The following is a 57,671-nucleotide window of genomic DNA, read 5'->3' as shown; positions in this document are numbered from 1 at the left end:
ATTGCCGAACACTGGGACGCCGACGTGGGCTTTCACGAAGGCTCCAGCGGATCGGTTGAAGTCGATGATGCGGAGTGGGACATCACGACCTATCTGGCCGTCGGGCGCGGCGGTCACGGGGAGTTGACCATCGCCAACGGCGGTGAAGTCACCAGTGGCAATACCTATCTTGGCTTTGACGCTACCGGTCACGGGACTGCGAGCGTCACCGACGACGACTCCAGCTGGACCACCAGCAATCTGACGGCCGGATGGAGCGGTGAAGGCCACCTCGACATCCGGAACGGGGGCGAAGTCAACAGTACAAATGTCTTGCTGGGTCGATTGGCCTCGGGACGGGGCGAAGCCACCATTACCGACTCCGGTTCTCGCCTGACCGCGCAGGGAGCCCTGGCCGTCGGCGATGCCGGCAGTGGCCAGATTGAGGTCCTGGACGGTGGCGAACTGGTCACCGAAGGGATGAGCCACATTGCCCACGGTGAAGACAGCGATGGTTTCGTCCGGCTCCGCGGTCCGGGTTCCCGCTGGGAGGCGGGGGACGACATCTTCGTCGGAGAAACGGGCGAAGGAGCACTCCACATCGTTGACGGCGCTCGGGTCGAGGCCGGTGAACGCGTCCTTGTGGCCGACGAATCCGGCTCGGAGGGTTCCGTTGTCATCGACGGGTCCGATTCGATGCTGGAGATTACCGGCCAGGGCACGGAGTCCGTCCTGGGAATCGGGATCGGAGGCGAAGGCGACCTCGAGCTCAGCAACGGCGGTGAAGCGGAATCCATCGTCGGTGGGCTCGGCATCGAGGACGGCGCCCGGGGAACGGCGACGATCCGGGGCAACGGATCCGGATGGACGGTGCACGACGGGCTGTTTATCGGCTTTGATGGCTCGGCCGATCTCGCAGTCCGCGACGGAGGGCGGGTCACCGTCGGGGGCGAGAGCTGGATCGGACACGAATCCGGTTCTCATGGCGAAGTCAGCATCACCGGACCGGACTCGATTCTGCAGACCGGCGACACCCTGCGAATCGGGCGCCTCGGCCACGGCCAGCTGGAGATCCTGGATGGCGCCCAAGTCGAAAGTCAGTCCATGGCCTCACTCGCGGTGCATCCGGGCAGCAGCGCCAGCGGGCGGGTGGCGGGCCCCGATTCCACCTGGGAAGTAGGCAGTCTTCTGCGCATCGGGAATTCGGGCACCGCACGGCTCGACATCGAAGACGGAGCGACCGTCACCAGCGATAGCGGGTGGATCGGCTTCAACGACCGTGGTGATGGTTCCGTGTACGTCTCCGGATCGGACTCCGAGTGGATCGTATCCCAGAGCCTCAGGGTCGGCTACAACGGCCGGGGTCATCTGGAAATCGCCCCGGATTCCGAAGTCTCGGCCGGACGCCGGGTGATCGTGGCAGACGATCCGGATGCGCGGGGAACACTGGTGGTCAACGGGACCCTCGCCAGCCAGGACGGCCTCGAAGTCGAATCCGGAGGCCAACTGGGAGGCGACGGACAGGTTCATGGCGACGCCACCATTCGCGGGATGCTCGCACCCGGCAATTCCATCGGCAGTCTGACCATCAGCAACGGCGACCTGACGCTGGACCAGGACTCGGTGTACCGGGTGGAAGTCAACGATGGTGGCAATACCGCCGGGGTCAACAACGATTACGTGACCGTCGAAGGTGACATCCATATCGACGACAGTGCCAGCGTGCACGTCACCGCCGAAAACGGCACCGATGACGGAAGCACGTGGGACCCCGAAACGACGTACACGATCCTCAACGCCGAGCAGGCGGTGTACGGCGAGTTTGGCGATGTCACCGATGATTTCGCATTTCTGGAATCCGAACTGGGCTACGGTTCGGATCAGGTCTATCTGACCCTGACTCAGGTGGCGGATTTCGTTGATGTAGCCCGTACCCGCAACCAGCGGGCCGTAGCGGGCGGCCTCGATGAACAGACGCAGAATGCCGACATGTCTCCCGTTCTGGATGCACTCATCGCCATGGACGAAGACAACGCCCGCGCGGCGCTGGACGACCTGTCCGGCGTCGACCACACCCACGTCCAGCAGATCGGCCTGCGGGGCGCCCAGCGTTTTCGTGCCGGCCTCACCGGCCGCATGCCCGGGCCCGGGGACGCGCAGGCCCCGCGCGAAACCGCCAGCCTGGAGCAGCTCGCCGGCCTTCAGCTCACCTCCGCCGGACAGCCCCGGGGGCTGCTGGACGACTCCCCGGAAACCTCGCGGGGCTGGTGGGTCAATGCCGAAGGTGGCCGCGGTGACATCGACGACACCCGCAACGCCAGCGGCGCCGACTACCGCTTCAGCGGCCTCACCGTCGGCTTTGATGCCCCGGTTTCCGAGGAACTCCATCTTGGTGCGGCCATGGGATACACCCGCAACCGCGGCGACACCGCCGGGGGCGATATCGACGTCGATTCCGTCCATCTTGCCGGCTACGGCGGATGGCAGCGCGATGCCCTGTATGCCCGCGGCAGCGTCGGCATGGCCTATCACAGCACCGATACCGAGCGCTTCGTTGACACCGTCGGCCGCACCGCGGAAGCAGACTACTCCGCGCGCGGCGTGGGCATGCGGGCCGAGGGTGGTTACACCTTCGAGATCGGCGACACGGCCCGACTGACCCCGTTTGGCGGACTGGACTATGAGTATCTGCGCCGCAGCGGGTTCTCGGAATCCGGCGCCGGGGCCGCCAATCTGGATGTGGATCGCGAAAGCGAATACTCCCTGCGCAGTCAGGCCGGCGTGCGCTTCGATCAGGCGTTCGAAACCACCGGCGGCCGGGTCGCCCCCTACGCCGAAGCTGCCTGGGTGCACGAGCACGGCGACCGCTCCAGCCGCATGGACACCGCCTTCGCGGCCGATACGTCCACGCGCTTCACCATCGAGGGTCCCCGCCTCAGCCGGGATCGCGTGCGAGTCGCCGCCGGTCTGGACGCCCGCCTCAACGAGGATTCCTTCCTCAATGTCGGCTACCAGGGCGAAATCGCCTCCTCCGACGACCTCCACGCCATCGGCCTGACCTTCCGGCGCAACTGGTAAGGCTCCTCGCAGGCCGCGCCCCCTCCATCCGGAGGGGGTGTCCCGGATCACGTTCCGGCACACTGTTTCCAGTGCGCGAGTTCCCCCTTCTTCCATGGGGCAGGATTTCGCGCGACACTGCCTTCGAACTTGTGGTTACCATCCGTCCGGAGGTTTTCATGTCCGTCGTCCGAATTTCATCCGCCCGGCGCGCATGCGCCCGGCATTCTTGCAGCCCTGGTGGCCATGCTGCTCGGAAAGATGGGGATGGATGTACTTTGACGCGCACACCCGCAGCTACTCGCGCTCGGCGGTTCTGGGCTACTACGCCGGCCGCGAGGTTGGGGTGTTCGGGCCCGGCTCGCACTATGGCCGCCAGGACGACCTGCTGACCGACTTCCGCGCCCTGGACGGGGCCAACCGGCTCTACGTCCCCACCCGCGGCGTGCTGGACCCGGCGCAGGGGGAGCCCTTCTTCGACGAGGTCCGGGCCAAAAAGGTAACGATCCCCGGCGTCGAATGGTCGATTGGCGAGGGCCATAGCTTGGACTGCGCCGCCTACCACGAACAGGTCCTGAACCCGGCGCTGGACCGCTACTACGACTTCCCAGACTGACTCCCCGACAAGGCCGCTGCGACTTGGTCGGCCGCCACGCCAATCCCGCCATTCATTAGCCTCTCTCTTTTTCACCTCCGTTACGTTTCCCCCTCCGAACAGACGGGGCCAAAGCGCCCCCCCGCGTTCAGAATTGCGATACGTGCCACACAAGGTGGCGAAGTCCGCTTTGTCCAAGTCAGAATCCGGGGGGATTTAGCATGCCAACATTTCCGCAGACGTCCATCAGCCATGCCGTACGCCGTGCACTGCCGCAAGGTCCACTGCATCGTCGCGTGATCTCCGCTTGCCTGCTAATGCCCTCCGCCCTGGCCATCAGCATCGGCGGCGCCACCGCTGACACGCCAGTCGAGACGCGTTGGACCGCCGGCGATCAAGATGACAACTGGGTTGAAGATGGAAACTGGGACGAAGGGGCCCCTGTTCCTGGCTCGGATTTGTGGGCCACCATCAACGACAGTGACGCCGTCGTCGTGCTCAACAACGAGACAGGCGAGACGGGCCGGCTGAGGCTGATCAACGGGCAGCTGGAGGTCCAGGACGACGGCGAACTGAATCTGGAACTCCTTCAAATGTATTTTGGCCGCATGGAGATCAACTCTGACCAGGAAGCGGCCGAGGTTAATTCGACCCGTAGATCATCAATCGGGACCTTTCCTTCAAATGATGCAACCGTCGTAATTTCAGGAGACGACGCCAAGTGGATTCAAGAAGAAGAGGAGCTGACGGTCGGCTGGGCAGGAGAAGGCACGCTTCGCATCGAAGATGGAGGTCGCTTCGAGCAGCTCAACTCCTCCCCCGTCGTCGCAGGCTTCCGGGAAAATGCAACAGGGACCATCATTGTTGACGGGGATGGATCGACATTTGAGGCGGAAGGGTTGCTGGTCGGAGACGCCGGAACAGGCACGCTCCGGATTGAGAATGGGGGCGAGGTCACCGTGCAGGAGGGTCCCCTGAGTGGTAGCCACGAAGTCGCTCTCGGTGTAGAGGAAACCGGTGACGGCACGCTCATCGTTACCGGCGATGACTCTACCTTGGATACGAATGTATTACGGGTAGGCCAAGCGGGACACGGCCACATGGATATCCTGGACGGAGCGACGGTTGCTTCTACCACGAACTCCCATATCGCATCCGCCTCCGGCAGCACAGGCATCGTGAGCGTCGGCGATAATGCGTCTTGGAATACGGGGAACAATTTCCGGGTTGGAAACCACGGCGCTGGTGAGTTGTTGATTGAGGGAGACAACGCTTTAGTATCGAGCCGCAGTAATCCGATTCTTGGTTACTGGTCAGGATCTGAAGGCACCGTCCGCGTCACCGGCTCGGGAGCCCGGTGGGAAATCAGCGAGTCGACGACTGGCAATCTTGACGGAAGACTTACGGTTGGGATTCTTGGCCGTGGGCATCTTGAAATCGATGACGGAGCGGAAGTCGACGTCCTGGGCCGCGGCCGAATCGGGGGGGCTGCTGAAGATGACCCGCTGAGCGAAGCCGTCGTTAACGGCGAGCTGACGGCGGACGTCATTGATGTTCACGCACGCGGGCGCCTGTCCGGGACTGGTACCGTCACCGGTACAACAACTATCGAAGGGCTGCTTGCACCCGGCAATTCTATCGGTTCTCTCGCTGTGGACGGCGACCTGACGCTGGACGACGGATCGACCTTTGTGGTCGAGGTGGACGACGGGGGTAATGTCGCGGGCGTAAACAATGACTCGGTCACAGTCTCGGGCCAGTTGGACATCGACGGCGGCGCATCGGTGCACGTCACCCCCGAGGACCCAACGGCGGATGGCAGCTCCTGGGCACCTGAAACCACCTACACCATCCTCACGGCAAACCAGGTGAACGGCGAGTTTGGCTCCATCAGCGATGACTTTGCCTTCCTGTTCCCGCAGTTGTCGTACGACGATGAGAACGTGTTCCTGACACTGATTCAGGGCAGTGATGTCGCCAGCGTCGCCAGGACACCGAACCAATTCGCGGTGGCAGGGGCGATCGACACCGCAACCCAGAGCGGCGGTCTCGAGGACATCGTCGCCAACGTGATTGTCATGGACGAAGACTCTGCACGTGCGAGCCTGGATGACCTCTCCGGGGTCGACCACACCCATGCACAACAGATCGCCCTGCGCGGCGGCCAGCGCTTCCGAGCCGGGCTTATTGGCCGCCTCACCGGCCACGCTGGCGCCTCCACCCTTGGCGAAACCGCCAGCCTCGAACAGCTCGCCGGCGTCCAGCTCGCCTCGGCCGGGCAGTCGCGCGGCCTGCTTGGCGAGGATGCGGAAACCGCCCGCGGCTGGTGGGTCAGCGCCGAAGGCGGCCGCGGCGACATCGATGACTCCTCCAATGCTACCGGTGCCGACTACCGCTTCACCGGTCTCTCCGTCGGCTTCGACGCCCCGATATCCAACTCGCTGCACCTCGGCGCTGCCATGGGCTATGTCCGCAACCGCGCGGATACCGCCGGCGGCGATGTCGATGTCGACTCCATCCACCTCGCCGGCTATGGAGGCTGGCAGCGGGATGCCCTCTACGTCCGCGGCAGTGTCGGCGTGGGTTATCACAGTGCCGACACCGAGCGCTTCGTTGCGACCGTCGGTCAAACCGCCGAGGCTGACTACTCCGCAACCGGCATCGGCTCGCGTATCGAGGCCGGCTACGCCTTCGAAGTGGGTGAAGCCGCAACCCTCACCCCGTTCGGTGGGCTCGACTACGAGTACCTGCGTCGTAACAGCTTCTCCGAATCCGGCGCCGGGGCCGCCAACCTCGAGGTCGACCGTGAGAACGAATACTCCCTGCGCAGCCAGGCTGGTGTTCGTTTCGATAAGGCGTTCGAAACCACCAATGGCTACATGGCCCCCTATGTCGAAGCCGCCTGGGTCCACGAACACGGCGATCGCAGCAGCCGCATGAACACTGCCTTCGCCGGCGACACCGCCACTGGCTTCACCATCGACGGCCCCAGTCTGAGCCGAAACCGCGCCCGCATCGCAGTCGGACTCGATGCCCGCCTCAACGGGGATTCCTTCCTCAACGTCGGCTACCAGGGCGAAATCGCCGGGTCGGATGACCTCCACGCGGTCGGAGTATCTTTCCGACGTACCTGGTAAAGGGCCCCACGGGCTCGGTCCCCTGACGGGGGCCGAGTCTTATCCGCTTGTTATAAACGTCGAGGCATGGTCCGAACTTTCATAGCAGGGGCCTTTCGCGAGAGACTCCTCCGAACGGGTGAGTCCCACCTTCCGGAGGCTTTTTAATGTCTGTCATTCGAATTCATCAACCATGTCGACGCGCGCTCTGCGTTCCAACACTGCTGGCCATCCTGATCACCCTTCCAGCAGGCGCGTTCGCCGGAAATTCCGGCGTGACGAATGGAGGGTTCGATCCGATGGCCAAACCCGAAGGCGAGGTCATCCTTCGAGTCGAAGGAGCGATCCAGCATGCCAACGACGGGGACGGCGCCTTACTCGACCGCGCGATGCTGAACCTTCTGCCGCAAAGAGACCTCAAGACCACCACGGTGGTCACTGACGGGGTCAACCATTTCGAGGGCTTCCTGATGCGGGATCTGCTGGAAGCACTGGGCGCAAACGGGAAAGAAGTCGTGGCCGTGGCCCTCAACGACTACATCGTCAATATCCCAATGGAGGACTTCCACGACTATGACGTCATCATCGCCCATACTCAGGATGGCGACACGCTAACCCGGCGCGACAAGGGCCCATTGTGGATCGTCTACCCGCGCGACAATCACGCCGCGCTGGACGACATCCGCTACGACTATCGCTGGGTGTGGCAGTTGCAACATCTAAAGGTGCGATGACAGCCCAGCCAGCCAGCGAGCAACGAGCGGCACTCGGGCATGCGCCCGGCCGCGGCTCCATCAGCAGCCTGCGCCGTGTCTCCACGTATGTCCTCCCACTACTGGCAGTGGTCACCTTTGCGACCTTCCTCAGCATATCGCTGGTGCAATTGCACGATTTGGAGCAGGACATGCGCCGCAACGTGGACGAGAACATGCTTTGGGTCATCACCCAGGCACAGGTCGCCAGCCACCGCCTGGATGAAGAGGTCCACCGGCTGACTCTCGGCGACATCGATGCCCGTCCCGGGCTGCGTTATGACGTGCTCACCAGCCGCCTGGCCCTGCTGGATGCCGGGCCGCAGCGGCGGTACCTGCGGCGCATCAATCAACAAGAACGATTGGACCGCAGTCTCGAACACTTGGCCCAACTGGAACCCCTCGTCGACGATGTCGCCAAGGACAACACCGAGGCCACGAATGCCGTCTACGCCGAACTCAAGCCGCTGATGTCGGCCCTCAATCGCATTGCGAATACCGTGATGATGGAGGAGTGGGAGACCACGGGGGATCGGCTGGACGAATATCGCGCCAGCCTGATCCTAGCCATCATCATGATGGTCGGAATCCTCGTTAGCGGGATCATCCTGACGACCCTGCTGATGATCGCCCTCCGTCAGCGCCGGCACGCCCAGGCAACCCTCGCCGCGCACCGTGACCGACTGGAGATCGAGGTGCACAGGCGCACCCGCGACCTGGAGGCCGAACGCCGGCACGTAGTGGATGCGATCGATACCGCCCCGGACGGATTCGCCGCTTTCGACGCCGATGGCCGCCTCACTCTGCTGAATCCGCAGTTTTCCGGCCTGCTGCCACTGCCCGAGGACGCCCTCGAAGAGGGACAGTCGCTCGCATCCCTGCTGGACCAGATCCGTGCCGTCACCCGGCCGGATACCGAACACGCCGACCCGGAGGCCATCAGCGCCGACGACGGCGCCCAGTACGACCTGGAAGTTCCCGGACGCGGCTGGGTCCAGATGACCCTGCGCCGCACCGACGACGGCGGCCAAGTCCTGCGCCTCGCGGACATCACCAGCTACAAGGATGCCGCACACAATCTCGAACGCTCACTGAAACGCGAACGCGGCGTCAGTGAGTTCTACCGCAGTTTCGCCTCCATGGTCTCGCACCAGTTCCGCACTCCGCTGGCCATCATCGATTCGGGCCTGCAACGCCTGCTGCGCCGTGGCGATGACCTGGACTACACCGCTCGCCAGGGACGTTATCGCCAGCTGCGTGACACCGTGGCGCACATGACCCGGCTGATCGAGAACGCCCTGACCTCCGCCCGCCTCGAAGGCGGACACGTGGCGGCCGAAGCCGGCACCTGCGACCTGCGACCGCTTGTTGAACAAGCGGTGGAGACCCAGCGCCAGATCACTCCGGACAACCCCGTGCACTTGAGCATTGAACCCGAAGGTCCGATATGGACCCGCTGCGACCGTGCGCTGGTCGAACAGATCCTCGCCAACCTGCTCTCGAACGCCGGCAAATACTCTCCCGAGACCGCACCCATCGAGATCGAGCTGCGCGCCGCCCCGGACAAGGTCGTCTGCCACGTCATCGATCACGGCATAGGCATCCCCCCGGAAGACCAGATCCAGCTGTTCGATCGGTTCTTTCGGGCCCGCAATGCCGCGCGCCACACCGGCATTGGCCTGGGCCTCGGGATCGCGCGCCAACTGGCACGCATCCAGGGTGGCGACCTGACCATGCAGTCGGAAGAAGGCGAAGGGTCTACATTTTCGCTGGAACTCCCGCGAGGACAGGATAAGGATGAGCAACTCCACATCGAATAAAACATCCATCCCGGCTGCGCGCGTCCTCTGTGCCGAGGACGAACCCCTACTGCGGCGGGACATCTGCGAGGAATTGAGCGAAGCCGGCTTTGTCGCTATCGAGGCGGCTCATGGCGTCGAAGCTTTGGAACAGATCGACGCTGTGCGCCCCGATCTGATCCTCTGCGACATCAACATGCCCGGAAGAAATGGCTACGAGCTGCTGGCCGAGGTTCGCGCCCGCGGCCCGGATCTGGCCGAGACGCCGTTCGTATTCCTCACTGCGCTATCCGACCCACGTGAGGTGGTGGACGGCAAGCGTGCGGGTGCCGACGACTATCTGGTTAAGCCCGTCGATTTTGACCTCCTGCTGGCGACGGTTGAGGCGCGCCTGCGCCAGGTCCGCCGAATGCGCGAAAAGACCGAGGACGAATTCGCCCAATTGCGGCGCACCCTCAACGAACTCGGGCAAAGGCAAAGTCGCACGAGCCTCGATATCGCCGCGCGCGCCCTGGACCCGGTGGCACCCGGCGTCATTCTGGTCGACGGCGAGAATCGCATGCTGCTCGCCAACCGCGCCGCGCAACGCATGGCCAGCCAAACAATGACGCTTACTGAAGGACGAACTCCAGAGCCGGCGCATGCCGAAGATGCTCGCCGCCTGCGCCAAGCCCTGCGGCAGGTCCTTGACGCCGGCGAGACCTCGAGCGACGCCATCGAATGCATGCGCCTGACACGTGATGGCCACCAACGTGACCTGCTGGCCATGATCTACCCTCTTCCCCACAACCACGGCGATGGCAACGACACCCACGGTGACAAGGATCCTTCCGCTGTCATCCTGTTGTCCGATCCCGAACAACGCGCCCGGCTACCGGGAGACGCCCTCGCACGGCTTTTCGACCTTACCCCCACCGAAGCGCGCATCGCGCTGGCGTTGGCCGACGGCCTGCGCCCTGCGGACATCGCGCGCGAGATGGACATTTCAAGCACCACCGTCACCTTCCACCTGCGCAACCTGTTCCAGAAGACCGACACCCATCGCCAAGCCGAATTGGTCGCCTTGGTGCTGGCCGGATCGCTGACCCTCGCCTTCGAGCGCGAGGAAGACGAGGTGCGCGTACGCTAGGTCACCATCCGCGGCGTCGAGTGGAGCCTCGCCGAGGGCCGCGGCTTTGTCGACCGCTATACGACCGGGCCATGAGAGGCTACGCAGGCACCACCGGAACCGAGACCGGTTCAAAGCAGTCCCTTGCCTGGCGCGCTAGAGTAGGACCACGTTTCAACATCGGAGACCACCCTGATCATGCCTATGGCCATCCAGTCTTTTCGACACGTCCGCCGCAGCCCTTTCGTTGCCATTGTTGCGCTGTTGCTCACGGGCCTCGCCGCCCCGGGGGCGGCGCAGGACATGGGACAACCCGGCCAACCGCAGCAGCCCGTGCAGCAGGAGCCGGAAACCACCGTCTACCAGGACTGGGAGGTCGCCTGCATCGACACCCCGAACGGCGAGCGCTGCCAGATGCAGCAGACCCTGCAGATTCAGGACGAACAGGCGCAGGGACTGTTTCTGCAGGCCACCATCCGCCGTGAAGGTGACCAGCATGTGATCGAGGTGCTGGTGCCGCTGGGCGTGGATCTGCGACCCGGTATCCGCATGCAGGTCGATGACGCGGGCGAGGAAATGGACGCCGGCTACGTGACCTGCGTGCAGCAGGGCTGTGTCGCCGGACGCGAACTGAACAGCCAGCAGATGAGCGCGCTCCGAGGCGGGCAGGCCCTGACCGTGGCCTTCCGCGCCCTGCACCAGGAGCAACCGTTCGTCTTTGACGTGTCCTTGATGGGGTTCACCGACGCCAGCAACGAGCTGAGATAAGAGCGCCAGGATCACCTCGGCACCTCCGCCAGTCAGCGACTCGATGACGCCCGCGTCTCGCTCCTCGCAACCGAACCCCGGCTTCCCCGGCCGCGCGCGGTCACGTGGCAGGCGGGCGATCGGGACTGCGGCCGCGGCCGCGCTGCTGTGGTGGGTACTCGCGGGCCACGAGGCCCTGCTGGAACCACTGGCCCTGCTGGCGATCGTTCTGGCCGGTAGCGCCAGCCTGCTGCTGCCGACCGGCCGGCCGCTCCCGTTACGCCTGCGCGCCCTGCCCGGCCTGCTGGGCTTTTTTCTTCGCAACTCGTTTCTGGGCGGCCTGGATGTCGCGCGCCGCGCCCTGGATCCGCGCCTGCCAATCCAACCGGCGTTCGTGACCTACCGAACCGAACTGGCCCATGGGCCGCCGCTGACCCTGTTCATGGCGGTCATTAGCCTGTTGCCCGGCACGCTCAGCATTCGGCTGGAGGGCCGGTTGTTGACCCTGCATGTGCTGGATCGCGACGCCGACACCCGGGCGGCGCTGATCGCTCTGGAACGACGCATCCGGGCCGCCTTCCGCGACCCGCGTGACGACCGCGACAAACGCAACGGGAAAACCTCGTGAGCGTCTTCTACCTGGCCACGGCGCTGTTCCTGCTGGGCACCATCCTGCTGGGTCTCGTTCGGGTACTGCGCGGGCCGGGTTCCGGGGACCGGATGCTGGCCGCGCAACTATTCGGCACCACCGGGGTGACGATCCTGCTGCTGCTGTCGCTGGCACTGGAGGAATCCGCCCTGGTGGATGTGGCGCTGGTCTTTGCGCTGCTGGCGGTGGTCGCGGCCGTGGCCTTCGTCCGCCAGCACGGCCTGCCGGAACCACCGGATACCCCGATCCACCGCCAGCACGCGGAATCCGCCGAGCCGGAGGAGCCGAACGATGATCGCTAATACCCTGACCGTGGTCCTAATCCTGGCGGGGCTCGTGTTCTTCGCCGCCGGCACCGCCGGGCTGCTGCGCTTCCCCGACGTCTACTCGCGCCTGCATGCGTTGACCAAGGCCGACAACGTCGGGCTCGGGCTGGTGGTACTCGGACTGATGTTCCAGGCCAGCGGTCCGGCGGACATCCTCAAGCTGCTGCTGATCTGGCTTCTGGTCCTGGCCGCGGGGACCACCGCCGCGCACATGGTGGCGCAACGAACCTGGACCCACGGGGAGTTCGAGTCGGATCGATGAACGGGCTGCTGGTCCTCTTCGATCTGGTCCTGCTGGCCGGCATCGTCGGGGTGGCCTGGCGCTGCCTGGCGAGTACCGACCTGTTCCGGGCCGTGGTGCTGTTCATTACATTCGGATTGCTGCTGGCGCTGGCCTGGGTGCGGCTGGAGGCCCCGGACATCGCGCTCGCCGAGGCCGCGATCGGCGCGGGCATCACCGGTGCCCTGCTTCTGGTCACGCTGGAACGCCTGCGCAGCATCATGGCGGAACGTCGCAGTGGCCGCCCGCATACGCCCCCGCCCGACCCCACCGGGCCGCATGCCCTGCTGCGGGCGCTGCACGACCCGCCGCCCGAACGCCGGACCTTTATCCCCGCGCTGAGCTTTGCCCTGGTGGTCGGTGGACTGCTGGTCACGGCGCTGTGGCACCAGCCGCATTCCACCGGGCTGGAACCGGTAGTGGATGCCCACATGGACATCTCCGGCGTCGATCACCCGATCACCGCGGTGCTGCTGAACTTCCGCGCCTACGACACCTTCCTCGAGCTGGCGATTGTCCTGATCGCACTGCTGGGCGCGTGGTCGCTGGGGCGACATGACCTGATCCCGGCGCGTCCGGCCCCGGGCCCGATCCTGCCCGGCACCCTGCGCCTGCTGGTCCCGGTCGCGATCGTCACCGGGGTGTACGTGCTGTGGGCCGGGAGCCACGCCCCCGGCGGGGCCTTCCAGGCCGGGGCCATCCTCGGCGCAGCCGGGATCCTGCTGGTACTGGCGCGGCCCCGCCAGCTGCCGATGGCACCAGGTGCGCCGCTGCGCCTGGGCATAACCGCCGGCGTCGCCCTGTTCCTGCTCGTGGGGCTGTACGGCCTCGTGGCCGGACACGGCTTTCTCGGCTATGCGGACGCCTGGGCCTACCCGCTGATCCTCCTGATCGAGGTCGCGGCGACGCTGTCCATCGCACTGGCCCTGGTGGCCCTGTTCGTGGCCGGGCGCCCGGCCGGGGACGACGCATGAACGGCCTGGCCGAAACGCTGGCCCACACGCTGGCACCGGGCCTGTTGTACCCCACCGCTGGGGCCATCCTGTTTGCCCTGGGGCTGTACGGGCTGATCCGCCGGCACCATCTGGTCCTGCGCATCCTGGCCCTGAACATCATGGGCTCGGGCGTGTTCATGGTGCTGCTGGGTGTGGCCGCCCGCGGCGAGGGCCCGCCGGACCCGGTGGCACAGGCCCTGACCCTGACCGGCATCGTGGTCGCGGTCAGCGCGACCGCCTTCGCCCTGGCTTTGGTGGTGCACCTGACGCGGCTGACGGGCCATGCAGTGATGCTCCCCGGGCCACCGGACGACGACGCCCCGGTGGAAGACATCTCGCGCGGCGAACATCACGCCGACGGCGGCCCCGCCGCCTCGGACGAGGATCGGCCCTCGTGACCCCGGCAAATGCCGAGTGGCTCCCGGCGGCGATCGCCGGGCTGGTCGCGCTGTCGCTGGTAGTGGCCGTATTGGCGACGGCCTGGCCGCGCCAGGCCCATCGCGTCGGCCTGCTGGGGGCGCTCGCCATCACAGCCTGGGTGCTCGGTCTGAGTGCGCTGTTCCTGAACGCCGGGCCGGATCCGGACGCCGCGGCCACACGGGTGGCACTGGGGGGCTGGGAGGCCCCGCTGGGCCTGATGCTGCATCTGGACGGACTGTCCATGACCCTGCTGGTGCTGACGGCCGTCGTGGGGCTTGCGACCAGCCTCTACAGCCTGGGCTATGTGCATGATCGGATCGAGCGGCGCCAATTCTGGCCCTTGTGGCTCTGGCTGTGGGCCGGCCTGAACATGCTGTTTCTCTCCGGCGATGCCTTCAACCTGTACATCACGCTGGAGGTGGTCTCGCTGTCCGCGGTGGCGCTGGTCGCCTTCACCGGAACGGCCGCCGCGGTCTCCGGCGCAGTGCGCTATCTGCTGGTCAACATCCTCGGCTCGCTCAGCTTCCTGATGGGGGTGGTGCTGCTGTTCGGGGAGCACGGGGTCCTCGATCTGGTGCTGCTGGAGGCCCGCACCGAAGCGGGCCCCACAGAACGCATGGCTGCCGTACTGATGACCGCCGGGCTCATGCTCAAGGCCGCGCTGTTCCCGCTGCATGTCTGGCTGGCGCCGGCCCACGGGTCGGCCCCGGCGCCGGTCAGCGCGGTGCTCTCAGGGCTGGTGGTCACCGGGTCGTTCTATCTGATCCTGCGTCTGTGGATGGGCGTGTTCGCCCCGCTGGCCACCCCGGCCTTCGGCATCCTCGTCGGGCTACTGGGCGTGGCGGCGCTGGTCTGGGGCTCGCTGCAGGCCCTGCGCGCCGGGCGCCTCAAATCGATTGTGGCCTATTCCACCGTCGCCCAGTTCGGTTATCTGCTGATCGCCTTCCCGCTGATGCTGGTGGACCCGGGCGCCTGGCGGGTGGTGGTGTTCTTCGCGGTCGTCCACGCGCTGGCCAAGGCCTCGGTCTTCCTCGCGGCGGGCACGCTGCAGCACGCCGCCGGGCATGATCGGCTGGCCGACCTGGGCGATGTACTGCGGGCGCGGCCGCGCACGGTCTTCGCCCTGGGGCTGGCCGGCGTCAGCCTGATGGGGCTGCCGTTCACCGGCGGATTCATCGCCAAGTACCTGCTCCTGGAGGCCGGCCTGGGCACGGTCCTGGCCGGTAGCGTCATCGGCGTGCTGTGGGTGCTGGCGATCGCCGGCGGCGGCCTGCTCGCGGCGGCCTACATATTCCGGATGGTGGCCCCGGCCTTTCACCGCGGACACGAAGATGCCGGCGAGGCGGTCTCGCCGTGGATGGACTGGGTACCGCTGGGCCTGGCGACTGTCGCGGCGCTCGCCGGGCTGGCCGGGACGCTGACCCTCAACACGCTCGCGCTGACGCCGGGGGCCCCCTGATGGACGGCGGCTGGCTGCTGCTCGCGATCCTGTTCAGCTCCCTCGGGCCGGGGATCGCGATCTTTTTTCTGCCCGAGCATCGCCAGGGCCTGCGTACCGCGCTGAACCTGGGTGGCGCCGGCACCAAGCTGGCACTGGTCGGAGTCCTGCTGGCCGGGGTGCTGCGCGGCGACGAATACCGCTTCAGCCTGCCGCTGATGCCGGGCATCGACCTGGTCCTGGCCGCCGATGCGTTGTCGCTGCTGTTCGCGAGTCTTTCGGCCGTGCTGTGGTTCGTGACCACCGTCTACGCGATCGGCTACCTGGAGGGTTCGCCCCGGCGCAGCCGCTTCTTCGGGTTCTTCTCCTTGTGCGTCAGTGCGACGGTCGGCATTGCCCTGTCCGGCAACCTGATCACCTTCCTGATCTTCTACGAGATCCTGACGCTGGCGACCTGGCCGCTGGTGGTCCATCGCGGTACGCCGGCGGCGCTGCGGGCCGGACGGCTCTATCTCGCCTACACGCTGACCAGCGGACTGGTGCTGTTCACGGCGATTGTCTGGCTCACGCTCCTGGCCGGAGCCGAGGGCTTCACCCCGGGCGGGTACCTGGACGGTCTCGCGGAGACGCACGCGACCACCCTCCAGATCCTGTTCGTGCTGCTGATGATCGGCTTCGGGGTAAAGGCGGCGCTGGTGCCGCTGCATTCGTGGCTGCCCATCGCGATGGTCGCGCCGGCGCCGGTGAGCGCGCTGCTGCACGCCGTGGCCGTGGTCAAGGCCGGCGCCTTCGGCATCATCCGCGTCGTCAACGACGTCTATGGAACCGAGCTGGCCATCGAACTGGGCCTGACCGCCGGGCTTTTGGTGGTGGCGGCGATCACCATTGTCTACGGTTCCATCCAGGCCCTGCGCACGGACGACCTGAAACAGCGCCTGGCCTTCTCCACCATCAGCCAGGTTTCCTACATCATCCTCGGCGTGGCGCTGGCCGGGCCGCTGGGGATCATCGGCGGACTGGTGCACCTGGTGCACCAGGGCATCACCAAAATCACCCTGTTCTTCTGCGCCGGCAACTTCGCCGAGACCCTCGGCATCCACCGCATCAGCGAGCTCGACGGGGTCGGCCGGCGCATGCCGCTGACCATGCTCGCCTTCACCCTCGGGGCGCTGGGCATGATCGGCCTGCCACCGCTGGCAGGATTCGTGACCAAGTGGCACCTGGGGCTGGGGGCGCTGGAGGCCGGCATGCCCTGGGTGCTGGGCGTGCTGGTCCTCAGCAGCCTGCTGAACGCCGCCTATTTCCTGCCGCCGGTAATCCGTGGCTGGCTCGGTGAGCGCCGCGAGCCGTGGCATGAACCGCTGCACGCACATGCCGGGCCGACCCGCTTCGAGACCCACTGGATGCTGCTGTTTCCGGTGGTCTTCACCGCTGCCCTGGGCCTCCTGGTGGGACTCTTCGCCGGGCTGGGGCTGAGCCCGCTGGGCTGGGTCAGCCTGATCGTGCGGCGCGACTATTCGCTGCCGGAGTTCGGGCTGTGAGCAGCATCCTCCTGCTCGCCGTCCCACTGCTGCCGTTACTGCTGGCGGTATTTATCGGCCTGCGCCCGGGGCAGGCGCGGCTGAACCGCCTGGTCCCCTGGGCCGCGCTCCCCGGGCTGCTGCTCGCCGCCCTGGCCCCGACCGGGCTGGAGGCGACCTTCGATAGCCTGCTGATGGGGACCCACCTGGCCGTCGACCCAACCGGGCGGGCGTTTCTGGCCCTGACTGCAGGCCTTTGGCTGGCAGCCGGACTATTCGCCCTCGGCGAGCGGCGTGACGACGCCCGGCGCGAGCGCTTTTACGTGTTCTGGCTGCTGGCCCTGGCCGGGAATCTGGGCCTGGTCCTCGCGCAGGACGCGGCATCGTTCTACCTGTTTTTCTCCCTGATGAGCCTCTCCGCCTACGGGCTGGTGGTCCACTCCGGAAAGCCGGAGGCGTGGCGCGCCGGGCGGGTGTACCTGATCCTCGCGGTACTGGGCGAGGTCCTGCTGCTCGCGGGCCTGCTCCTGGCCGTCCACGCCGCAGGGCAATCCAGCCTGGCGGCGGTGGCAGCCGCCCGCCCCGAGGGCTGGGCGCTCGCACTGCTGGTCGTAGGCCTGGGGATCAAGGCCGGCATGCTGCCGCTGCACTTCTGGCTGCCTCTGGCCCACCCGGCGGCCCCCGTACCGGCCAGCGCCGTGTTGTCCGGGGCGATGATCAAGGCCGGGCTGCTGGGCTGGATGCGGTTGCTGCCGCTAGACGCCACCGGGCATGCGGTGCTGGGCGAGACCCTGGTCCTGCTGGGCCTGGCAGCGGCCTTCCTCGGGGTCCTGGTGGGCGTCCTGCAGGTACGACCGAAGACCATCCTCGCCTACTCCAGCATCTCGCAGATGGGGCTGATGACGGTCGGCATTGGCCTGGCCCTGTTGCTGCCGGAGGCGCGCGGTTGGCTACTGGGCGCTGTCACGCTGTACGCCGTTCACCACGGCCTGGCGAAGGGCGCGCTGTTCCTGACGGCCGGGATGCAGAACCAGTGGCCGAGTACGCCCCTGGCCCGGGCCGCGTTTGCCCTGTTCACCCTGTTGCCGGCCCTGGCCCTGGCCGGGCTGCCGTTCACCAGCGGCGCGCTGGCCAAGAACACGCTAAAGGGCCCGCTGGCCCCCGACGCCCTGCCCGGCTGGCTGGCCCATACGGAGTTGCTGCTGACCCTCGCCGCGGCAGGCACCACCGTGCTGCTGCTGCGTTTCCTGTGGTGCTGGCAGGCCGGGCTGCAGGCACCCGCCAACGGACTTGACCGGCACCGGTGGTGGGCCTGGGGCGCACTTGCACTGACGGGGTTGTTGCTCCCGTTCGGGGTCCTGGCCGTCGGGCCCGGCGGCCTGCCCGTCGAGCCTCGGGACCTCTATGGCCTGGCCCTGCTGTGGCCGATCGCCCTCGGGCTCGTCCTCGCCGGCATCGCCTACCGGCTGATCCGTGACGGCGAGACCCCGCGCGTGCCGGAGGGCGATCTGGCCGCCCTGGCCGAGGCCGCCTGGAGCGGCGCCCGGCGTACACACCGAAACCTGGCCCTGCCACCACCCCGGCCGCGCCGGATGCCGGCACGCCTCCGGCTACTGCGCCTGAAACTGCGCCAGCGCCTGGAAGACGCCGAACGCGTCCTGACCCGATGGGAGACCATCGGGTTGCTGTTCTCCGCCGCGATGCTCGGGCTCTACCTGACGCTGCTGGTCGGATAGCCCCTAACACGGGCACGAAAAAGGCCGGCCCGGGGAATTCCCGGGCCGGCCTTGCACTAGCGCCGACTTGTTCTTGAGGGCTTACCGATCAGTTCTGATCGATGAAGTCCGCGGTGAAATCGGCCACGTCATCCGCGAAGAAGTCGCGGAAGAAGTGATCGGCACCGTCCACGGTCATCAGGGTGATGTCGCCGCTGTCCTTCACCACCTCGACCTTCTGCGGAAGATCCGGGACCACGTCGTCCTCGGAGCCCACGATCACCAGCGTCGGGATCTGCATCCCGCGGATCACCGAGGGGGTGTCGTTCTGGCGAGTCGGTTCGTAGTAGCCAAGGAAGGCGCGCGGGGTCACGTCCAGCTCCTCGCAATAGAGGAAGCGCACGTCCTCCATCAGGGTCTCTTCCTGGTTCATGCGCTGCAGTTCGCGGGCACGATCCAGCATCACCTGCAGCGGCAGGCCACTTTGCTCCTCGAAATCCGCCGCAGCCTCATCCTCGTCAAAGGTGGAAGCCGCCACCAGCACCAGGGCGCGGATGCCGTCCGGGTCGTGCTCGGTGAGGTAACGGGCGATCTGGTTGCCGCCACGCGAGTGGCCGAACAGGGTGACGGGGCCATAGCCCTCGTCCTGCAGCCACTCGTGCCACAGGCTGACCTCCTGCAGATGATCATCGACCCCGTGGCGCACCGGGGCGTCGCACTCGAACATGCCCTCGCGCGCTTCGATGCCGTAGCTCAGGTTGATCGACAGCGAGTTCAGCCCGTGGTCGGCCAGCAGATCCTGCACCGCCGCCATCACCTCCATGCGCCCGTGCGCCAGGGTACCGTGCAGCATCAGGACCACGCCGTCGGAGGGGCTCGCGCCCATGCCTTCCTTCATGTGACCGATCAGCGTCCGGTCCTCGTGCTCCAGCGTGACCTTCTCCGCGGCCATCGCCGAGGTGGTAAACATTCCGGCGAACGCGACGGCGGTCAGTGCAATCCAGCGGGACATGGGCATTCCTCCTGTGACTGTTGGTCCGGAAATAGACTCGTTCGTGTTGGGAAAATTCCACCACGCGACCGAAGACCGGCCTGACAGCGCCGGCGCCTCGGCGCATGATAGGACCATCCGGACCGACTGCCTGGCCATCACCTCCCCGGGAGACGCATGAGCGATCGCGACCCGTCACGCGACTGGCACGCACTGAAGACCGACGCGGTGCTCCGGCACCTGGAGGCGAGTGATCGCGGGCTCGCATCCAGCGATGCGCAGGAACGGCTGCAGCAGGTAGGCCCCAACCGTCTGCCGGAGACCGCGCGTACTGGCCCGCTGAAGCGCTTCCTGCTGCAGTTCCACAACGTGTTGATCTATGTGCTGATCGCCGCGGCCGTCGGCACGGCGTTTCTCGGGCACTGGCTGGATACCGGCGTGATCCTCGGGGTGGTGCTGATCAACGCCATCATCGGCTACATCCAGGAAGGCAAGGCCGAGAAGGCCCTGGACGCCATCCGCCAGATGCTCTCGCCCCGCGCCCAGGTGCTGCGCGACGTCCAGCGCCGCAGCATCCCGGCGGAAGAGCTGGTCCCCGGCGACATCGTCTATCTGCAGGCGGGGGATCGCGTCCCGGCGGACCTGCGCCTGACTGGCGCGCACAACATGCGCATCGACGAGGCTGCGCTGACCGGCGAATCGGTCGCCAGCGACAAGCAGACCGACCCGGTGCAGGCCGAGGCCGACCTGGGCGATCGGCGGTGCATGGCCTACTCCGGCACCCTGGTCGCCTTCGGCCAGGGGCGCGGCGTGGTGATCGGCACCGGGGCCGATACCGAGATCGGCCGCATCTCCACCATGATCGGCGAGGTGGAGACCCTGACGACGCCGCTGCTGCGCCAGATCGCGCAGTTCGGCCGCTGGCTGTCGGTGGCGATCGGCATACTGGCCGCGGCCACCTTCGCCTTTGGCTTCTGGGTGCGCGACTACGACCTGGTGGAGACCTTCCTCGCGGCGGTCAGCCTCGCAGTCGCGGCGATCCCCGAGGGCCTGCCGGCGATCATGACCATCACCCTGGCGATCGGGGTACAGCGCATGGCCGCGCGCCACGCGATTATCCGCCGCCTGCCCGCGGTGGAGACCCTCGGCTCGGTCACCACCATCTGCTCGGACAAGACCGGCACCCTGACCCGCAACGAGATGACGGTGAAGAGCATCGTCACCACCGCGGCGGAGTACGAGCTGACCGGGGTGGGCTACGAGCCGCACGGCGGGATTACCCGCGACGGCCAGGAGGCCGATCCGGAATCCGACCCGCTGCTCGCGGAGGTCCTGCGCGGCATCCTCCTGTGCAACGATGCCGAGGTCTACCCGAAGGACGACGCCTGGACCATGGAGGGTGACCCCACCGAGGGGGCCCTGATCACCGCGGCGATGAAGGGCGGGCTGGACCCGAAGCTCGTGAACAAGGAATTTGTGCGCGACGACGTGATCCCGTTCGAATCGTCCTACAAGTTCATGGCCACCCTGCACCACGATCATGAGGGTCACGCCTTCCTCTTCCTCAAGGGCGCGCCAGAACGCGTGCTGTCCCTGTGCAGCCACCAGCGCACTAAAGATGAGGATGAACCGCTGGACTCCGAACACTGGCAACAGTGGATGGATGATGTCGCCGCCCGTGGTCAGCGCCTGCTCGCTCTCGCTACCCGGCGCATGGAAGGGCACCGTCGAGAGCTCGAGTTTGGCGACATCGAGAACGGGGGGCTCACCCTGGTCGCTGTCTGCGGAATCATCGACCCGCCGCGTGAAGAGGCGATCGAAGCGGTGGCTCACTGTCAGGGAGCCGGGATCCGCGTGAAGATGATCACCGGCGATCACGGCGTCACCGCACGGGCGATCGCCGACGAACTGGGCATCAACACCAAAGGCGGTGTGGTGGTCGGCCACGAACTGGACAACACCTCGGACGATGACCTCAAGGCGATAGTCCAGCGCGTCGACGTATTCGCCCGTACCACACCGGAGCACAAACTACGCCTCGTGCGCGCGATTCAGAGCCACGGCGACGTGGTGGCCATGACCGGTGACGGCGTAAACGACTCCCCTGCACTCAAACGCGCCGATGTTGGTGTGGCCATGGGGCTGAAGGGCACCGAGGCCGCACGCGAGGCCTCCGCAATGGTACTGGCCGACGACAACTTCGTCTCCATCGCCAATGCGGTCGAAGAAGGCCGAACTGTCTACGACAACCTGAAAAAGGCGATCATGTTCCTGCTGCCCAGCAACGGGGGGCTGGCCTTCACGATCGTCGCTGCCATTTTGCTGGGTCTGACCCTGCCGCTAACTCCGGTGCAGGTGCTATGGGTCAACATGGTCAGCGCAGTTACCCTCGGCTTGGCGCTGGCCTTCGAACCTACCGAGCCGGGCGTCATGCAACGCCCTCCTCGCCCGCCCAATTCGCCTATCTTGTCCGGCTTCCTGCTCTGGCGCGTCAGTTTCGTGTCCACCCTGCTGGTCGCCGGCGCCTTTGGCCACTTCCTGTGGCTGGAGCAGCAGGGGGCGGAACACGAGTTCGCCCGCACGGTGGCCATCAACACCCTGGTGATGGGGCAGCTGTTCTTCATGCTTACCAGCCGTTCTCTTCTGGCGCCTGCTCTCAGCCATGCAAGCCTCGTCGCCAGCCGACCGGCCCTGGTCGCAATCGGGATCCTGATCGTACTGCAGAGCCTCTTTACCTACGCCCCGCCACTGCAGCTGCTGTTCGGCACCACCGCCATCGGCCTCGAGGAATGGGCCCGCATCCTCGCCTTCGGCCTGATCCTGTTCACTCTGGTCGAACTCGAAAAGACGCTGCTGCGCCGGCGTGGTTTCAACCCCCACCAGTAGCGCCGCTTGACGGTCAGTCTCGTGCCGCGGCGGCGTTCCAGCGCCGCCCCATGCGGCTACCCAGCCACACCCCGGCGATCCACAGCACCAGGGACACGGCCACATAAAGCCCGGCGCGGCCCGCAGCACCCGACTGCATCAGCCACAGGCTCTCGAGACTGAACACCGAGAAGGTCGTAAAGCCGCCGCAGACACCCGCCAGCATGAAGTGACGAAACACCGGGTAGGCCGGGCGGCAGCCGCCCGGCGCGCTGATCGCCGCATACAGCCCGATCAGCCACGATCCGGCCACGTTCACGGCCAGCGTGTCCCAGGGAAAGCCGGTACCGGCCAGGTGCAGCCCGATCCAGGAGACGCCGTAGCGCGCTATGCTGCCGAGCGCAGCCCCCAGCGCCACGAATAGCGAGAGACGCAGCGAATACCCGGTCACGCCGCGCCACCTGCCAGGCGGCCCAGCGCGTGCCCGATGGCCACCAGCGACAGCCCTCCGCCCAGGGTCAGCAGGACGTAGACGAGCGCCGGGCGCAGCCCGTCCTGCTCCGCGACCCCCAGCACCTGCAGGCTGAACGAAGAGACTGTGGTGAAGCTGCCGAGCACGCCCACCACCAGCAACAGCCAGAGCCAGGAGGCGAGCGCCGGCCCCGAGGTCCATCCCAGTGCCAGCCCGATCAGCAGCGCACCGGAGGCATTCACCGCCAGCGTCCCCCACGGGAAGCGGCCGCCCCCGGTGCGGTTGTCGATCCACTGCGACAGCCAGAAGCGCGCCAGCCCCCCAGCGCACCCCCGGCTCCCACCAGCAACAGGCCCTCCCACCACGCGATCATGGCGCCATTGTCAGCGGCACCGCCCAAGCTTTCGAGCATCGGGGTCAGGGAAACACTGACTCATGAACCCACCCGCGTACCCTTCGCGCGACCCCATTCCAGCGCAAACGCCTGGGGGCCAACCGTCGCGGTCGCCGCGGGTCCGGAACCGCCCACCGAAGCGACACCCCTTCGACAAAGGCGCGATGGCGACTGACCGCACATCCAGGCGGCCGCGCCGCAGATCTCAATCCTCGTCGAGAGTGGCAAAGCCTTCGGCCAGATGATCGATCAGGCCGCGCACGGCCGGTAGCTGACCGCGGCGCGACGGGAACACCGCATGCACGATCTCGCGCGGCGGGGCCCAGTCCTCCAGCACCGTAACCAGACGGCCCTCCGCCAGCTCCGTGGTCATCATCATGGTCGGCAACTGCACGATCCCGACCCCGTGGCAGGCGGCAATCCGCAGGGCCGTCATGCTGCGCGTGACCAGGCGCGGCTGGTGGGCAATCCAGGCCTCGCCACCGTCGGGCCCGACAAGGTGCCACTGATAGCGTGCCTGCGGCCGGCTCAGTGCGAGGCTGGGGAGGTCTGCGAGATCCGCGGGCACCTGTGGCGAGCCCTCACGCTGAAGCAGGTCGGGGCTCGCCACCAGCCGCTGGGCCCGGTCGGCCAGGACGCGCAGGACAAGCTCGCTGTCCTCCAGCGGCGGCGGCTCCACGCGGATGGCGATATCGAAGCCTTCCTCGATGACGTCCACGCGGCGGTTGGTCGCGTCCAGGTGCAGCTGCACCCGCGGGTAACGGCGCTGGTATTCCGCCAGCATGGTCGCCACCCGGGCATCCAGCAGTGCGACCGGACAGCTCAGCTTGACCGTGCCACAGGGCTCGTCGCGCAGGCCGTCGATGGCGTCCTGCGCGGCCTCCGCCTGCACCAGCATGGCCTTGCAGAAGCCATGGTAGATGCGCCCGATCTCGGTGACGCCGACCTGCCGGGTGGAGCGCTGCAACAGGCGCACCCCCAGGCGTTCTTCCAGCGCCGCGATCCGGCGACTGAGCTTGGACTTGGGCTCGCCCAGTGCCCGTGCAGCGGGGGCAAACCCGCCGTGCTCGACCACGCGGGCGAAATAGTAGAGATCGTTGAGGTCCTGCATCTTCATCGTTCCGATTATGGAACGGTGAGTGTAATTTTTGCGTACTACCAGCGCCACCGTCCCGCTGTCAGGATTCTCGTCAGGTCATAACTCACGACCTTTCGAGGAGAACGACATGAAGACCATCCTGGGTACATACAGCGCCCCACCCCGCCACTGGGTCGGCAACGGCTTTCCCGTGCGTTCGCTGTTTTCCTACCAGAGTCACGGCCGCCACGTGAGCCCGTTCCTGTTGCTCGACCATGCCGGGCCCATGGATTTCGAACCCGCGACCCGGCCGCGCGGCGTCGGAGAACATCCGCACCGGGGGTTCGAGACCGTCACCATCGTGCTGGATGGCGAGGTGGAACATGCCGACTCCACCGGGGCCGGCGGCGTTATCGGACCGGGCGATGTGCAGTGGATGACCGCCGGTGCCGGCATCCTGCACGAGGAGTTCCATTCCCGGCGCTTCACCCGCACCGGCGGGCGGCTGGAGATGGTGCAGCTCTGGGTCAACCTGCCGTCCCGATACAAGATGACCGCACCGGGCTATCAGCACCTGGGCGTCAGCGACATCCCGGAGATCGCACTGCCGGACGCCGCGGGGCGGCTGCGAGTCATTGCCGGCGAATATGCCGGGCAGCCAGGGCCGGCCCGCACCTTCAGCCCGATGCAGGTGTGGGACCTGCGCCTGGAGCGCGATGGCGAAGTCCGCCTGGACCTGCCGCACGGCTGGAACTCCATGCTGGTGGTACTGCACGGCACCGTTCAGGTGAACGGCAGCGAGATCGCGCGCGGCGGCCAGCTGGTGATGCTGAGTGCGGAACACGAGGGGGTAATCGTCGAATCCAATAACGACGCCACCGTCCTGGTCCTGTCCGGCGAACCCATCGACGAGCCCGTCGTCGGCCAGGGGCCCTTCGTCATGAACACCCCGGACGAGATCCGTCAGGCCATCCGCGACTATCGCGAGGGCCGCCTGCAGGACTCCGCCCCATCCACTTGACCCAACCCCGCGGCGCACCCGCGTCGCGGACTTTCATGCCTGCCCGGCAGGCCTTCACAAGGAGAACGATATGAATCACGACTACACCTACCGCCGCCTCGACAAGGACGATGCCGCGCTGCTGCTGGTCGATCACCAGTCCGGTCTGATCTCGCTGGTCCAGGACTTCGAACCCAGCGAATTCAAGAACAACGTGCTGGCCACGGCTGCCTGCGGCCGGTACTTCGGGTTGCCCACCATCCTGACCACCAGCTTCGAGGCCGGCCCCAATGGACCACTGGTGCCGGAACTGAAGGAGATGTTCCCCGACGCCCCCTACATCGCGCGTCCGGGCAATATCAACGCCTGGGACAACGAGGAATTCCTGGCTGCAGTGAAGGCCACCGGCAAGAAGCAGCTGATCATCGCCGGTGTCGTCACGGAGGTCTGCGTGGCCTTCCCGGCGCTGTCCGCCATCGAGGAGGGCTACGACGTGTTCGTCGTGACCGACGCCTCGGGCACCTTCAACAAGACCACCCGCGATTCCGCCTGGTCCCGCATGGAGGCCGCCGGCGTGCAGCTGATGGGCTGGTTTGCGATGGCCTGCGAACTGCACCGCGACTGGCGCAATGATGTCGAAGGCCTGGGATCGCTGCTCTCCGAGCACATCCCCAACTACCGCAACCTGATGACCAGCTACTTCGCGCGCAACGCGTGAGCCATGAGCTATCGGGGCGGGGGCCATCGCGGCGCCCGCCCTTTTCCGTTTTTATCGATGCGGCCCCGGCGACCTGACGCCAAGGAGGCCTTCACAAGGTCCGGGATCACCGGGGACATGCGCCTCCGGATTGCCGGGATGGTAAAGTGCGGGCCCAGCAAGGGCCGTAAAGGGCCTGCCCTCATTCAAACCGCATTCGTCGCAGGAGCATCATGGCGCAGTACATCTTCACCATGAACGGCGTGGGCAAGATCGTCCCGCCAAAGAAGTACATCCTCAAGGACATCAACCTGAACTTCTTCCCGGGCGCCAAGATCGGCGTGCTGGGTTACAACGGCGCGGGGAAATCCACCCTGCTGCGCATCATGGCCGGCGTGGATACCGACATCGTCGGCGAGGCGCGCCCGCAGCCGGGCATCAACATCGGCTACCTGCCGCAGGAGCCGCAGCTCGACGAGAGCAAGGACGTGCGCGGCAACGTGGAAGAGGCCGTGGCGCCGGTCAAGGAGGCCCTGGCCGAGCTGGATCAGGTATACGCCGCCTATGCCGAGCCGGATGCGGACTTTGATGCCCTGGCCGCCAAGCAGGGCGAGCTGGAGGCGAAGATCGAGGCCGCTGACGGCCACAACCTCGAGCGCAAGCTGGAGGTCGCCGCCGACGCCCTGCGCCTGCCGCCGTGGGATGCCGACGTAAAGACCCTGTCCGGCGGTGAGCGCCGGCGCGTGGCGCTTTGCCGGCTGCTGCTGTCCAGCCCGGACATGCTGATCCTCGACGAGCCGACCAACCACCTGGACGCCGAGTCCGTCGCCTGGCTCGAGCGCTTCCTGCAGGAGTTCCAGGGCACCGTGGTCGCCGTCACCCATGACCGCTACTTCCTCGACAACGTCGCTGGCTGGATCCTCGAGCTCGACCGTGGCCAGGGCATCCCGTTCCAGGGCAACTACTCGCAGTGGCTGGAACAGAAGGAAAAGCGCCTGAAGCAGGAAGAAAAGGCCGAGGCCGCCCGCGTGAAGGCGATGGAATCCGAGCTCGAGTGGGTGCGCTCCAACCCGAAGGGCCGTGGTGCCAAGAGCAAGGCCCGCCTGAAGCGCTTCGAGGAGATCGCCTCCACCGACTACCAGAAGCGCTCCGAGACCAAGGAGATCTACATCCCGCCGGGCCCGCGTCTGGGCGACAAGGTGCTGGAGGTGGACAACCTGTCCAAGCACTTCGGCGATCGCGTGCTCTACCAGGGCCTGTCTCTCTCCGTTCCGCGCGGGGCGCTGATTGGTGTGATCGGCCCGAACGGCGTGGGCAAGACCACCCTGTTCCGCATGATCGCCGGCCAGGAACAACCGGACGAAGGGACCATCGAACTGGGCGAAACCGTGCAGCTGGCGTATGTCGACCAGAGCCGCGATGCCCTGCAGGACGAGAAGACCGTCTGGGAGGAGATCTCCAACGGCCAGGACATCATCCAGGTCGGCAACTTCCAGATGCCGTCACGCGCCTACGTCGGCCGCTTCAACTTCAAGGGCACCGACCAGCAAAAGCGCATGAAGGATCTCTCCGGTGGGGAGCGCAACCGCGTGCACCTGGCCAAGCTGCTGCAAAGCGGCGGCAACTTCCTGCTGCTCGACGAACCGACCAACGACTTGGACGTGGAGACCCTGCGCGCGCTGGAAGAGGCGCTGCTGGACTTCCCCGGCTCCGTGATCGTGATCTCGCATGATCGCTGGTTCCTCGACCGCATCGCCACGCACATCCTCGCGTTCGAGGAAGACGGCAACGTGGTGTTCTTCGACGGCAACTACCAGGAGTACGAGGAGGACCGCCACAAGCGCCTGGGCGCCGCGGCCGACCAGCCGCACCGGGTCAAGTACAAGCGACTCGCCTCCTGATCCACCCCGAAGGCCCGGCACCCGCCGGGCCTTCGGCTTTCCGCCCCGGAACATTGGCCATATGGTCACCGTCAATGCCTGCTGCATCGGGCCAGCCCGCGCCGAGGCTACGGGCTAACCGGCCGAGTCTGCTCCAGGAATGCCTCCGTAAACCCTTCCAGCTCTGCATCTTCGATCAGCCCTTCGCGCCGCATACACCTGAACTGATCAAGCGCCTTCGAGCGGGCATGGCCATCGAAGATGAATGCAAGCCGCTCGTTCGCTTCGTTCAACTGCTGATAGAGACCCAGAAAGCGTTCGTGATTCGACCGGTCGTCCTGTTCCATCGTCGCCCGGCAATTGGCCAGGGCTCGTTCGCAGTAACGATCCAGCGCGGTTTCCTTCAACCGGCTGAACCGCTTCCAGTCCGACTCCTTGATCATTTCGGCCGCCTCCTGAAACTCGATACGTCAGGTGGTCAGGCGTGTGCGCGCCCAACCGCCCGAAAATAATGCAACGGCTGCGCTTGGCCCGCCAACCCTACCGGCGATCGCAGGTCGCGGTCAGGCGCCCGTCCACCGGCTCCCCCGTCATCTCCATATCCGCGAATCGGCCGTCGGCCTGCAGTTCGCTTCCGTCGATCTGGATCAGCGGCTCGGCAGCACCTCCGGCGGCACTAATCCACTGCTGGCCCATGCGGGTCCGATTGGCCTCCAGCACCTCGCCACCCGCACGAAAGTCCCCAAACTGCAGCGACACCGAGTGCGTCAGCATCCCCGCAACCGCATTGCGCGAGGCGAACACCCGCAGCGGGCCGCGATCCGTATCCGCGCGCGCCACCAGCGTCTGGTAGCGGTCATCCGACTCACCCGAGAAATCACAGACCTCCATCTCCAGCACGTACTCATCGCCCTCCAGGACCAGTGTCGCGGCCCCGGCCGCGTGGGCATTCCCGGAAACCAGCGCAACGGAAAACAACGAGACCAGACAGGCGGGCAGGACCAGCGCTCGACGCATACGGGAGCTCCTTCGCATGGGTAGGGGTATGCCGGAAGCTTACCCCATCACCCCGCGAAGCTCCTGCCTCCTGCCATGCGGTCCATCCCGACGGCCGTGCCCCAGTTTCTGGGCGTTGGCCGGCGATGCGGATTCCCTTCGTTCGGGATGTGGTCCATATTCGGGTTAGCGGCCGGATTGTCCGGCCGGTCTGCCTTCGGGACGGAGGGCGATGCAGGGATCCATCAGCAGTACAGGAAGCGCGGGGTCCTCGGACGGCTGCGAGAGGCGACAGGCCCAACCCGAGCGAATCGCGACTTGTCGCCTGCAGATGCACCCAGGGTTCACGCTGGACGACGCGGCCGCGATTGTTCCCTATCTCGCGCGGCTGGGGGTTTCGCATGTCTATCTGTCGCCGATCCTGCAGGCGGTGCGCGGCAGCAGCCACGGCTACGACGTGGTCGACCCCTCGCGGGTCAACGAAGAGCTTGGCGGCGAACCGGCACGCCAGCGCCTGTGCGCGGCGCTGGACGCCGCCGGGATGGGGCTGGTACTGGACATCGTGCCCAACCACATGGCGGTGGCCGGGGACCAGAACCCGTGGTGGTGGGATGTGCTGGAGAACGGCCCGTCCAGCCCGTTTGCGACGTACTTCGACGTCGACTGGGAGTCCTCGGAGGAGCGCTGGCCGAACAAGGTCCTGCTCCCGGTGCTGGGCGATCATTACGGCCGTGTCCTCGAGGCCGGCGAGATCCGCCTGCAATACGGCGCCGGGCTGTTCGACCTCGCCCATTACGAACACCGCTTCCCGCTGGACCCCTCTTCGCTCAACGAGCTGCTCGACCGCGCCTGTCGCGCCACCGGTATCGAGCTGCTGGGCTTTCTCGCGGAATCCTGTGCCCGCCTGCCACAGCCGCATCTGATCGCACACCATTCGGTGGCACGGCGCCACCGCGACCAGGACGTGATCCGCCAGCTTCTGGACGACACGACCCGCCAGGACCCGGCAGCCGCCGAGGCAATCGCGGCCGAGGTCGAACGGATCAACGCCGACCCCGATGCCCTGGACGCGCTGATCGAAAAACAGAACTACCGGCTGGCCTGGTGGCGCACCGCCGGACGCGACCTTGGCTACCGGCGGTTTTTCGACATCAACGACCTGGCCGGGCTGCGTCAGGAGAAGGAGGAGGTATTCCAGGCCGTGCATGCGTTGCCGGTCCGCTGGGTGGCGGAAGGCTCGGTGCACGGCCTGCGGGTCGACCACCCGGACGGCCTGCGCGACCCCGGGCAGTACTTCAACCAGTTGCACCGCACCTGTCCGGACACCTGGATCGTCGCCGAGAAGATCCTCGAGCCCGGCGAACAGCTGCCGGGCGACTGGCCGATCGCCGGCACCACCGGCTACGACTTCCTCAACCGCGTGCAGGGGCTGTTCGCGGACCCGGCCGGCGAGGCCCCGCTGACGCGGCTCTTCGAGGAGCTCACCGGCGAGGGATCCGACTACCCCGGACTGGTCTACGAATCCAAGCGGCAGGTACTCAAGGACCTGCTCGGCAGCGAACTCAATCGCCTGAGCTCGCTGTTCGTGGATATCTGCGAACGCCACCGCCGCCACCGCGACTACACCCGCCACGAGTTGTACCTCGCCCTGCTGGAGGCGGCGGCCTGCTTCCCGGTCTACCGCACCTACGTCACCCCACGCGAAGGCGGCGTGACGGCGGCCGACGTCGGCTGCGTGGAGACCGCGATCCAGCAGGCCGCCGAGCGCCGCCCGGAGCTGGACAGCGAGCTGCTGCAGTTCCTGCGCAACCTGCTTCTGCTGCGCATCCCTGGCGAGCGCGAGACCGAGCTCGCCCTGCGCTTCCAGCAGCTGACAGGCCCGGCGATGGCCAAGGGCGTAGAGGATACCGCGCTGTACCGCTTCCACCGCCTGACGGCACTCAACGAGGTCGGCGGCGGCCCGGGAAGCTTCGGGTTGTCGGTGGACGAATTCCACGAGGCCAGCGCCCGGGCCCGGGCGCTGCACCCCGAGGCGATGCTGGCCACCTCGACCCATGACACCAAGCGCAGCGAGGACGTACGCGCCCGCCTGCTGCTGCTCTCCGAGATGCCGGAGGCCTGGGCCAGGAGCGTGCGTCGCTGGATGCGTCACAACGCCCGCCACCGCAGTGGTGGGTGGCCGGACCCGGCCACCGAGTACCTGTACTACCAAACGCTGGTCGGCGCCTGGCCGATCGACGCCGAGCGCATCACGGCCTACATGGAAAAGGCCGCCCGCGAGGCCAAGCAGCACACCAGCTGGACCCATCCGCAGGAGGACTACGAGCAGGCCCTGCACGATTTCGTGGCCGGCACCCTGGACGACCCGGGGTTTCGCGAATCGCTGGAGTCGTTCCTGCAGCCGCTGGTCGCTCCCGGCCGCACCAACAGCCTGGCGCAGACCCTGATCAAGCTCACCGCGCCGGGCATCCCGGACATCTACCAGGGCAGCGAGCTGTGGGACCTGAGCCTGGTCGATCCGGACAACCGCCGCCCGGTGGACTTCGAGACGCGCGCCCGGCTGCTGGAGAAACTCGCCCACCTCTCGCCGGCGCAGATCAGCGCCCGCGCCGATGAGGGCCTGCCCAAGCAGTGGGTGACGCACCAGGCCCTGGCCCTGCGCCGCCGCCACCCGGAGTGGTTCCGCCCGGATGCGGCCTACACCCCGCTGCGCGCCAGTGGCGAACGCGCCGGGCATGCGATCGCCTACCTGCGCGGCGAAGGCGCCCTGGTGCTGGTGCCGCGCCTGGTGCTCGGCCTGGCGGGCGACTGGCTCGACACCCGCCTGCGGCTGCCGCCCGGCACCTGGCACAACCGACTGTCCGGCGAGGCTCTGCAAGGCGGCGACTGCCAGGTCGCGGAGATCCTCGATGCGTTTCCGGTGGCCCTGCTCGAACGCGAGGAGGCAACGCAATGACGACCGTGCGCGTGTGGGCCCCCGAGGCGAATCAGGTCGAACTGGAGTGCGGTGGCAGCCGCATGCCAATGGACCGCCGCGCGGACGGCTGGTGGTCGCTGCAGACCTCGCGGGTGGTGCACGGCAGCGACTATGCCTTCCGCGTCGACGGCAACGGCCCGTTCCCCGACCCGCGCTCCGCCTGGCAGCCGCAGGGCGTGCACGGCCCGTCGCGCTGGCTGGAGCATTCCCGCTTCGTCTGGAACGACGCCGGCTGGCAGGCGCCGCCGCTGGCCGCGGCGGTGATCCAGGAGATCCACGTCGGCACTTTTACCCCGGAAGGCAGCTTCGACGGCGTGATCGACCGCCTCGATCACCTGGTCGACCTCGGCATCACCCACCTGGAGCTGATGCCGGTGGCGGCATTCCCCGGCGAGCGCGGCTGGGGCTACGACGGGGTCGACCTGTACGCACCGCACCACGCCTACGGGGGCCCCGATGGCCTGAAACGGCTGGTGGATGCCTGCCACCGCCGCGGCATCGCGGTGCTGCTGGACGTGGTCTACAACCACCTCGGCCCGGATGGCAACTACCTGGCGCAGTTCGGCCCCTATTTCACCGACCACTACCAAACCCCGTGGGGCGACGCCGTGAACCTCGACGGCCCCGACAGCGATAGCGTGCGCCGCTTCTTCATCTACAACGCCCTGATGTGGCTGCGCGACTACCACCTCGACGGCCTGCGCATCGACGCGGTACACGCGATTGTCGATACCTCGGCCACCCATTTCCTGGAGCAACTCGCCGCCGAGGTGCAGCGCCTGGGGCGGGCGCTCGGGCGGCATCTGGTGGTGATCGCGGAGAACGACCGTAACGACCCGCGCGTGGCGCGGCCGGTAGAGGCCGGCGGCTACGGGCTGGACGCGCAGTGGAACGAGGACTTCCATCACGCACTGCATGCCCTGCTGACCAGGGAATCCGACGGGTACTACGCGGACTTCGGACGCCTGGCGGATGTCGCCCGGGCGCTGACGCGAGGCCTCGTCTATGACGGGCGCTACTCCCACTATCGCCGGCGTACCCACGGGCGACCGGCCTCCGACCTGCCCGGCCGGCGGTTCATCGGCTGCCTGCAAAACCACGACCAGGTTGGCAATCGGGCCCTGGGGGACCGAATCAGTGAAGGCGTCTCGCCGGGACTACTGAAGATTGGAGCGGCCCTGGTGATGACCAGTCCCTTCGTGCCCATGCTGTTCCAGGGGGAGGAATGGGCGGCCGCGACGCCGTTTTTGTATTTCACCGATCACACGGACACCGACCTGGGGCGCGCGGTGACCGAAGGCCGCCAGCGCGAGTTCGCGGCCTTCCGGCGGGACACCGATGCCGGCAGCATCCCGGACCCGCAATCCATCGAGACCTTCGAACAATCCCGCCTGGACTGGGACGAGCTCGAACGCGAGCCGCATGCCGACATCTTGCAGTGGTACCGGGCCCTGATCGCCCTGAGGCATGCCCACTCGGCGTTCGGCGACGACCGTCTGGAGGCGATCGAGGCGCATTTCGACGAGGCGGCACGCTGGTTGATCGTGCACCGGTCGGGACTGCGGGTGGTGTGCAACCTGCACCCTGCCCCGCAACGGCTGGCGTGCCCGGGTGCGGCGGCCGGTCACCTCCTGCTCCAGTCCGATACAGGTATCGTGGTGGGTCCGGACACCCTGGAGCTGCCCGGCGAGTCCGTCGTGATCCTGGACGCGCCTGCCCCCTCCTGCCTGCCCGGCCAACCGTCCATGTCAAAGGAGTGATCCAGTGACCGTATCCGACCGCCCCGTACACCGCATTGACGGCTACCTGCCGATCGAGGAGCACGGCCTGATCGGGAACTGCACGACTGCCGCCCTGGTCGGTCGCGACGGGACCATCCCCTGGATGTGCGTCCCCCGCTTTGACTCCGAACCCTTGTTCTGCGCGCTGCTGGATCACCAGCGCGGCGGCGCCTTCACCGTGGCCCCGGAACCCCTGGTCACCTCGCACCAGCGCTATATTCCGGATACCGCCGTCCTGATCACCGAGATGACCGGACCAGAGGGGCGCGTCCGGGTGACCGACTGTCTGCCCCTGCGCGCAGGGGCAGACCTCTCGGAGGACGCACCCGCCGGACGGAATGAGCTGCTTCGCCGGATCGAGGTGCTGGAGGGCCGGGTACACCTGCGGGTCCGCGTTACTCCCCGGGGCGGGGCGGATTTGTATCCGCACGGGGCCGGGCTGGGCCTGGCGTTGCACCGCCAGCCCGACCTGGAACTGGCCCTGAGCTCGTCCCTGCCGCTGGAGGACGCGGACAGCCTGCATGAACTGGAGGCCGGGGAGCAGCATCACGTGCTCCTCGGGTGGGGGCCGCATACGCATCGGTTCCAGCCCCGCACCCCGCAGGACCTGCTCGAGGCCACCCTGCTGGTCTGGCGACGCTGGATGACGCACTTCAGCTATGAAGGGCCTCGCGAGGACCTCGTCCGCCGCTCGGCTGTCACCCTCAAGCAGATGGACTACACCGCGACCGGGGCCATGATCGCGGCACCGACATCCTCCCTGCCGGAGGCGATCGGCGGCCCGCGCAACTGGGATTACCGCTACGCGTGGATCCGCGATGCGGCGTTCTCGGTGTATGCGATGAGCGACATCGGCATGACCCACGAGGCCGCCGGGTTTATCGGCTGGGCCCTGGACGCCGTCGATCGCGCGGGCTGGCCCCGGGTGCTGTACGACGTGGACGGCCACCTCCCGCAACCGGAGCGCAGCGATCCCGAACTGGAGGGCTACCGTGGTTCGGGACCCGTTCGCTGGGGGAACGGCGCGGTCGAACAGCGCCAGCATGACGTGTTCGGGGAGATCCTCGATTGCGCCTGGCGCTGGGTACGCTGGGGCGGCACGCTGGACGATCACCTGTGGCAGCGCCTGCGGCGCCTGGTCGAGTCCGCCAAGACCGAATGGAAAAACCCCGACCACGGGATCTGGGAAGTGCGCACAGCCGGACGACCGTTTACCTACTCCGCCGCCCTGTGCGCGGTGGCCCTGGAGCGCGGAGCCGCGCTGGCCGAGCACAATGGAATGGGCGGGGACAGCGCCCTCTGGCGCTCCGAGGCGCGGCAGATCCACGAGGCGATCCTGGAACAGGCCTGGGACCCCGAACTCCAGAGCCTGACCGAACATCTGGGCGGCGGCGGCATCGACGCGAGTCTGCTGGCACTACCCGGACGCGGCGTCATCCCCGCGGATCACCCGAAGATGGTGGCCACTACCGTGGCCGTCGTCCGGCGCCTGGGTGCCGGCAACGGCCTGCTCTACCGCTATCTGCCGGAGGAATCCCCGGACGGACTGCCCGGGCACGAGGGTGCGTTTGTGCTGTGCAGCTTCTGGCTGGTCGACAATCTGGTCGGGCAGGGTCGACTGGAGGAGGCCCAGGCGCTATACGACTCCCTGTGCGACCGCACCAATGCGCTGGGTCTGCTCCCGGAACAGATCGACCCCGCTAGCGGCAATTTCCTCGGCAACTTCCCGCAGGCGTTCAGCCACGTCGGCCTGATTTCGAGCGGCATCAAGCTCGCGCGGGCGCTGGAGCGAAGCCGGGAGCGTTGAGAACAGTCAACTCACGTTAAGTGGTGCCCGAGGCCCGAAAGGCCTCCGGACTGGGGAGACACCCTCTTCAGGCGGTCGGCATCATCGAGGAGTGGTGATGGACGATCTTCCATCCCCCGTCACGGTTCTCGTAGACGAAGGTGTAGCGCGCGGGGACTTCCTTGGTCTCACCGCCATCCGTCACGCGAAAGGTGTAGGTGCCGGCATCCGTGAGCTTGTTGCAGCCAAGCTTCACGTTACGGGTGTTGATCGTCCCAAAGGGCTTCTTCTCCAGGAAGTGCTCGAAGTAGTCCTGGATCTCGGCGTGCGTGGTGCGCGGGACGTTGGAGACGGTCGGGAGCAGAACAGCGTCCTCGGCATAGCGCTCGGCGACCTTGCGCGCGTCACCCGTCTGCAGGGCCGCGTTCCAGCCCTCGAACAGTTCCTCGGCCAGTCGGCGGGTCGCCGGCGCACAGACCACGCAGCTCTCGTTGGCTGGGGTATCGATCGCGCCGAACCGGGGGTCACCGCCGGTCCCGGTCACCGGATGGTGTTGATCGCGGTGCGAGGCACTCAGGCTCAGGCGCGCGCGCGGCGCCTGGTCGGCGTTGATGAACTGGGTGCCGCTGATACGCGGTCGGCTGCTCGTGGTCACTGACTGATCTCCGAGTTCGGCCGTTAGCGGCCGGGTAATCCGTGAATTGTAAGGTACGCTCCCGGGCCTGTCATTCCGGGCTCGCCCCGAATGAGTCCGCTGTCAGCGCCCCCCTGCAGATTGGGCCGCTGCGCTTGCAATGACCTCTTGTGGTCAGCTCGCCTGGGCCTTGAAGGCCGCAAGGAGATCCTCGACCTGGCCGCGCACGCGCGCCTCGTCCTGGATCGCGAAGTCGAGAAAGGTCTGCGCGACCACCGACAGGACCTTCTGCCTGGGGTGAACGATGTGCCACTGGCGGTGAATCGGGAAGTGCTCCACATCCAGCAGTGCTACCGGCCCGCCCGCCCCCTCCGCGCTGAGGGTGTGCAACGACAGCACCGCAATCCCCAGGCCGCCGATTACCGCCTGCTTGATCGCCTCGTTGGAGCCGAGCTCCATGCGCACCGTCGGGCTGATCCCGTGCTCCTGGAACAGCTTGAGCGTTGCCTCGCGGATCCCGGAGCCCGGCTCGCGCATCAGGAACGTCTCCTGTTCCAGGCGTTCGATCGGGATGTTGCGCTGTCCGACGAGCGGGTGATCGCGGCTGGCCATCACCACCAGCGGGTTCGGCGCGAACGGATACACCGCGATGTCGGTCAGCCGCTCGGGCACGTGTCCAATGATGTACAGATCGTCATCGTTGTTGGCCAGGCGCTGCAGCACACGGTCGAAGTTGCTGACCTCCAGCGACAGTTCAATGTCCGGATAGCGCTTGGCGAACTGCCCGAGGATCGTCGGCGCGAAGTACTGCGCGGTGGTGATCACCGCCAGGCGCAGCCTCCCCCTCTTGAGCCCGTGCATTTCCGCGAGCTTCATCTCCAGGTTGGTCAGCGCGCCGAGCATCTCGCGGCAGGTGTCGTACAGCAACAGCCCGACCTCGGTGGGGAAGGCCTTGCGCCCAACGTACTCGAACAGCGGCAGGCCGAGGGCGCCGGAGAGCTTCTTGATCTGGATGGAGACGGTGGGCTGGGTCAGGTAAAGCTCTTCCGCCGCACGGGTAAAGCTACCCAGGCGCACGATCGCTTCGAACACCTGCAGCTGGCGCAGGGTGGCGTGCCGGATCAGGTGCGCCGGCAGTTCGGATTTCAGCATCACCTGCGGAAGGCCGGACTCCTTCTGCGGTGTCGTGCCGGTCCCTTTCCTGGCCATGTTAGTGCCCGTGCCCCCTACCGGGTGAGACCGGCGTACAGCATCGGCAGCTTTTCCGGGAGCCGTTCGATACGATCCAGCACCATGAAGTGCTGTGCCCCGAAGATCCGTTCAACGTACTCGTCGGCGTTCGGGTCCAGGCTGATACAGAAGCTGTAGACGCCGTTCTTGCCCACCTCTTCCACCGCACGCTTCGCGTCCTGACGCAGGTACTGCGGGTCGCGCACATCGGTATCCGCCGGCTCGCCGTCGGTCACGATCAACAGCAGCTTCTTCTGCGTCCCCTGTTGCTGCAGCAGATGCCCGGCATGCCGAACGGCCGCGCCCATGCGAGTGGAAAGCTGACCCTTCATCCCGGCCAGTCGTGCCCGGGCGTGATCGTCGTAGGGGGCGCCGAAGTCCTTGAAGCGGTAGTACTCGACATCGTGGCGACCATCCGAGGCAAAGCCGTGGATGGCGAAGGGATCGCCAATCTTGGAGATTGCCCCGCCCAGCAGAGCGGTGGCCTCGCGCGCCAGCTGAACCACACTGGTGTCCGTACCCTGGACCATCTCGTTGGTGGACTCGGACAGATCCAGCAGCACCAGCACCGACAGATCGCGCACCTGGCGGATATTGCGCACGTAGATGCGCTCGTCCGGCTGCCGCCGCATGCGCAGATCGATCTGCGCATCGACCAGCGCGTTCAAGTCCAGCTCGTCGCCCTCGGCCTGTTTGCGCAGACGCTGGACGCCCTGCGGTTGCATCGCCTCGATCAGGAACTTCAGGCGCGAGATCAGCGGCTTGTGCTTTTCGTTAATCGCGTCGATCTCGGCCACGTCGCCCTTCTGCGGGCGCCGCTCCAGCAGGGTTACCCAGTGGGGGCGTTCCAGCTGCATCTGGTAGTCCCACTCGTGGTAGTGGTAGGGCAGCGAGATCGGCTCCTTGCCCTCCTGCTGGTTGATGCTTTCCTCTTCGCCGTCCCGGAACCATTCGGTCGCCAGCACCATGATCATCTGGGCATCGTCCCCAGCGCCAGGGACATCGAGGGTGTTGATCATCTCCATGGGGGTCACGTAGACGCGTTCCTGGTTCGAACCGCTGGCCATCAGCGTCTCGAAGTCGTCTTCCTCGCGCCCGAACGCCCACATGTAGCGATTGTCGTCACGGTAGAGCACATCCGGCGCGACCTGCCGCGGGTTCATGTAGCCCTGCTCCGGAAATTCCGGCGCCAGGGCCTCGGCCAGGGCGCGCGCCAGGCCGGGGGCCTCGAGATCCTCGGTCCGTTCGGCCAGCGCCGCACGGGCCCTGGTCACGAACGGATGGTCGTCGCGGTAGTCCGGGTCCAGCAGGGCCCGTGCGGTGCGGGCCAGCAGGGCCTGCGGCGCTTCACCGTCGTCCGGGGTCGCGGTATGCAGGGGTGTCCAGAGGTTGCGCAAACCCGGGAAACCCTGGCTTGCCAGGGCCTCCACGCGGGCATCCTCGAACAACTCGCTCAACACGCCGGTCACGCCGCGCGGCGCCTCCTCTGGCTGCATTTCCCGCGTGTAGACCACATGGGCCGCGGCATGGGCCGCCGCCGCACGGTAGAGATCGAGCCCGGTCAGGCCTTCCCAGTCGTCGAAGGCATCCGGCAGGAAGATCGTGAAGCCCTCGATGTAGGGCTTGTAACCCTCGCGGGACTCAAAGTCGCCACTCGTCGGCCGCATGAAGAAATCGCGCGCCCAGAGCGAACGCAGGTAGAGGTTGATGCGCCGCTGCACATCCACGAACAGCGTGCCGCGTCGCTCCTTCTGGAATACCGAACGGGACTCGGGCGATTCCAGACCAAAATAGGCGATCTGTTCCTCGAGGTCGGTACGGTGGGCCTGCGCGCCCCAGGTCGCCCAACGGCGCAACCCACCCAGCGTCAGTTGCGATAGCAACTCGTCGAGGTGTTCAAGCATCGGCCGAACGCCGCGTGGCGCCTGCCCCAGCAGGTTGTCGACCAGGCGCAGATATCCCCCGAACAGGCGCAGGTCACCCAGGCGTCGCGCCGCAATCGGGCTGGTGGAGATCAACAGCGTGATCACCGCGCCGCTGGTCTTGGAGTACATCTTGATCGCCGAGCTCACCAGCTCGCCGACCGCATCCTCGCCCAGTTCCTGCGCCAGATCCGGCGCCTCCTGGACGAAGGCCACGACCATCTCCGAACCTCGCCCCAGAGAGTGCAGGCTGCGTGCGCCTTCCAGGTAGTAGCGCTTCAGACCACCTGTACTGAAGGCCCTAGTCGCTTCCTGCCACGAGGCCTCGAGGACCTCGGCGGCCTGCCCCCCGAGGTCCTCGAGGAGGTCCTGGTATTCCTCCAGATGGATGCTCATCGTGTTCGGCGCATGCGCCTAGAAGAACGTCGTGACGGCAGAGTCGAGCGCGTCGCGCATATCGGGGTCGTCCGTGATCGGACGTACCAGGGCCATACGGCACGCGGCGAGCGGCGCGACGCCCTTGGCAATCAACGACGCGGCGTACACCAGCATGCGGGTCGAGATCCCCTCGTCCAGCCCGTGGCCCTTCAGATTGCGCGCGCGCTCCGCGACGCTGACCAGCTTGCTGGCCATATCCTCGTTGACCCCGCCTTCGTGGACCACAATCCGCGTTTCGGTTGCGTGATCCGGGTAGTTGAAGTCCAGCGCGCCGAAGCGCTGCTTGGTCGACTCTTTCAGGTCCTTCATCAGGCTCTGATAGCCCGGGTTGTACGAGATCACCACCTGAAAATCCGGATGCGCCTCGACCATCTCGCCCTTCTTCTCCAGCGGCAGCATGCGACGATTGTCGGTCAGCGGGTGGATCACGACGGTCGTATCCTGGCGCGCCTCGACGATCTCGTCGAGGTAGCAGATCGCCCCGTGGCGTGCCGCCTGGGTCAGCGGGCCGTCCTGCCAGCGCGTGCCGTTGGCATCCAGCAGATAGCGCCCCACCAGATCCGAGGCAGTCATGTCCTCGTTACACGAGACGGTAATCAGCGGCTTGCGCAGCTTCCAGGCCATATGCTCGACAAAGCGCGTCTTGCCGCAACCCGTGGGGCCCTTGAGCATCATCGGCATGCGCACCGAATAGGCAGCCTCGTACAGCTCCACCTCATCCGCCGTGGACTGATAGTAAGGCTCCTCGGTGATCAGGTGATCGCGTAGTTCGTCCTGCATGTTTCGACTCCTCAATCAGAAAGGCCGGGGCCCAGGCCCCGGCCACCGGCACGCATCGGCCTCAGTCAGGCCAGACCCGATCCGGATGCAACGCGCTGCCGCCCTTGTTCGCCTTCGGCTCCTTCTTCGCAGCCGGCTTTTTCCGGGCCGGAGTTGCCTTGGCCTGGGTCGACTGGGCGGTCGTCCCCGTCTTCCTCGTCGCTGCCGGCTTCTTGCGCGCCGTGGCCGATTTGCGGGCCGGAGCCTTGCGGGTCGTGGTCGCCGCCTTCTTGGTGGCGGCCGCCTTGGTACTCGCGGCAGCTCGCGGGCTGCTGCTCGCCGGCTCCTGGCTGGTGTCCTTCTGTGCCGCGGCCGGGGCGTCGGCCTTGGCCGTGCTGTCCGGGGTCTTGTCCTTGTCCTTGTCCTGGTCCTCGCGCGCGCTGCGCACGCCGGCTGCCAGCTTGTCTTGCAGATTGCTCATTGCGACACCTCCTCGATGATGGCTTCGATCTCCGCCGCCGCCGCCTCGCCCGGCTTGCCCAGATCAAAGACGGAACAGCCTTCCAGCGCAGAACGCCGATATATGGCCCGCCGGCGCAGTGACTGCTCCAGGGCGGGGATGTCGATCTCCATCAGTGCGTGTTTCATCGCACGCGACAGCGCACTGCGGACTTCGAGCTGATTAATCACGATGTAGGGGCGCAGGGCGGGATTCCTGAGCTTGGCCTCTTCGAGCCCGCGCCCCATACGGACGCTACCCCACAGATCCACCGGCGACGGAAGCACCGGGATCAGTACCTCGTCCGCGGCCGCCAGGGCACCGGTGACGGCCCCGCCCTCGAGCGTCGGCGGGCAATCCACCACGATGTGGTCGTAGTCCTTGCGCAGGGCCTTCAACTCGCGGTCGAGGGGCCCGGCAACCGCAAAAACCGACGCCGCAAACGGACGATCCTCGGAGGCCATGCGGGCCCATTGACCGGCCGAACCCTGCGGGTCAGCGTCGACCACCAGCGTGCGGCCCCGCCGGGCCAGCCCAGCGGCCAGGTTCATGGTCAGGGTGGTCTTGCCAGTGCCGCCCTTCTGATTGACTACCGCGATTACCCTCGAACCCACGCAACAGCCTCCTGCGGAAGGGGACCGGGCTCAACCCGGCCCATCAAGAATCCCCCGGCTCAGCCGGTGGTGACATCGGCCAGGCGGTCGACTTCAAGGGCAAAGGCCTTGTCGCCTTCCCCAAGCTGTTCGCCATCACGGGCGTCGATCGTGATGTTCACGTAGGTCGTGCCGAAGCTGATGTTCGGATGATAACCATCCTGCTCCGACAGCTCGGCCACGTGGTCTAGAAACTTCCGCGTGATGCCGTAGCGGTCGAACGTGAACTGTTTGCTCATGGACGCCGAGGTCCCCTTGCCGGGTTCCCACCCGGCCGGAACCACGAGATCGGTATCCGCCATTGCCTACTCCGCTTGTGTTGCCGCGTCCACGCTTGTCACGCGGTGCTGCCCTGGGCATCGATCTCGCGCACGTGTTCCAGTTCATCCTCGAGGATGCTCTCGAACAGCGCCGCATCATCCACCGCACCGACGCGCCGGCAATAGACGGCTGCTTCGTCGTACAGACGAATCGCCTCCATCTCCAGCTCGCGCGAGCGCGCCAAAAGTTCGGCCATGGAGCGGCCAAGCCGCACCGGCGCCAGCTGGCTGCCGTTCGGCGCCACCCCATAGTGAAACATGCGAGTCATGAAGCGATCCGCATGATCCAGCTCTTCCTGGGCGTCCCGACGCAGGCAATCGCTTACGTCGGTCATTCCCCACATCGCGGTCAAGCGCGCCTGGGCCAGGTACTGCTGGACCGCCGACAGCTCATGTGCCACCGCCCGGTTCAGGTACCCCACGATCCGTGGATCGGACATGGATGTTGCCTCAGCTGGCCGAACCGCTGGCGGTCGGGGCCGTCGGCAGGATGCCTTCCACTTCCGAATGCACGCGCGCAATGATGTGCGCGGCCACCAGGCCGTCACCCACACGCTCGCAAGAATCCGCGCCCGCACGCACCGCCGCGTTCACGGCACCGGTTTCGCCACGGACCAGCACGGTCACGTAGCCGCCACCGACGAACTGGCGACCGATCAGACGCACTTCGGAGGCCTTGGTCATCGCATCCGCGGCTTCGATCGCCGGGACCAGACCGCGGGTCTCGATCATGCCAAGGGCCACACCAGAAATTTCGTTAGCCATCATCTACCTCTTCTTGAAAAAGCCGTCGAGCCCGTTACGGACCCGACGGCGTTCGACTACCGTGAGTTACGGCTTTTCCGGGAGGATGTTCTCCACCTCGGAATGGACGCGAGCAATGATGTGGGCAGCCACGAGGCCGTCACCGACACGCTCGCAGGAATCCGCACCGGCACGCACAGCGGCGTTCACGGCACCGGTTTCGCCACGGACCAGCACGGTCACGTAGCCACCACCCACGAACTGACGCCCGATCAGACGCACCTCGGAAGCCTTGGTCATTGCGTCCGCGGCTTCGATCGCCGGGACCAGACCGCGGGTCTCGATCATGCCGAGGGCCACACCAAAGTTTTCGCTAGCCATTACTCAACTCCTATCAAGCGTTACTGATGATTTACTTTTCAACCTGCTCGGGCAGGATGCTTTCCACTTCGGAATGCACACGGGCGATGATGTGCGCGGCCACCAGGCCGTCACCCACACGCTCGCAGGAATCCGCACCGGCACGCACAGCGGCGTTCACGGCACCGGTTTCGCCACGGACCAGCACGGTCACGTAGCCGCCACCAACGAACTGGCGACCGATCAGACGCACTTCGGAGGCCTTGGTCATTGCATCGGCCGCTTCAATCGCCGGTACCAGACCACGGGTCTCGATCATGCCCAGCGCCACACCAAAACGTTCAGTTGCCATTGTCTTCTCTCCTGGATTTACGGTTTTTTAAAACAAAAATGACGCTCACGCCGCCTTGCGGGAACCAGCAGAGCGCTGTGCATCGGTCTGGTCTTGTCCTGCCTCGTCCTTCGACCCTTCCGTCTTCTTACCACCATCGTCCCAGTGGTCGATGATGCCGCCGATCGTGAGATCGGTCTGGATAGTGTTGTCGTCCAGCGCAAGCCGCGCGGCTGACCCGCTGATGGTGAACACCCAGTTGCCCGGATGCGCCCCGACCGGATCCACGGCCACACTCAGCGCGCCCTTCTGGTCGACCAGCACGCGCAGCGAAATGGTGCTCAGCCCGTCGACGCGACGGGTCACCACCAGTTCATCCTGCACCTGCATGATTTCCATGGAGCTACTGCTCCTCCCAGTAATCGATGATCCCGACGATCGTCGCGTCACTGGGGTAGGACTTGTCACCGGCCGCTTCACGCGCCGCCGAGCTGCCCACCACGATGACCCAGTCCCCGGGCACGCAGCCGACCGCATCGACCGCCACGGTGCGCGGCCCGCCCGCCTTTTCCTGAACCACCAGCAACGGCCGGTGCCCCAGATCGCGGATGCGGTTGGTCGAAACCAGCGTCTTCTCAACCTTGCAGATCTTCATTCCCGTTCCCGTGTGCGTCAGGCGGCCAGTGGTTCCAGACGGCTACCGCTGCGTTTGTCGCGGATCACCATGTGGCAGCCGATCAGGCCCTTTTCAGCCAGGTCGCGATAGCGATCCATGATCGTGTTGCGAATCCGGCGACAACGCGCCTCGACCCGCTCCCGCGATCCCGGCACCTTGCGGTCGTAGCGATAATGCACCACAACCGGAACCGGCAGGCCGCGCTCGACATTCAGCTTCCGAAAAATCTTGTTCACGCCGACATCCATCCCCTCGGCGCCCTCTTCCATCGTCTCCAGGTGGGCGAAGTACGCGAAGTTGCGAACCTGCATCTCCTCGATCTCCTGGCCCACGATGATCACGCGCTCGCGGTGGCCGACATCGGCGTAGTGGCCGCCGTGATAGCGCGCCACATAATCCAGCTGCGAAATGTTGCTCAACAGCAGCCGCGAGATCAGTCGCAGCATCCCTTCATGCGGCGCGCCGTTACCGCGTCCCCAGCCCTGCTGGTGAATCGCATCCTGGATCGCCTGATACACCCGCAGCGATGCGGTCTGTTCGTCCAGCCCCTGGGTCGCCCGGTACAGCTCCGCGCTTTCCACGAAGCGGTACAGGCTCATGCGCGTATCCGCATCCGGGATGTGAATCTTGATCGCATCCGTATCGGTATCCACCCCGATCAGCAGCGTGTCGACCGAGGCCCCACAGCAGTAGGTGTTCTCGATGGCCTGACGAAACGCGCGCAGCTGGTGCAAGGCACCGTCCGCCGCATCGCGCTCGCTGTTGCCGTGCGCCGCGCAGCCCTGGTGCAACGGATCCGCGCCACTGTAGTGGTACGCCGCAATCTTCAGATAGCGACTGGGGACATCGGCCGTGGTCGGCCGGCCCTCACGAAAGCGCAGCAGTTCGCGCTTGGTCCAGTGACGCACATCTTCCTCGATGTCGAACTGCGCCCCGGCGTAGCTCTTCACCCGTACCGCGAGATCAGGCAGGCGCAGGATGAAGCGCCGCAGGCCCAGCAGGCGCCCGTCCGAGCAGGGCGAGATGTCCACTTCGTGGAAGTCGCAGTCGAGAAAATACGCAATCGCGCTATCCGCTTCGGCCACCAGGTCATCCCGTCCCGCCCAGTATTCGTTGACCACCTGATCGAACAGCTCGAACGTCCCGTGCAGATACAGTTCGCGCGTATCCAGATCGTTGATCCAGGCATCCTCCAGCGCCTTCTGCGGCAGCTGGTACCCCAGGCGCTCCTCGACGATCGCCTGCGCCCGCGCCTCGAAGTCGCGCTCGTGCTGCAGCGCATGCACTTCCTTGAGCACCGGAACCAGCTGCGCAAAGCGCTCGCGGAACCCCTGCTCGAAGGCGTGCAGCCGTTCGTTCATCGGGACATCCGCCAACGCATGCCCCGCGGTCAGTTCACGCGTCATGTCCGGAGACGACGAGCCGCAGGCCGGCACCGCGGACACCGGGCCCGCAGTGCTCGGCGCCGCTGCGCGCGCAGCCGCAATCCGGGACTTCGCGAAGCGCGAGCCCATGGAGCTATTTTTGCGGCGACCACGCACCATGACGTTCTTCAGAGTCCTCGCCTGTCCTTAACCGCGCGCCCCGCCGGACAGCGTCACCAGAGAACCGGCGTCGCTGTTCCCGGAGGAACCCGTGATCCTGCTCGGGGGCACTTCCTTGCGCTCGAGTTCCCGATTGATATACGCGCTGCGGCCTTCACCACGCGGATTGCCCTTCTGCGTCTGGTTGCGGCGCGTCGAGAGGCCCTCGGTCCCGGTCACGTGGTCACCGCGCCCCCAGTCGTCGCCGGTAATGGAGACGCCATTGCTGCTGCCATTCACGGTCACCCGGTTGGCGCCGACCTTCTCGCCTTCTTCCACCGGCTCGACGGCCGCTGCTTGCTTGCTGGCGCCATACCGGAACTCTTCGGTGCCGGACACCAGACCCATCGCCTTGTTGATGGAACCGGTCACGCTCCCGCTACTGCCGTAGGCGGTCCCCGTCACGCGCTCCCGACGCTCTGCGGCGACCCGCGCCGGGGTCTCCACGCTGAAGCCGGCGTTGGGCATCGGGCGAGAAGCGGCTTGCGCCACTGGCTGGGCCTGCGCGGCCTGCATGCCCATCCCTTCCGGGCGCAGACGCGGATGGAGACTGCTCGCGGCACTGGTGCAGCTCTTGGCAAATTCGTTACCGCCCACATACGGGGAACCGGACACGTCCTGACAGGCGCCCCGTTCGGTACCGGTGACGCGCTTGTCGTAACCCGGCTGGCTGCCGGACACCGAATGCCCCGGCGTGGAATGACGTTCGGCCACCCGCGTACCGGCCGCGCTCGAATCCTGCGTGTCGCAGAACTGGTCGTACTGATCCGGACCGATATAGGCCGTGCCGCTCACCGGCTTGCAGGCGCCATATTCGTCACCGGTGACGCGCGAGGAACGCCCGATCGCCGAGCCGGACACAATTTGCTGATTCCAGGTACGGCCCACAGTCACTTTCTCCGGGCTGGCTTCCGGGCGATGACCGCCACAAAAGGCGTCATAGTGCTCGGAGCCGGCATATTCCGTGCCGGTGATCGGCTTGCAACCACCATATTCGTCACCCGTCACGTGGATCGAATGATCCACCTGGGTACCGGAAACCTCGCGGCCCCGCAGCGTGTGCATTACGCCCACCTTGGGGACGCCCCCGGCATCCGGCCGCTCGCACAGATCGCCGAAGTCGGACTTGTTGTAATACGGCGTACCGGTCAGGGAGGCACAGGACCCGCGCTCGTCACCGGTTACATGCCGGCTACGCCCCACGGCCACACCGGTCACGCTCTGGTCTTCCATGGTGTGCGACTCCTGAACCTTGGCCGCAGCGGGTTCCGGGCGGGTGCCGCAAAAGCCCTGGAACTGCTCGGTGCCGAGATATTCGGTTCCGGTCACCGGTTTGCAGCTGCCATATTCGTTGCCGGTTACGTTCACGGAGCGTCCGACTTCGGACCCGGTCAGTTCACGACCGCGAAGCGTATGCATCACGCCAACCTTGGCCGGCGCCCCGTTCGACTTTCCCGTGTTGCAGGGAACCTCGCTGTTCGCGGTGTTCAGGTATTCGGTACCGGTCACATCGCGGCAGGCGCCGGCTTCGTCGCCGGTCACGCTCGGGCTGCGCCCGACCGAAGTGCCCGACACGCCTTCACCGTGACGGGTGACCATCACGCTCGTGCGGGCCGGACCGGCCTGCGGACGCGTGCCGCAGAAGCCTTCGTATTGTTCGGTACTGAGATATTCGGTGCCGGTGATCGTCTCGCAGGACCCACGCTCGTCGCCGGTCACACGGTTCGACCGCCCAACTTCGGTGCCACTGACCGACTGACCGTGCGCGGTGTGCGACGTGCCAACCTTCGGCGGATTGCCGGCCGGGCGCGCACCACAGTACCGCTCGTAGTGCTCCACCCCGAGGTATTCGGTGCCGGTGATCGAAGAGCAGCTGCCCGCCTCCGTGCCGGTGACGCCCGAGGTACGCTCGACCTGCGTGCCACTTACATGGCTGCCTGCCAGCGTGGTGCCCTCTTCAACCTTCGGCGGCGCATCGCCCTCGACAGGGCGCGGCCGGCCACAGGGACGCCCCGGCTCGGCCGAGCCACGGCCCAGCTTGCACAGTTCTTCACGGCGCTGCCGAGCGACTTCGCGGGCGGACATCCCTTGGCGCTTGGCGGCCTTCCAGGCGCCTTCCTGCGGCATGGTGCCGCGAGCCTGACCGCCGTTAAAACGCCGACGCTGGGCCTTCTTGCCGGTCTGCGCCATGGCATCCCGGCGCGCCATGCAGATCGCGCGAACCTCCGAGATCATCGGATGCGGGCCAGCGGCCTCACCCCCGGATTCGACCTTGTCGCACAGCTGGTCCAGGCCGCTTTCGACCATCGCGGCGTCGCGGCTCGGGGCGGTGTTGACCGACGCATCGCGCTCTGCCTTCTCGCCCTTGCAGCCGCAACCACAGTCCTTCTTGGATTCCTGGGCGGGCGCAGCCACCGGCTCCGATCCCTTGATGCGATCCCCACGGCGCGGTTCCGGCGCAACGGCCTTCTTGCCTTCCGTGGAGAGCGCCTGACGCCGCAGGCGGCAGATCTCGCGACCGCTCATGTTCGAGCAGTCGACCTCGACGTTCTGCGACTGGGCCAGGGCTTCCAGCTGGCGCGAACGCTCGGCGCCGGCGGGGGCCATGCCACCCGCGGCCTGGGCACGCGTATTGGTTCGGCCCACAGCCTTCTTGCCCTGGCGCGCCATCTTCTGGCGCCGCTCAAGGGCGGCCTGGCGCCCATTCGAGACGCCCGTGTGCGCGCCCGGTTCCGGGCGGCGCTCGGGCGTGGTGTCGCGGGTCTCGGCGGAGACCTGCGACGAGGATTCACTGGAGTGCATCTCCGGCTCCCGCGCCTGGGGTGCCGGGGCAGGGTCCGCCTTCGCCTGGCGCGCATCTCGCGCAGCCCCAGCGGAGCGGCTGCTCCCTTTGGTTTGGTCGGTCGACTTCACGGCAGCCTTGCCATTGCGAGACATGGCTTTGCGCCGTTCCAGGGCACGTTCACGCCCCGAGAGACCTTCAGACGCAGATGTCGGATTACTCATGGCACTTCCTTACAGTTGGCGGCAGCAACGGTAAATAACGCTTTACTGAACTGCCGGGCCCGAAGGCGGACCCGGCAGGTACGGGCCCTAATTAGCGACCGCGATCGACCACGAAGGCCGTGCCCTGGCTCTGGGCATAGTTATCGTAGGCGAGGAAGCGAACCATCATGCCTGGGTTGGCACGGCGGCACTGCTCGATCTCGCTCAGCACGGCCTCGACGGACTGCTCGCCGAACATCGGGAGCTTCCACATGTACCAGTAGTTGGACATGGCGTGTTCTTTTTCGCTGTACTCGACCGCCGGGTTCCAGCCCTGGGCAATCGTGTACTCGATCTGACGGCGAACCTGATCGGCGTTCATCTCGGGCAGGTAAGAGAAGGTCTCGTACTTCTGCACCGGCTTGAAGTTCTGAATATCGGACATGTCGTTAATCCTATGCGCTTGTTCTCTGAAGGTGCGGGCAGCCACTCAGGCCGCCCGCACACGGACGATCACTTGTGTTGGACGTCCAGCTTGTCGGTGGTGTCGAACTCGAACTTGATTTCCTTCCACGTTTCCATGGCGATCTTCAGTTCGGGACTGTGCTGGGCGGCCTGGGTCAGGATCTCCTTGCCTTCCTTCTCGATCTCGCGACCCTCGTTGCGCGCCTGGACGCAGGCCTCGACGGCCACGCGGTTGGCGGTCGCGCCCGGAGCATTGCCCCACGGGTGGCCCAGGGTGCCGCCACCGAACTGCAGCACGGAGTCGTCACCGAAGATCGCGACCAGGGCCGGCATGTGCCAGACGTGGATACCACCGGAGGCCACGGCGAACACACCCGGCATGGAACCCCAGTCCTGATCGAAGAAGATGCCGCGCGAGCGGTCTTCCGGGATGAAGGATTCACGCAGCAGGTCGATCCAGCCGAGCGTCGCCGCGCGGTCGCCTTCCAGCTTGCCGACCACGGTGCCGGTGTGGAGGTGGTCGCCACCGGACAGGCGCAGGATCTTGGCGAGCACACGGAAGTGGATGCCGTGCTTCGGATGACGGTCGATGACCGCGTGCATGGCACGGTGGATGTGCAGCAGCATGCCGTTGTCGCGGCACCAGTTGGCCAGGCCCGTGTTGGCACAGAAACCGCCGGTGATGTAGTCGTGCATGATGATCGGCGCGCCAATTTCCTTGGCGTACTCGGCACGCTTGTACATCTCTTCCGGGGTCGGCGCGGTGACGTTCAGGTAGTGACCCTTGCGCTCGCCGGTCTCGGCTTCGGCCTTTTCAGTCGCTTCCTGGACGAAATCGAAGCGGTCACGCCAGCGCATGAACGGCTGGGAGTTGATGTTCTCGTCGTCCTTGGTGAAGTCGAGACCGCCACGCAGGCACTCGTACACGGCACGGCCGTAGTTCTTCGCGGACAGACCCAGCTTCGGCTTGATGGTGCAACCCAGCATCGGGCGGCCGTACTTGTTCAGGCGATCACGCTCGACCTGGATACCCATGGGCGGACCACCACAGGTCTTCACGTAGGCGATCGGGAAGCGCACGTCTTCCAGGCGCAGCATGCGTATGGCCTTGAAGCCGAACACGTTACCGACCAGGGAGGTGAACACGTTCACCATGGAGCCTTCTTCGAACAGGTCGATCGGGTAGGCGATGAACGCGTAGAAGGACTCGTCGTCACCCGGGACGTCCTCGATCATGTACGCCCGACCCTTGTAGTAATCCATGTCGGTCAGGAGGTCGGTCCACACCGTGGTCCAGGTACCGGTGGAGGACTCGGCTGCCACAGCGGCGGCAGCTTCTTCGCGGTCGATACCGGGCTGCGGGGTAATCTTGAAACACGCCAGCAGGTCAGTATCCAGCGGCGTGTATTCGGGCATCCAGTATGTTTCGCGGTAATCCTTGACGCCCGCGGAGTACTTCTTGGCGGCAGACATGTGGCCTTCTCCTACGCGTTGGTTAATCGTGATGGTCGCCTAGATTAGGGAGGGCAATCACTAATAACAAATAAATAATCTAGATGCGACCGATAGACAATCGTTTATATAAAAACCGGACAGCGGGAGGGCCACTGACCGGCAGGGGTTCGGGTTCGCAATGGTGCAGCCAGGCATCGAAACACCGACCGCGACGGATTGCGGAGGTCGATTGTAGTCGAAGACCGTAGCCTGTGCATGCCTTTGGCGCGACCCACCGCACAGGCCCTGTGACGGGCCGCCGGGAACGCCCCGTCACACAGTCCACGAGCCCGGGTATCAGGAGGTGGCGGCAGTGGCAGGCTCTCCGTCACCGGCGGCATGGTGATCCCGCGCCAGGTAGAGGTAGATGGCGGGCACCACGAACAGGGTGAACAGGGTCCCGATCGCCATGCCGCTCGCGATCACCAGGCCCATCGCGAAACGCGAGCCGGCGCCGGCCCCGGCGGCCATCAGCAAGGGCACCATCGCCACCACGGTCGCGGTGGTGGTCATCAGGATTGGCCGCAGGCGCAGGGCCGACGCCTCCTCGATCGCCTCGCGCAGCGTCCGCCCCTGGCGCTGCAGCTGGTTGGCGAACTCCACGATCAGGATGCCGTGCTTGGCAATCAGGCCGATCAGGGTCAGCAGGCCCACCTGGGTATAGATATTCAGCGAAGTCACCCCAAGGCTGATGAAGATCAGTGCCCCGGCGATCGACATCGGCACCGTGGTCAGAATGATCAACGGGTCGCGGAAGGACTCGAACTGAGCAGCCAGGACCAGGAAGATCACCAACAGGGCAAAGAAGAAGGTGACCACCAGCTCACTGCCCTCTGCCTTCAGCTGACGCGACTGTCCGGCATAGTCGACACTGACATCCGGTGGGAGCACGTCGGCGGCAATCTCGTCGACGATGTCCAGCGCCTCGCCCAGGGTCACCCCCGGCCGCGGCACGCCCGACAGGGTCACGGCATTCAGCTGCTGGAAGCGCTTGAGCGAGCGCGGGGTCACCGTTTCTTCCAGTGTCACGATGCTGGACAACGGGATCGGCTCGCCGTCACGGGTACGCGTGAACAACTCTTCCAGCTGCTCCGGATTCAGGCGCTCGCTGCGCTGCACCTGAGGAATCACGCGATAGCTGCGGTTCTCCATCGCGAAGCGCCCGGCAAACCCGCCAGACAACATGGTCGCCAGATCGGCATTGAGCGTGGCCATGTCGATCCCGAGCTGGGCGGCGCGTTCGCGGTCAATCTTGAGATCCACCTGCGGCTGATCGAAGTCGAGATCGGAGTCCATGAAGATGAAGCGCCCGGTCGCCATCGCCCGCTGCATGATCTCGCTGGCGAACTGCTCCAGCTCCTCGAACGAACCGGTGGAGCCGAGGACCACACTGACCGGTGCGCCGTCGCCCGGGGTGGGCAGCTGGGGCGGTTGGATCGCGAACACCTCCAGCGCCGGGATGCGGTCCAGGCGTGGCTGCAGCTCCTCCTGCAGGATGGTCTCGGTATCCCGATCACGCTGATCCCAGGGTGCGAGGACGAAACCGCCCAGGGCCTGGTTGCCGGCACCGGCGATGCCCGGGCCGCCACCAAAGCCGTTCACGATAAAGATGTTATCGAGCTCCGGGATTTCGTCGAAGAAGCGGTCGGTCAACTCGGTGTTGCGTTCCAGCCAGTCCAGGCCCATGTAGGCGTCGCCCTCCATGATGGAGAACGCGAAGCCCTGGTCCTCCGGCGGCTCCAGCTCGCTCTGCGAGGTGACGAACAGGAAGTAGCAGGACACCAGCACGATGGCACCGAACACCGCGATGGTGAAGCGGTCATTCAGCGCCCCATGCAGGCGCCGACGATAGCGTTGCTGGAGGGAGTCGAAGCGTGCATCCAGCCAGCCTTCGATGCGTCCGCGCTTCTCGGTGGCGCCATCGCGCAGGATCTTCGAACACATCATCGGCGACAGCGTGATCGCGACAATGCCGGAGATCACCACGGTCGCCGCCAGGGTAAAGGCAAACTCGATGAAGAGCGTCCCGGTCAACCCGCCAATGAAGCCCAGTGGCAGGAACACCGCCACCAGCGTGGTCGACATCGCCACGATCGGCCAGGCGAGTTCGCGCGCCCCCTGGATCGCCGCGTCCATGCGCGACATCCCCTCCTCGATATGCCGGGAGATGTTCTCCAGCATGATGATCGCGTCATCCACCACGATGCCGATCGCCAGCACCATCGCCAGCAGGGTCAGCAGGTTCAGCGAGAACCCCATCAGCAGCATCAGCATGAAGGTGCCCACCAGCGACAGCGGCACCGCCACGGCCGGGATGATCACGCTGCGCAACGAGCCGAGGAACAGGTAGATCACCACCAGCACGATCCCCAGCGCCAGGCCGATGGTCACCAGCACCTCGTCGATCGCACTCTGGATGTAGTCCGTGGAGTCGTAGACGATCTCGCCTTCCAGCCCCGATGGCAGGCGCGGCAGGATGCGCTCGTCGAATACGTCGCGGACCTCGGCAATCACGTCCAGGGCGTTGGCATCCGGCGCCATCTCGATCCCGACGAAGGTGGCCGCCTCGCCATTGAAGCGCACCGAGGTGTCGTAATTCTCCGAGCCCAGCTCCACCTCGGCCACGTCGCCCAGGCGCACCAGGTCGCCGTCGGTCTCGAACAGGATCAGCTGCTCGAACTCCTCCGGACGACTCAGATCGGTATCCGCCGTCAGGTCCAGCCCAACCATGGAACCCCGCGTCTGGCCCACGGCGGACAGCACATTGTTGAGCTCCAGGGCCTCGCGCACGTCGCGCCCGGTCACACCGAAGGCGGCCATGCGATCGGCATCCAGCCAGGCGCGCATCGCAAAGCTCTGGGCGCCCAGGATCTCGGCTCGCTGCACGCCGTTGATGGTCGCCAGTTCCGGCTGCACCTCGCGGATCAGGTAATCGGTGGTCTGGTTGTTGGACAACCGTTCGGAATAGAACGACATGTACATTGCGGCCACGTCCTGCCCCACGGACAGATCCACCACCGAGTCCTCGGCCTCCGCCGGCAGGTCGCTGCGAATCTTGTCCACCTGGGCCGCGATCTGCGTCAGGGCCACGTTGGGATCGTAGTCCAGCTCCAGATGGGCCTCGACGATGCTGATCCCCGCGCGGCTGGTGGAGACGAGGTAATCGATCCCCTCGGCCTCGGCCACCTCGCGCTCCATCGGCGTGGTGATGAAGCCCTGCACCAGATCGGCATCCGCGCCGATATACGCGGTGCTGACGGTCACCACCGCGTTCTGCACCTCGGGGAACTGGCGCACGTTCAGGTCAAATACCGCGCGCACCCCGAACAACAGGATGAACAGGCTCACCACCGTGGCGAGCACCGGCTTCTGGATGAAGATATCGGTAAAGCGCATGCCAGCGACCCCGCTCTAGCGGTTCGCCGGGCGCGGGTCGCGCTCGGCGTCGGGCTGGGCATCCTCGGTGATCTCGACCGGGGAGTCGTTTTGTAGCTTGAGCAGGCCACTGGCCGCGATACGCTCACCCGGCTCCAGCCCGTCAAGGACCTGCACCAGGTCACCGCGGCGGGCGCCGGTCTCGATCAGGCGCTGTTCCACCCGCAGCTGGCCTTCGTCATCCTCCGCGATCACGAATACCGATTGCCCCCAGGGCGCAAAGCGGATCGCGGTTTGCGGCGCGACCACCGCCTCCTCGGACTCGCCGCGATCCAGCGTCACTCGGGCGAACTGCCCCGCACGCAGGCGGCCCTGTTCGTTTTCCAGCAGGGCCTGCACGCGGAACATGCGCGAGGCCGCGCGGACCCGCGGCTCGATGGCCGTGACCTCGCCGGTGAACTCTTCGCCAAAGGCATCCACCTCCACACGGACGTCCTGACCCAGGGCGATCTCGCCCAGGCGGCGCTCCGGCAGGGTGAAATTCACATACAGCGGCTGCAACGCCTCCAGCACCACGATCGGATCCCCGGGCCCGACGAATTGCCCGACGCTCACCTCGCGGATACCCAGCTCGCCAGCGAACGGCGCGCGCAGGCTCTTCTGCCGGATGCGCGCCTCCTGCGCCCTCACCGAGGCCTGGGCCTGCTCGGCCTCGGCGACCCGGCGCTGAAATTCCGAATCCGAGATGTCGTTGCGCTCGATCAGGCCCCTGGCGCGCTCCAGCTCGCGGCGCGCCAGGCGCTCGCCGGCCCGCAAGTTTTCGAGCTCGGCCTCGTCCAGGGTGGTATCCAGGTCCACCAGCGGATCGCCGGCCTCGACCCGCGCCCCGTTCTCGAAGTGAATCGCCTGGACAATGCCCTGCGCCTCGAAGCTCAGGGTCGCGCCCTGCACGGCCTCCAGGCTACCGATCGCACGCACCTGCGGAGTCCAGGAGTCGGTCGACACCTCTGCGGCGTTGATGGTCACCACGGGCTCCGGCATATCTTCGAAGTACTCTGCGATCTGCTTATCGACAAAGGCCTTGAAGCCGAAAATACCACCGAGCACGATGGCCACCGCCACCAGCATGAGGATAAAACGCTTCATCAGGGTCTCCTGGAGACACCGGCGGGGGCATTCCCACCGGCATCATGAAATGAGTTCAACAGACTCGCCCGTCGCCGGACTCTAAACAGCGCCCGGGTCGCAGAGACCTGCATCGCGCAGGGCGGCACGCACGCGCGCCGTCTCCGCCCGAACCACCGTGGGCTCGTCCGGATCCAGCCGCGGCTCCCAGCGCCAGCCGGTCATCAGGGCATGGAAATGCCGGATGAGGTGGTCATAGGGCCGATGGATGTCGTAGGCATCCAGCAACCCCTGCGCATTGGCAAGGCTCTGCATCCCCACGTTCAGCGCCCAGGGGCCCAGCCCCATCTCGTCTTCGGAGATCTCGCGGGCCGGCGGCAGGTCGCCGCGGTCACGCGCCTCGGCCACCACCGCATGCACCGCCTCGCTGATCGGCTTCCCGGCCTCCAGCAATGCCATGCGGCGCGGAGCCGACACATTCGCCCAGACCACCTCGGTCACCAGGTACTGGGTCAGGCGATAGTAGTCGGGGTTTTGCGCGGCAAAATCGATGTCGGTCAGCACGATCGCCAGCATGCGCGAGCGCGTGCCCAGGGAGAGCTCGGGGATGGCCCGGAAAAGCGCCGCCCGTTGCAGCGTGGTGCGTGCCGCGACCGCCGCCAGCAGGTCCTCTTTCGACTCGAAGTGCTGGTACAGCGTACCGGTCGCATACTCGCAGTCCGCCGCCAGCTTCGACATCTGCAGGGCCAGCAGGCCCTCCTCGCGGATGCGCTCGTGCGCCCGCTCGATGAACAGCGCCTCGCGCGTCTCGCGCTCGCGGCGTTTGCGATCCCCGGTAGTCATGGCGCTCAGCATATCGAACCCACGACGGTTTTTGAACCCGGTTCAAAACAGATTCCAAAAAAGGCCGGGGACAGCATGCCCCGGCCCCCGGTTCGCGTATTCAGCCCGTCTCGCGCAACAGCCGCACGATCGCGTCGGCGACACTCTTGCTGGACTGCGGGTTTTGCCCGGTCACCAGTTTGCCGTCCACCACCACGTGATCGGCCCAGTCGTCGGCGGTATCCACCTCGCCGCCGAGCTCCTGCAGCTTGTCCTGCAGCAGGAACGGCATCGCGGTGTCCAGCTGGACCGCCTTCTCCTCGCTGTTGGTGAAGGCCGCCACCTTGCGCCCCTTCACCGCGGAACTGCCATCCGCCAGCATCGCACCGACCAGACAGGCCGGCCCGTGACAGACGGCGCCAACCACCTTGTCGTTGTCCATGAATTCCGCGACCAGGCGCTGGACATGCGGATTGTCCGGCAGGTCGAACATGGTGCCGTGGCCGCCGGGGAAAAAGATCGCGGCATAGGCGCCGTGGTTCGTGTGCTCATTCAGCGCGATGGTGTCATCCAGGGCCTCCTGCGCGGCCACCGCCGCGGAGCCCGCATGACTGGCCTCCAGGCTTTTCGGATCCAGCGGCACGGGGCCGCCCTTCGGACTGGCCACCTTGACCTCGAATCCCGCCTTGCGGAAGCGATCATAGGGCTCGGCGAACTCGTCGAACCATACGCCCGTCGCCTGGCCTGGAGCGATCTCGCCGTGACTGGTTACTACCATCAGAATCGTCTGGCTCATCCCTTGTCTCCTTGCATCCATGTCTCCGGTGGACTCGCCGGCCGGCTACAGGTTCCTGGTGTGCAAGGCCTGGGTGAACGAGCAGCGAGTCTGACGGCGAAAAACAGACGCGGAAGGATCAAGCAAACGAGAAAGCCGAAGGACCGCGCGGCCGGATCGCCGCGGGCTGGGCATCAGACGCGGTAGTACTCGCGATACCACTCGACGAAGCGGGCGATGCCATCTTCCACCGCGGTCGCGGGGGCATAGCCCACGTCCTGACGCAGGGCCTCGACATCCGCATAGGTGTCCGGGACATCCCCCGGCTGCAACGGCAGGAGGTTCTTCTCGGCCTTCATGCCCAGGCAGTCCTCGAGCACCTCGATGTAGCGCATCAGCTCCACCGGCTCGTGGTTGCCGATGTTGTAGAGCCGGTAGGGGGCTGCGCTGGTGGCCGAGTCGGGCTCGGCCCCGTTCCAGTCGGGGTTGCGCGGGGCCACGTGATCCAGGGTGCGGATCACGCCCTCGACGATGTCGTCGATGTAGGTGAAGTCGCGCCGGTGGTGGCCGTAGTTGAAGACGTCGATCGGCTCGCCCGCCAGGATCTTCTTGGTGAACATGAACAGCGCCATGTCCGGGCGGCCCCAGGGGCCGTAGACGGTGAAGAAGCGCAGTCCGGTCACCGGCAGGTCGTAGAGATGGCTGTAGGTATGCGCCATCAGCTCGTTGGCCTTCTTGCTGGCGGCGTACAGGCTCAGCGGGTGATCGACGTTGTCGTGCACCGAGAACGGCATGGTGGTGTTGGCGCCGTAGACCGAGCTCGAGCTGGCATAGACCAGGTGCTCGACGCCGTTATGGCGGCAGCCCTCCAGGATGTTGCCGAAACCGACCAGGTTGGTGTCGACATAGGCCGCCGGGTTCTCCAGCGAATAGCGCACGCCGGCCTGGGCCGCCAGGTTCACCACCCGCTCCGGGCGGTGTTCGCGGAACACCCGCTCCATCGCGGCGCGATCGGCGATGTCCTCGCGCACCTCGGTGAAGTTCGGGTGGTCCTGGGTGCGCGCCAGG

48 protein-coding genes and 2 pseudogenes (1 of these 50 running past the window's edge) are annotated in these 57,671 nt (G+C 66.2%); 22 read left to right on the top strand and 28 right to left on the bottom strand.

The window, feature by feature from the left end:
* The 15 genes and pseudogenes from D579_RS14420 to D579_RS0100185 form a co-directional block, all read left to right on the top strand.
* Nucleotides 1-3,057, top strand: the 3' portion of a protein-coding gene (locus D579_RS14420; protein WP_018950709.1) for an autotransporter domain-containing protein. 705 nt of this gene lie to the left of the window's left edge; the window shows 3,057 of its 3,762 coding nt (coding positions 706-3,762); its start codon lies off the left edge, out of view; its stop codon occupies nucleotides 3,055-3,057.
* A gap of 268 nt (nucleotides 3,058-3,325) precedes the next feature.
* Nucleotides 3,326-3,711 (top strand): annotated as a pseudogene (locus D579_RS0100265) (hypothetical protein); the annotation flags it as partial.
* 141 nt (nucleotides 3,712-3,852) lie between these two features.
* Nucleotides 3,853-6,768, top strand: coding sequence for an autotransporter domain-containing protein (locus D579_RS14415; protein ID WP_081621670.1), 2,916 nt, complete (start codon nucleotides 3,853-3,855; stop codon nucleotides 6,766-6,768).
* A 146-nt stretch (nucleotides 6,769-6,914) separates the two neighbouring features.
* Nucleotides 6,915-7,481 carry a molybdopterin-dependent oxidoreductase gene (locus tag D579_RS0100240; protein WP_026289387.1) on the top strand — a complete coding sequence of 189 codons (567 nt, stop codon included), beginning with the start codon at nucleotides 6,915-6,917 and terminating at the stop codon, nucleotides 7,479-7,481.
* Nucleotides 7,478-9,319 (top strand): HAMP domain-containing sensor histidine kinase, encoded by a 1,842-nt coding sequence (locus D579_RS0100235; protein WP_026289386.1) that lies wholly within the window; start codon nucleotides 7,478-7,480, stop codon nucleotides 9,317-9,319. The genes D579_RS0100240 and D579_RS0100235 overlap by 4 nt, the downstream gene beginning before the upstream one ends.
* Nucleotides 9,297-10,427, top strand: coding sequence for a response regulator (locus D579_RS0100230; protein WP_018950702.1), 1,131 nt, complete (start codon nucleotides 9,297-9,299; stop codon nucleotides 10,425-10,427). The genes D579_RS0100235 and D579_RS0100230 overlap by 23 nt, the downstream gene beginning before the upstream one ends.
* A 177-nt stretch (nucleotides 10,428-10,604) precedes the next feature.
* Nucleotides 10,605-11,174 carry an invasion associated locus B family protein gene (locus D579_RS0100225; protein ID WP_026289385.1) on the top strand — a complete coding sequence of 190 codons (570 nt, stop codon included), beginning with the start codon at nucleotides 10,605-10,607 and terminating at the stop codon, nucleotides 11,172-11,174.
* Nucleotides 11,175-11,217: 43 nt separating this feature from the next.
* Entirely contained in the window at nucleotides 11,218-11,781 is a 564-nt protein-coding gene (locus D579_RS0100220) for a Na+/H+ antiporter subunit E (RefSeq protein ID WP_018950700.1), read from the top strand.
* Nucleotides 11,778-12,104, top strand: coding sequence for a monovalent cation/H+ antiporter complex subunit F (locus D579_RS0100215; RefSeq protein ID WP_018168621.1), 327 nt, complete (start codon nucleotides 11,778-11,780; stop codon nucleotides 12,102-12,104). The genes D579_RS0100220 and D579_RS0100215 overlap by 4 nt, the downstream gene beginning before the upstream one ends.
* Complete coding sequence (locus D579_RS0100210) at nucleotides 12,094-12,390, top strand: monovalent cation/H(+) antiporter subunit G (RefSeq protein WP_018168620.1); 297 nt, start codon at nucleotides 12,094-12,096, stop codon at nucleotides 12,388-12,390. Before D579_RS0100215 ends, D579_RS0100210 begins: the two co-directional genes overlap by 11 nt.
* Complete coding sequence (locus tag D579_RS0100205; RefSeq protein ID WP_018950699.1) at nucleotides 12,387-13,382, top strand: hydrogenase subunit MbhD domain-containing protein; 996 nt, start codon at nucleotides 12,387-12,389, stop codon at nucleotides 13,380-13,382. The genes D579_RS0100210 and D579_RS0100205 overlap by 4 nt, the downstream gene beginning before the upstream one ends.
* The gene (locus D579_RS0100200) at nucleotides 13,379-13,801 is read left to right on the top strand and encodes a cation:proton antiporter subunit C (protein ID WP_018649842.1); all 423 of its coding nucleotides are present in this window, start codon (nucleotides 13,379-13,381) and stop codon (nucleotides 13,799-13,801) included. Before D579_RS0100205 ends, D579_RS0100200 begins: the two co-directional genes overlap by 4 nt.
* Nucleotides 13,798-15,282, top strand: a complete 1,485-nt coding sequence (locus D579_RS0100195; protein ID WP_018950698.1) for a complex I subunit 5 family protein — start codon at nucleotides 13,798-13,800, stop codon at nucleotides 15,280-15,282. The genes D579_RS0100200 and D579_RS0100195 overlap by 4 nt, the downstream gene beginning before the upstream one ends.
* Nucleotides 15,282-16,802, top strand: a complete 1,521-nt coding sequence (locus tag D579_RS0100190) for a complex I subunit 5 family protein (RefSeq protein ID WP_018937822.1) — start codon at nucleotides 15,282-15,284, stop codon at nucleotides 16,800-16,802. Before D579_RS0100195 ends, D579_RS0100190 begins: the two co-directional genes overlap by 1 nt.
* Complete coding sequence (locus D579_RS0100185) at nucleotides 16,799-18,517, top strand: complex I subunit 5 family protein (protein WP_018950697.1); 1,719 nt, start codon at nucleotides 16,799-16,801, stop codon at nucleotides 18,515-18,517. Before D579_RS0100190 ends, D579_RS0100185 begins: the two co-directional genes overlap by 4 nt.
* 88 nt (nucleotides 18,518-18,605) lie before the next feature.
* On the opposite strand, the gene D579_RS0100180 is transcribed toward D579_RS0100185, so the two are convergent.
* Nucleotides 18,606-19,508 carry an alpha/beta hydrolase gene (locus tag D579_RS0100180; protein ID WP_018950696.1) on the bottom strand — a complete coding sequence of 301 codons (903 nt, stop codon included), beginning with the start codon at nucleotides 19,506-19,508 and terminating at the stop codon, nucleotides 18,606-18,608.
* Nucleotides 19,509-19,664: 156 nt separating this feature from the next.
* On the opposite strand from D579_RS0100180, the gene D579_RS0100175 reads away from it, so the two are divergent.
* Nucleotides 19,665-22,373, top strand: coding sequence for a cation-transporting P-type ATPase (locus tag D579_RS0100175; protein WP_018950695.1), 2,709 nt, complete (start codon nucleotides 19,665-19,667; stop codon nucleotides 22,371-22,373).
* A 13-nt stretch (nucleotides 22,374-22,386) separates the two neighbouring features.
* Here the strand turns inward: D579_RS0100175 and D579_RS0100170 are convergent, their stop codons facing one another.
* The 3 genes and pseudogenes from D579_RS0100170 to D579_RS0100160 all read right to left on the bottom strand — a co-directional run bounded on the left by D579_RS0100170 (nucleotide 22,387) and on the right by D579_RS0100160 (nucleotide 24,335).
* A complete protein-coding gene (locus D579_RS0100170; protein WP_018950694.1) occupies nucleotides 22,387-22,803 on the bottom strand; it encodes a CrcB family protein in 417 nt (138 codons plus the stop codon).
* A pseudogene (crcB, locus tag D579_RS14085) lies at nucleotides 22,800-23,197 on the bottom strand (fluoride efflux transporter CrcB). The gene D579_RS0100170 and the pseudogene crcB overlap by 4 nt, the downstream one beginning before the upstream one ends.
* Nucleotides 23,198-23,423: 226 nt before the next feature.
* Entirely contained in the window at nucleotides 23,424-24,335 is a 912-nt protein-coding gene (locus D579_RS0100160; RefSeq protein ID WP_018950692.1) for a LysR family transcriptional regulator, read from the bottom strand.
* A gap of 109 nt (nucleotides 24,336-24,444) precedes the next feature.
* Here D579_RS0100160 and D579_RS0100155 point away from each other — a divergent pair, with 109 nt between their 5' ends.
* The 3 genes from D579_RS0100155 to ettA all read left to right on the top strand — a co-directional run bounded on the left by D579_RS0100155 (nucleotide 24,445) and on the right by ettA (nucleotide 27,894).
* Nucleotides 24,445-25,317 (top strand): pirin family protein, encoded by an 873-nt coding sequence (locus D579_RS0100155; protein WP_018950691.1) that lies wholly within the window; start codon nucleotides 24,445-24,447, stop codon nucleotides 25,315-25,317.
* 70 nt (nucleotides 25,318-25,387) lie between these two features.
* The gene (gene ycaC / locus D579_RS0100150) at nucleotides 25,388-26,014 is read left to right on the top strand and encodes an isochorismate family cysteine hydrolase YcaC (protein ID WP_018174436.1); all 627 of its coding nucleotides are present in this window, start codon (nucleotides 25,388-25,390) and stop codon (nucleotides 26,012-26,014) included.
* A 212-nt stretch (nucleotides 26,015-26,226) separates the two neighbouring features.
* Nucleotides 26,227-27,894 (top strand): energy-dependent translational throttle protein EttA, encoded by a 1,668-nt coding sequence (ettA, locus tag D579_RS0100145; RefSeq protein WP_018950690.1) that lies wholly within the window; start codon nucleotides 26,227-26,229, stop codon nucleotides 27,892-27,894.
* Nucleotides 27,895-28,001: 107 nt separating this feature from the next.
* Here ettA and D579_RS0100140 read toward each other — a convergent pair whose 3' ends face one another.
* Together D579_RS0100140 and D579_RS0100135 are read right to left on the bottom strand one after the other, a co-directional pair.
* Nucleotides 28,002-28,316 carry a hypothetical protein gene (locus tag D579_RS0100140; RefSeq protein ID WP_018950689.1) on the bottom strand — a complete coding sequence of 105 codons (315 nt, stop codon included), beginning with the start codon at nucleotides 28,314-28,316 and terminating at the stop codon, nucleotides 28,002-28,004.
* Between the two features lie 97 nt (nucleotides 28,317-28,413).
* On the bottom strand, nucleotides 28,414-28,890 hold the full coding sequence (locus D579_RS0100135) for a hypothetical protein (RefSeq protein ID WP_018168608.1): 477 nt from the start codon (nucleotides 28,888-28,890) through the stop codon (nucleotides 28,414-28,416).
* A 211-nt stretch (nucleotides 28,891-29,101) separates the two neighbouring features.
* Here D579_RS0100135 and treY point away from each other — a divergent pair, with 211 nt between their 5' ends.
* Genes treY through D579_RS0100120 form a run of 3 tightly spaced genes read left to right on the top strand, consistent with a single transcriptional unit; the run spans nucleotide 29,102 to nucleotide 35,434 of the window.
* Entirely contained in the window at nucleotides 29,102-31,825 is a 2,724-nt protein-coding gene (gene treY, locus D579_RS0100130; protein WP_026289384.1) for a malto-oligosyltrehalose synthase, read from the top strand.
* Nucleotides 31,822-33,606, top strand: a complete 1,785-nt coding sequence (gene treZ, locus D579_RS0100125; RefSeq protein WP_018950687.1) for a malto-oligosyltrehalose trehalohydrolase — start codon at nucleotides 31,822-31,824, stop codon at nucleotides 33,604-33,606. The genes treY and treZ overlap by 4 nt, the downstream gene beginning before the upstream one ends.
* A 4-nt stretch (nucleotides 33,607-33,610) precedes the next feature.
* Nucleotides 33,611-35,434 carry a glycoside hydrolase family 15 protein gene (locus tag D579_RS0100120; RefSeq protein ID WP_018937831.1) on the top strand — a complete coding sequence of 608 codons (1,824 nt, stop codon included), beginning with the start codon at nucleotides 33,611-33,613 and terminating at the stop codon, nucleotides 35,432-35,434.
* A gap of 67 nt (nucleotides 35,435-35,501) precedes the next feature.
* On the opposite strand, the gene D579_RS0100115 is transcribed toward D579_RS0100120, so the two are convergent.
* From D579_RS0100115 to D579_RS0100005, 22 genes are all read right to left on the bottom strand, one after another.
* Nucleotides 35,502-36,068, bottom strand: coding sequence for an SgcJ/EcaC family oxidoreductase (locus D579_RS0100115; RefSeq protein WP_018168604.1), 567 nt, complete (start codon nucleotides 36,066-36,068; stop codon nucleotides 35,502-35,504).
* Nucleotides 36,069-36,221: 153 nt separating this feature from the next.
* Nucleotides 36,222-37,199 carry a LysR family transcriptional regulator gene (locus D579_RS0100110; protein ID WP_018168603.1) on the bottom strand — a complete coding sequence of 326 codons (978 nt, stop codon included), beginning with the start codon at nucleotides 37,197-37,199 and terminating at the stop codon, nucleotides 36,222-36,224.
* A 74-nt stretch (nucleotides 37,200-37,273) separates the two neighbouring features.
* Nucleotides 37,274-39,595 (bottom strand): nitric oxide reductase activation protein NorD, encoded by a 2,322-nt coding sequence (locus D579_RS0100105; RefSeq protein ID WP_018950686.1) that lies wholly within the window; start codon nucleotides 39,593-39,595, stop codon nucleotides 37,274-37,276.
* An 18-nt stretch (nucleotides 39,596-39,613) separates the two neighbouring features.
* Nucleotides 39,614-40,417 carry a CbbQ/NirQ/NorQ/GpvN family protein gene (locus tag D579_RS0100100; protein ID WP_018144344.1) on the bottom strand — a complete coding sequence of 268 codons (804 nt, stop codon included), beginning with the start codon at nucleotides 40,415-40,417 and terminating at the stop codon, nucleotides 39,614-39,616.
* 61 nt (nucleotides 40,418-40,478) lie between these two features.
* Entirely contained in the window at nucleotides 40,479-40,877 is a 399-nt protein-coding gene (locus D579_RS0100095) for a hypothetical protein (RefSeq protein WP_018950685.1), read from the bottom strand.
* On the bottom strand, nucleotides 40,874-41,509 hold the full coding sequence (parA, locus tag D579_RS0100090; RefSeq protein ID WP_018168600.1) for a ParA family partition ATPase: 636 nt from the start codon (nucleotides 41,507-41,509) through the stop codon (nucleotides 40,874-40,876). Before parA ends, D579_RS0100095 begins: the two co-directional genes overlap by 4 nt.
* 59 nt (nucleotides 41,510-41,568) lie before the next feature.
* A complete protein-coding gene (locus D579_RS0100085) occupies nucleotides 41,569-41,850 on the bottom strand; it encodes a 4a-hydroxytetrahydrobiopterin dehydratase (protein WP_018950684.1) in 282 nt (93 codons plus the stop codon).
* Nucleotides 41,851-41,885: 35 nt separating this feature from the next.
* A complete protein-coding gene (locus D579_RS0100080; protein WP_018144348.1) occupies nucleotides 41,886-42,308 on the bottom strand; it encodes a bacterioferritin in 423 nt (140 codons plus the stop codon).
* Nucleotides 42,309-42,318: 10 nt separating this feature from the next.
* The gene (locus tag D579_RS0100075; protein ID WP_026182021.1) at nucleotides 42,319-42,633 is read right to left on the bottom strand and encodes a BMC domain-containing protein; all 315 of its coding nucleotides are present in this window, start codon (nucleotides 42,631-42,633) and stop codon (nucleotides 42,319-42,321) included.
* Between the two features lie 66 nt (nucleotides 42,634-42,699).
* Entirely contained in the window at nucleotides 42,700-42,993 is a 294-nt protein-coding gene (locus D579_RS0100070) for a BMC domain-containing protein (protein ID WP_012982276.1), read from the bottom strand.
* A gap of 31 nt (nucleotides 42,994-43,024) precedes the next feature.
* Entirely contained in the window at nucleotides 43,025-43,324 is a 300-nt protein-coding gene (locus D579_RS0100065; protein ID WP_012982275.1) for a BMC domain-containing protein, read from the bottom strand.
* Between the two features lie 45 nt (nucleotides 43,325-43,369).
* On the bottom strand, nucleotides 43,370-43,702 hold the full coding sequence (locus D579_RS0100060; protein WP_018144350.1) for a carboxysome peptide B: 333 nt from the start codon (nucleotides 43,700-43,702) through the stop codon (nucleotides 43,370-43,372).
* A 4-nt stretch (nucleotides 43,703-43,706) separates the two neighbouring features.
* Entirely contained in the window at nucleotides 43,707-43,958 is a 252-nt protein-coding gene (locus D579_RS0100055; RefSeq protein ID WP_017940626.1) for a carboxysome peptide A, read from the bottom strand.
* A gap of 17 nt (nucleotides 43,959-43,975) precedes the next feature.
* Nucleotides 43,976-45,385, bottom strand: a complete 1,410-nt coding sequence (locus tag D579_RS0100050) for a carboxysome shell carbonic anhydrase (RefSeq protein WP_018937834.1) — start codon at nucleotides 45,383-45,385, stop codon at nucleotides 43,976-43,978.
* A gap of 165 nt (nucleotides 45,386-45,550) precedes the next feature.
* A complete protein-coding gene (locus D579_RS0100040) occupies nucleotides 45,551-48,499 on the bottom strand; it encodes a CsoS2 family carboxysome shell protein (RefSeq protein ID WP_026289383.1) in 2,949 nt (982 codons plus the stop codon).
* 160 nt (nucleotides 48,500-48,659) lie between these two features.
* Entirely contained in the window at nucleotides 48,660-48,992 is a 333-nt protein-coding gene (locus tag D579_RS0100035) for a ribulose bisphosphate carboxylase small subunit (RefSeq protein ID WP_018144354.1), read from the bottom strand.
* A gap of 68 nt (nucleotides 48,993-49,060) precedes the next feature.
* Nucleotides 49,061-50,485: a form I ribulose bisphosphate carboxylase large subunit gene (locus D579_RS0100030; RefSeq protein WP_018144355.1), complete on the bottom strand. Its 1,425-nt coding sequence runs from the start codon at nucleotides 50,483-50,485 to the stop codon at nucleotides 49,061-49,063.
* Nucleotides 50,486-50,803: 318 nt separating this feature from the next.
* The gene (locus tag D579_RS0100025) at nucleotides 50,804-53,902 is read right to left on the bottom strand and encodes an efflux RND transporter permease subunit (RefSeq protein ID WP_018950681.1); all 3,099 of its coding nucleotides are present in this window, start codon (nucleotides 53,900-53,902) and stop codon (nucleotides 50,804-50,806) included.
* A gap of 15 nt (nucleotides 53,903-53,917) precedes the next feature.
* Nucleotides 53,918-55,027 (bottom strand): efflux RND transporter periplasmic adaptor subunit, encoded by a 1,110-nt coding sequence (locus D579_RS0100020; RefSeq protein ID WP_018950680.1) that lies wholly within the window; start codon nucleotides 55,025-55,027, stop codon nucleotides 53,918-53,920.
* An 81-nt stretch (nucleotides 55,028-55,108) separates the two neighbouring features.
* Nucleotides 55,109-55,861, bottom strand: coding sequence for a TetR/AcrR family transcriptional regulator (locus D579_RS0100015; protein WP_018168588.1), 753 nt, complete (start codon nucleotides 55,859-55,861; stop codon nucleotides 55,109-55,111).
* Between the two features lie 88 nt (nucleotides 55,862-55,949).
* Nucleotides 55,950-56,624 (bottom strand): type 1 glutamine amidotransferase domain-containing protein, encoded by a 675-nt coding sequence (locus D579_RS0100010; protein WP_018937840.1) that lies wholly within the window; start codon nucleotides 56,622-56,624, stop codon nucleotides 55,950-55,952.
* A 173-nt stretch (nucleotides 56,625-56,797) separates the two neighbouring features.
* On the bottom strand, nucleotides 56,798-57,671 hold an 874-nt coding region (locus D579_RS0100005; RefSeq protein WP_018950679.1), incomplete at its 5' end, for an NAD-dependent epimerase/dehydratase family protein.

The organism is Thioalkalivibrio sp. AKL12, from assembly GCF_000377925.1.
Taxonomy (GTDB): domain Bacteria; phylum Pseudomonadota; class Gammaproteobacteria; order Ectothiorhodospirales; family Ectothiorhodospiraceae; genus Thioalkalivibrio; species Thioalkalivibrio versutus.
Note: the sequence above shows the minus strand (reverse complement) of the source record. Positions and strands in the feature narration are given on the sequence as shown.

What these genes read in the sequence shown, in the direction of transcription:
- D579_RS0100190 (WP_018937822.1), top strand. Translation starts at nt 15,282, where the DNA reads ATGGACGGCGGCTGGCTGCTGCTCGCGATCCTGTTCAGCTCCCTCGGG.
- D579_RS0100235 (WP_026289386.1), top strand. Translation starts at nt 7,478, where the DNA reads ATGACAGCCCAGCCAGCCAGCGAGCAACGAGCGGCACTCGGGCATGCG.
- D579_RS0100180 (WP_018950696.1), bottom strand. Translation starts at nt 19,508, where the DNA reads ATGTCCCGCTGGATTGCACTGACCGCCGTCGCGTTCGCCGGAATGTTT.
- D579_RS0100015 (WP_018168588.1), bottom strand. Translation starts at nt 55,861, where the DNA reads ATGCTGAGCGCCATGACTACCGGGGATCGCAAACGCCGCGAGCGCGAG.
- D579_RS0100160 (WP_018950692.1), bottom strand. Translation starts at nt 24,335, where the DNA reads ATGAAGATGCAGGACCTCAACGATCTCTACTATTTCGCCCGCGTGGTC.
- D579_RS0100020 (WP_018950680.1), bottom strand. Translation starts at nt 55,027, where the DNA reads ATGAAGCGTTTTATCCTCATGCTGGTGGCGGTGGCCATCGTGCTCGGT.
- ettA (WP_018950690.1), top strand. Translation starts at nt 26,227, where the DNA reads ATGGCGCAGTACATCTTCACCATGAACGGCGTGGGCAAGATCGTCCCG.
- D579_RS0100030 (WP_018144355.1), bottom strand. Translation starts at nt 50,485, where the DNA reads ATGTCTGCCGCCAAGAAGTACTCCGCGGGCGTCAAGGATTACCGCGAA.
- D579_RS0100095 (WP_018950685.1), bottom strand. Translation starts at nt 40,877, where the DNA reads ATGAGCAATCTGCAAGACAAGCTGGCAGCCGGCGTGCGCAGCGCGCGC.
- D579_RS0100080 (WP_018144348.1), bottom strand. Translation starts at nt 42,308, where the DNA reads ATGTCCGATCCACGGATCGTGGGGTACCTGAACCGGGCGGTGGCACAT.
- D579_RS0100060 (WP_018144350.1), bottom strand. Translation starts at nt 43,702, where the DNA reads ATGGAAATCATGCAGGTGCAGGATGAACTGGTGGTGACCCGTCGCGTC.
- D579_RS0100175 (WP_018950695.1), top strand. Translation starts at nt 19,665, where the DNA reads ATGAGCGATCGCGACCCGTCACGCGACTGGCACGCACTGAAGACCGAC.
- D579_RS0100105 (WP_018950686.1), bottom strand. Translation starts at nt 39,595, where the DNA reads ATGAGCATCCATCTGGAGGAATACCAGGACCTCCTCGAGGACCTCGGG.
- D579_RS0100100 (WP_018144344.1), bottom strand. Translation starts at nt 40,417, where the DNA reads ATGCAGGACGAACTACGCGATCACCTGATCACCGAGGAGCCTTACTAT.
- D579_RS0100225 (WP_026289385.1), top strand. Translation starts at nt 10,605, where the DNA reads ATGCCTATGGCCATCCAGTCTTTTCGACACGTCCGCCGCAGCCCTTTC.
- D579_RS0100010 (WP_018937840.1), bottom strand. Translation starts at nt 56,624, where the DNA reads ATGAGCCAGACGATTCTGATGGTAGTAACCAGTCACGGCGAGATCGCT.
- D579_RS0100025 (WP_018950681.1), bottom strand. Translation starts at nt 53,902, where the DNA reads ATGCGCTTTACCGATATCTTCATCCAGAAGCCGGTGCTCGCCACGGTG.
- D579_RS0100070 (WP_012982276.1), bottom strand. Translation starts at nt 42,993, where the DNA reads ATGGCTAGCGAAAACTTTGGTGTGGCCCTCGGCATGATCGAGACCCGC.
- ycaC (WP_018174436.1), top strand. Translation starts at nt 25,388, where the DNA reads ATGAATCACGACTACACCTACCGCCGCCTCGACAAGGACGATGCCGCG.
- D579_RS0100205 (WP_018950699.1), top strand. Translation starts at nt 12,387, where the DNA reads ATGAACGGGCTGCTGGTCCTCTTCGATCTGGTCCTGCTGGCCGGCATC.
- D579_RS0100140 (WP_018950689.1), bottom strand. Translation starts at nt 28,316, where the DNA reads ATGATCAAGGAGTCGGACTGGAAGCGGTTCAGCCGGTTGAAGGAAACC.
- D579_RS0100110 (WP_018168603.1), bottom strand. Translation starts at nt 37,199, where the DNA reads ATGCTGAAATCCGAACTGCCGGCGCACCTGATCCGGCACGCCACCCTG.
- D579_RS0100135 (WP_018168608.1), bottom strand. Translation starts at nt 28,890, where the DNA reads ATGCGTCGAGCGCTGGTCCTGCCCGCCTGTCTGGTCTCGTTGTTTTCC.
- D579_RS14415 (WP_081621670.1), top strand. Translation starts at nt 3,853, where the DNA reads ATGCCAACATTTCCGCAGACGTCCATCAGCCATGCCGTACGCCGTGCA.
- D579_RS0100035 (WP_018144354.1), bottom strand. Translation starts at nt 48,992, where the DNA reads ATGTCCGATATTCAGAACTTCAAGCCGGTGCAGAAGTACGAGACCTTC.
- D579_RS0100050 (WP_018937834.1), bottom strand. Translation starts at nt 45,385, where the DNA reads ATGACGCGTGAACTGACCGCGGGGCATGCGTTGGCGGATGTCCCGATG.
- D579_RS0100210 (WP_018168620.1), top strand. Translation starts at nt 12,094, where the DNA reads ATGATCGCTAATACCCTGACCGTGGTCCTAATCCTGGCGGGGCTCGTG.
- treY (WP_026289384.1), top strand. Translation starts at nt 29,102, where the DNA reads ATGCAGGGATCCATCAGCAGTACAGGAAGCGCGGGGTCCTCGGACGGC.
- D579_RS0100155 (WP_018950691.1), top strand. Translation starts at nt 24,445, where the DNA reads ATGAAGACCATCCTGGGTACATACAGCGCCCCACCCCGCCACTGGGTC.
- D579_RS0100055 (WP_017940626.1), bottom strand. Translation starts at nt 43,958, where the DNA reads ATGAAGATCTGCAAGGTTGAGAAGACGCTGGTTTCGACCAACCGCATC.
- D579_RS0100065 (WP_012982275.1), bottom strand. Translation starts at nt 43,324, where the DNA reads ATGGCAACTGAACGTTTTGGTGTGGCGCTGGGCATGATCGAGACCCGT.
- D579_RS0100240 (WP_026289387.1), top strand. Translation starts at nt 6,915, where the DNA reads ATGTCTGTCATTCGAATTCATCAACCATGTCGACGCGCGCTCTGCGTT.
- treZ (WP_018950687.1), top strand. Translation starts at nt 31,822, where the DNA reads ATGACGACCGTGCGCGTGTGGGCCCCCGAGGCGAATCAGGTCGAACTG.
- D579_RS0100220 (WP_018950700.1), top strand. Translation starts at nt 11,218, where the DNA reads ATGACGCCCGCGTCTCGCTCCTCGCAACCGAACCCCGGCTTCCCCGGC.
- D579_RS0100200 (WP_018649842.1), top strand. Translation starts at nt 13,379, where the DNA reads ATGAACGGCCTGGCCGAAACGCTGGCCCACACGCTGGCACCGGGCCTG.
- D579_RS0100075 (WP_026182021.1), bottom strand. Translation starts at nt 42,633, where the DNA reads ATGGCTAACGAAATTTCTGGTGTGGCCCTTGGCATGATCGAGACCCGC.
- D579_RS0100230 (WP_018950702.1), top strand. Translation starts at nt 9,297, where the DNA reads ATGAGCAACTCCACATCGAATAAAACATCCATCCCGGCTGCGCGCGTC.
- D579_RS0100085 (WP_018950684.1), bottom strand. Translation starts at nt 41,850, where the DNA reads ATGGCGGATACCGATCTCGTGGTTCCGGCCGGGTGGGAACCCGGCAAG.
- D579_RS0100040 (WP_026289383.1), bottom strand. Translation starts at nt 48,499, where the DNA reads ATGTCTCGCAATGGCAAGGCTGCCGTGAAGTCGACCGACCAAACCAAA.